Here is a 57,671-nt window from a genome sequence, read left to right on the forward strand (position 1 = left end):
ATATATTCCTGTCTTTTTTGCAAATTTTCCTCAATTTTTTTACTTAACTTAATTTTTCATATAAAGGAATTAAATCATTGATTCCTTCTATTATAAATTTTTCCATATTATCAACATTATCATGATCACGAAAGGCAAACTTTCCTAGTAAAAAGCTACTTTTGATAGCCTCCTGATAAAATTGATTTTTCTTTTCATAATTGCTCAGATATTCTGCTAAAGCTAAATGATTGCTGAATTCCATTTCATTTTTATCCCACAAATACCAGTTTGAAATATCTAAACTAGAACCCCACTTTGAAATATCAGTTAAAAGCGTATTGTATTCACTCACAGCTCCCTGACGCTTGTCACTCTTATAATATTGAAACATCAAATAAACTTGTAATTGCTTCTTATCAAGCATGACGCCAATACAAGGATTGTAGTCTGCTAAGGAAGCTAAGCGATAACTGGCCCAAAAATGATCTCTTAAATTCCATCCATTAGTCCAGCTTTCAACATGAACTTTTGCAAATTTCCCTGTCGGTAGTTGTTCTGCCACATTTAATTGAACTGTTTTCCAAATTTGCCAGACACCTTTAAATTCTTGTTTAATTGTATCTATTTCTTCTGGTGTTTTATTAACTTTTAATTTTTTAAAAGAAAATTCTTCTTGGTCAAATATCTCATACATTTTATTAGTTAAAACTGTCATTCTTTTCTCCTATAATCAATCTTTAAAAGGCACCTCCTCCGCTGCCACCACCAAAGCCACCTGATGAACCGCCTGAAAATCCGCCAGATCCACCAGAAGCAGAAGAATTTAAGTTAGCACCTGAGTCAAAGCTAGAACTAAAGTTACTTGCAAAACCATCTTTCCCATAACTGTAAAAAGTACCCCAGAATAATAGATTTGTATCATCAATTTCATCTGCAAATTCTAGTTTCAATTGTTTTAATACTTTTTTAGATACACCAAGAGCAACGGCATATGGCATTATTTCTTCCCACAAGATCAGTTCTCCAATATCACGCATCTTGAAATTACCAATTTCATCTAGCATTTTCTTAAATCCGCGAACTTGATTAGTTACTTCTGCTCCTCTTGCTGTATAAGCTGATAATTTCTTCTTATTATAAACAACTGCCAAAATTGCCAGTACTAATAAAATTGCAGCACATATAAATAAAGCAATATTTTCCTCATTCGAAAAGAAGGCGCTGAACATTGCAATACCACTCAAGATTAGTAAAGTTACCATCAAAATCGAATTAGCGTGCTGTTTATGTTCAAGCTTTTCATCAAAAAATCCTGCTCTAGTTGCTTTCTGCATTTCTCGTTCTTGCCACTTATTGAACTTCTTTCCCAACTTAGAGGAGTGGTGTTTTTTAAGTTCGTATGTTGTAAAACTCTTGCCATCGCCTACTTTATCAAATAAGTAATTTAACAAAGGTTTATTTTTTATTATATTTTTATCAATTAAAGAAATTTTATAGTACGTTCTTTTTCTTATCTTGATAGGATCAATTTTAATCTTTTTTTGGACAGCCAATTCTATTAGAGATGCAGTTAAAGACCTAGAACTTGGCTCATCTCCTGTATCTAAAATTTCAGCCATTACCGGTGAAACTGATGGAATCTCATAATTCCTAACCAGTTGCTTTTCTTTTTCCGGCTTAACTCCGGACTTTTTTAAAGTAAAACTTCTAATAATTGCTAATAAAGAAAGTAATCCAGATATTACCAAAGCACCTAAGCCTAGGATTCTGTTTCTTTGACGCCGTTCATTAGCTTGCCGTGCAAATCTTGCTTCTTGATCTAAAACATATTCTTTATGATTTTGATCTTTAATATTCTTATTTTGATTAGTTACCTCAACAGGAAACAGACTATGGACCTCAATTCCTTCATTTCCAGCCACATTAGAAGCTGTCATGATAATATTGCCTTTTTGCGGATTAACTGTAATTTGGCCAGACAAGTCTCCATGTGCCCAAGCTTTTAAGTCTTTAACTGGGCCCGGGAAGAAAATACCTACTCGTACATTATCTAGGTCTGTATCCCATCCATCTCCGATAATCTTAAAATTAAGTTCAGCTGTATCTTTCCAGTTCGTGATTGCATTTGTAATTTCATAAGTATAAATTACTGTAAATTTATATCCATCCCTTACGCTATGCCAAACTTTAAAACGATAGCCATGATCACTATGACTTAATTCATAAGTATTATTTTCATGAGTCGTACTTGGTACTACCATTTGTGAATTTTTGTCAGCCAAAATTCTAACCTGCGGATTTTTTAATTCTTGATTATTGGCTAAATTTTGCTGATAGAAAATACCATGAGCGTCATCATCAAATTTATAGGTTATCCTTCTCTCCATAGATAATGAACCATTTGGATTAACTCGGGCTGTCACATCAATATTTGTAATATCATAATTCACATCAGCCAAGGCTGGTTTAGTAAATACAATGACTGAAATTAAAAAAAGAATTATTTCAGTCATTACATAAAAAAATTTCTTCATAAAATCCTCTAACAAAAAAAGTGAGTTTTTGCTTAATTATAACTTAATACACTAAAAAAGCGCTAGATTTTATTCTAGCACTTTAATAGCAATTTAAGCAGTAACTCTTTGTTGTTTATGAATGTATTAATAAGGCAACAACGATCCCAATATTTGAAATTATCGATAGCATCTCAACTATAGCCTTTTCTACTACTCTTTTACAATATGTCTTCTAAAGAATGCTGCTTCTTCGTCATTAGCTTCTCTCGCTAACTCATCCTTTTGATTAATTAGAAAAACATGTGGTTTGGGATGCTTTTCATCACCCCAAGATTTTTGAATAACTTCTACGCCTTTAGCCCTTAAAAATCCATCTAATCGTACTGCACAATCATGAATAAAGTCTTTATTAGCTGTTGAAATGAAGGTAGGTAAAAAGTCTCCAGTAACATATTTTTCAACATCAATTAAGTCCTGATTCTTAGCACTCTTCATTACTTCTGGATCAAAGTAAGCCAAGGTAGCTCCCATCATCATCCCTGGATCTTTCATAAAAGTAGCTGGTGAGTTTAAGGCAACTGCTCTGAACTTCAAATCAGGGAGGGTATAGCCAAATTTTTCTCGATATACCGGATTGGTCAAAATCGCCGTGTATTGTTCAGCCATTTGACCACCAGCAGAATCCCCAACTAAGAAAACATTGTTTTTATCAAGATTATATTCATCTGCATGTTTTGCTACCCAGTGAATATATTCATTAACTTGATTTAGTTCTTCTGGAAATTTTACTTCTGGTCCCAACTTATAGTTAGGATTTATAAAAGCAAAGCCTCGTTTAGCCATTCCTAGTCCATAAAATTGATAGGTTTCTTTAGTACCGTAAACCCAACCACCTCCATGAATATTAATGATAACAGGAATTTTTCCTTCAATATTTTTCGGTAAATATATATCTAATAAATTCCATTTAGGATCGTTACCATATTGAATATCATCTACACGCTTTATCTCTGGAAGATCATGAGGTAACCCACTATCTCTTTTATCATCGTTCTTCTTCCAGTCAATACGCATTTTTTCAACAGCTTCTAAAATATCTTGTTCTTTCATAATCTATTTCTCTTAATGATTTCGCTTTCATAATAATAAAAAATATATCAATCTTAATCATTAATTGGCGTAAATTACCCTATTTTGATCGTTTCTTTTTTATTTTGGATGCACTTTCACCATACAATTTATCAAAGGCTCGATTCATCGTTCTAATACTCGAAAATCCATTATTGATTGCAATTTGGGTCAGATTATTCTTTAAATGTTTTAACTCATGATAAGCGCGCTCAGCCCTGACATTATTAATATAGTTTTCTACTGTTAGTTCCATTTCTTTCTTAAAAAAACGTGCTAAGTATTCTTTAGAAATATTACATTTGATTAGCAATCATCGTTAAATTTAATTCGTCTTGATTAAGTAAATAGACGCCGGAAAAAGCAAATGTACACTCTTAGGATGATCATTCAGCTTTCTTACCCTACTTTTACTTAGTAAAAAGACTTTCTTTCTGTAATTCAATAAGACAGAAGGAAAGTTTTTTATATTTTAAGCTTCTTTATTTAACATATACTTTTGCTAATCAAATCAAAGATAAGTTCAATTTATTATAATCCAATATGTTCCCAAGGTTTTAAGTCAATAGCGGGAGCTTCCCAGAGTTTAACTAGATCCTCAGATAAATACTCCTTATCAACAACTACATCATACACATATTCTTCAAACCACTTTTGGCTCATTTCGTAGAATCCTTTATGACCATACTTATCGCCCCAAGAATTCTCTACTTTCCATTTGCGAATTTCGCCATTATCTTCATCTACACCGACTAAGGTCATATCGTGTGTTGCAGATCCTTCCCCAGTGGCTAAACGATCTGCTTTACTCATTTGAGTATCAACACTAAATAGATTATCCGTTTTGTATAATTCAGTATCAAGGAAACCAGTCTTACGTTCCATTTGTTTTAATACGTCGTTTCCAAAAATAACTGCTTTTCCATCTTTCAATTGGGCTGCAGCTGCTCTTGCTAACACTTCAATTGGTACATTTAGCCCCGTAATCGGAGTTCCACCAGCCACATTATCGTATAAACCTTGGTGATAGCGTTTATTGTAATCATAATTAGGTGAATTTAATAAAACAACGTAATCATCCCAATTAAAGTCTTTTAAATATTTTTCAGCAAATTGACGTGGAGTTAAATCCTTTTCTAAATGATATTTCTTATCGTCGTCTCGGTACTCTAAATCAAATTTTTTAGGTGGCTCACCCAAAGCAACGGCTGCCATGCGGTAAACCTCATTTAAAAATTCTTTCTTAGCCTTTTCAGCTTCCTCGAGCTTACCTTCTTGAACTAATTTCCGAAGTACCAAAGCATCTTTTCTTTCTTTACGAGCTAAAGAGTCAATTAGAGCACTGGTATTATTTGAAGTCGCATTTTCTGGCATCGCGTATGATGGAACAACACCGTATTTTTTAACTAGATTAATGGCCATTTGCCACAATCCTCCATCTTGGCCTGCAAAGTTGAACCAAGTTTCAACTTCCCGATCATCAATTGGTCTACCAGCTAGGCGAATCATACTATCGTAAAAAGCATTTGCTCTCTCAATCTTATCCCAAAAGAAATTATAAGCTTGTGAGAAAGTAAAATCCTTAACATGATACTTTTTGCCAAAATGATGACGCAAAACATTTAAAGTAGCAAATTCCCAACAACGTCCAGAATGTTTTTGATCAGTAACTCCACCGATATCTAATTCAGTTGAAAAAGTATGATTTAATCGCTTTGAAACTTCATCGTTAAATGATGCCTCAAATAATCCACTTCGACGTGCAGCTCTAGAAGCAATTTTATTTTTATCATTTTTGTTAAAGTCTGCAGAAAAAGCTGCTAATTCTTGTTCAGATAAGGCGCCCATTATATTTCTCCTTTTATCTTCATTAATTTAATTAATTTTAATCTTACATTAATATAGAAAATAAGCAAGTTTTATAACAAAAAAGCTAAGTATTTGATCGAATACTTAGCCTATTTATTAAATAATTTAAAATGCAGACAGAAAAATATCTTTTCTATAATTATTCAAAAATTTCATCAATATCAAGTACTACTACAAATGCATTTGGAGTATCGGTACCAGAAACGATCTTCTTTGCGTATTCATCATCTTCATGAACATGTGGCGTAGCCAAAACTTGAACAGCAGTATGTGATGGTACATCAGCTGCTACTAATGCTACTTTTGAACCATTTTTAATATTTTCAAAGGCTGCACCTTTAGTTTTTTCAAGATATTGCATATGAGATGGGTCTAATACTGTCATTGAGCCTTTAGGACCAACCTGTGGATTACCATTTTCATCAACAGTAGCAATGTAAACTAAATTGTTCTTAAAAAGGTCAGCTTGTTTATCAGTTAATTTATTTGTGTTTAATTTCTTCATAGTATACAGTTCCTTTCTACTAATAATCACCTATAAGTATAGGCCTATTTAATAAAAAAATCTTCTTTTTTGCTCAAATTTTTATAATATTTAATTAAATTAAATAACATTTATACCAGATATTAATCTATATAAATAGCTTTTACTTTTTTTATTGTCTTATTAATGAATCAAAATTAATAACGTTTAGCTTATATGAAATCGTTTTATTTTTCATTAACATCAGGAATTTTTTATTCCTTACACATCTTGATAAGTATCATGAAACTATAAATAAAAAATTATATTAAAAATAAGAAAAATATAATTTGATGTTGACTTATTTTCAAAACGTCATAATACTATGGTCACAAACATTATTATCAAACAGCTTTGATAAGGAAAAGTAATTAGGAAATCGTCTTTCAGAGAATTTCTGGTTGGTGTGAAGAAATAGATAGATTCTTAATGAAAATCACCTTTGAGCGTAAACTACGATTTAGAGTGGTTCAAGGGACAGCCCTTTATAACGACGGCGTATCGTTCTCCTGTATTGAACCGTACGTTAATTAAAGACTAGTTTTCTAATAAAAATAAGTAGTATAGCGACAAGACGCCCTATTGGATCAATTCGATCTAATAGGGCGTCTTTTTGTATTCTTAATCATGCTGTTAGTAGATTTTTGACGAAAGGAGATTTTATATGAAGATGTCAAAGTCCAAACTGCTGTATGTAACTCTCGCAAGCTCTCTTACGATATTCGCAACTGCTTGTGGTGCTAAGAAAACTGATTCCAGTAATCAGACAATCAAGTTTTCTCAGAATGTCCCCAAGAAAGTCATTAAAAAAGGTGGCACTCTTACCTATGCACTAGAAAACGAATCACCTTTTACTGGAATTTTTCTCTCAGAAATTGCTGATACCAGTCCCGATGTAGAGGCTTCCGCTCCGGGAGATGAGTCGCTGTTTTCAATCAATGATCAATATCAAATTACTGATAAAGGAGCTGCCACGTTAAAATTAAATCATCACGATAATACAGCTAAAATCAAGGTAAAGGACAAAGTTCGCTGGTCAGATGGTAAACCGGTAGTTGCCAAAGATCTAGAGTACTCTTATGAAATTATTGCCAATCCTAAGGTTCAAACTACTCAATATACTTCTTCATTAGAAAATATTAAAGGTATGGCTGAATATCATCAAGGAAAAGTCAAAGAGATTTCTGGAATTGAAATGCCAGATGGTCCTAACGGGAAGACCTTAATTCTTCATTTCAAAGAATTAAAACTAGCAATGCTAAATTCTGCTAGTGGTTTTTACTGGGAACATGCCGCTCCTTATCATTATTTGAAAAAAGTACCATTCGAAAAATTAGTATCTAGTGATCAAGTTAGAAGGCATCCCCTCTACTTTGGTCCTTACAAGATGGATAAGACAGTTCAGGGTCAGTCAACTAGCTGGTCTAGAAATCCGTATTATTGGCGTGGAAAACATAATTTTGCTCACATCTACATGTCAAATATTACTAATTCAAATGTTTCCCAAGCAATCAAAAGCCACAAATTTGATGTAGCCAGTGTTTTAGATTCTCAATAGCTACAAGTCAAAAATACCAAGGGAGTTAATTTCGTTAGCAAAAAGACTCTCAGCTACAACTACCTAGCCTTTAAAGTTGGTAAATGGGATCAAAAACTAGGAAAAAATGTAGAAAATCCTCATGCTAAAATGAACAACCCTGCCTTAAGAAAAGCAATGGCTTATGCTATGAATGTAAATGTTATTAATAATCGTTTTTATCATGGCTTAAAATTCAGAGTTAACTCACTAATTCCGTCATAATTTACGCCATATTAAGATAAAAACATCCCAACTTATTCTTATAATTTAAATAAAGCTAATGAATTATTAGATAAAGCTGGCTACAAAAAAGCCCCTGGTGCCCTTTACAGACGTCAGCCTAACGGTAAGCCTCTAGTAATTAATATAGCTGTGCGTGGATCAGGCGAAAACAGCGAAGCTATCTGGCGCAACTATATCCAGCAATGGAAAAAAGCCGGCCTAAACGTTAAGTTTCTTGGCGGTCGCCCAATGGAATTTAATCGCTGGGTTGCCGCAGTTAAATCTAGTGATCCAAAAATTGATGTGCTTGAAGGAAGTTGGGACGCCGCCGGTGACCCTTCTCCAAGCGTATTTTATGGTGAAAAAATGCCATATAACTTTGCCCGCTTTGTGTCTCCAACTAATATTAAACTTTTAGATGAAATTGATTCTGCCAAATCTTTTGATAAAAATTATCGTGTACAAAAATTCCATGAATGGCAAAGATGGATGTACAGTAAAGCTTACGTCGTTTCAACTAGTGGAGCTTACTCGGTTACTGCAGTTAACAGTAAGGTTACGGGATGGTCATTAAAACCATCCGCTAATGTTTGGTATGAAGCTGGCTTTAGCAAATAATTCATAAATAATTACTAATCATCATATATAACTTTAATATCGACTTGTCCTAAAAATGAAGTATCTATAAATGGATACTTCATTTTTTATTTATCAATTTTTAGATATCGACCATGCTCATCGACTACACCTTTAAAATGATACTTTTGACCATCTTGCACTAAAAGTTCTCCCAAGTCGATCTCACCGTACGCTTTATCTGCATCCGTAATAGTTACATCATTAAAAGTATGTTCAAAAAAGTTTCTCACAATTTTACTTTTTACTTTAATATCTTTTGAGCGCTCAAAGGCTGCAGATAAAGTAAATCCCTGATCAAGTTGAGTTTTAATAAAAATAATTAAATATAAAGTTGAAAGAGTATATCTTCTAACTCCACTTTGATTATCATCGACCGGCTTAATATATCCCTTTTCTTCCCAATACCGTAACTGTCTTTGGGAAACACCAACAGTTTTACTTACTTCGCCTATTCCGACTTCAATATTTTGAAACACATCATGAAATATCTTTTTTGCTTCCATTTTTTTATCCTTAAATATCATAATCTCAACTCTAGTTTAAAATCTTATGACAGTTTTAGCAACATATATGTCAAAGATAATTACATGTTTGTAAGATTATTTGACAATTACTTTCTTTAAGAATATAGTTTTTATAGTTAAATTTTTAATATTAATAATTTAGAAAGGATCTTCAAAATGGATAAACAACCCACCGATATTCACGGAAAGTCCTATAATCGAAACTTACTGGTACTAGTTTTAATTATTGGTTCTTTCTGTACTGTGTTAAACGGGACATTGCTTGCTACTGCTCTACCTTCAATAATGCGTTCCTTTCATATCAGCACTGCAACTGCTGAATGGCTTTCAACAGCATTTTTGCTAGTTAACGGAGTAATGATCCCAATTTCCGCATGGTTAATCAATCGCTTTGGATCAAGAAAAATGTACTTGAGTGCAATGTCTGTTTTCTTTATTGGAACAGTTATTGCAGCAATTGCACCAAACTTTGGAACCTTACTTGCTGGTAGAATTATTCAAGGATTAGGCGTTGGAGTCACGATGCCTCTTCTTCAAACCATTATGCTTTCTATCTTTCCAGCTAATAAACGTGGAGCTGCCATGGGAACTGTTGGTATTGTTATCGGCTTAGCTCCTGCCATCGGCCCAACTTTATCTGGATGGATCGTTGATAATCTTTCTTGGCGCTACTTATTTAGTATTATTGCCCCAATTGCTGGCGTGGTTATTATATTAGCTTTCTTTTTAATTAAAGATGTACTCCCTACTAAAAAAGAAAAAATTGATATTTTATCTGTAACCACTTCTACTGTTGGATTTGGGAGCTTACTTTACGGTTTTTCCGAGGCCGGCAACAAAGGTTGGACTAATCCAGAAATTCTAATGTTTATTGGTGTAGGGATAGTATTTGTCATCCTCTTCGGTCTTCGTCAATTGAAAATGTCAGATCCTTTCTTAGATATTACTGTGTTCAAACACTTTGAATTTTCTTTAGCCGCAGCCCTTAGTGGTATTACAAATTTGGCCATGGTTGGTATAGAGATGGTGCTACCTTTATATATTCAAAACTTACGGGGAGTATCTGCATTTCATTCAGGTTTAATGCTTTTGCCAGGTGCCCTAATGATTGGAATTATGTCACCAATTACGGGACATTTATTTGATAAATATGGTGCCCGCAAGATGGCCATTACGGGAATGACCCTGTTAACATTAGGTACAATCCCATTTGTATTTTTGACTGAGCAAAGTTCCTATACCATAATTATCGTTTTATATGCAATCAGAATGGTCGGAGTAGCCTTAGTTATGATGAATGTTACCACTTCTGGGATGAACTCATTACCTTTAGACAAGATTTCACACGGAACTGCAGTAAACAATACCTTTAGACAGGTTTTAAGTTCAATTGGTACTGCCATTTTAGTCTCTGTTTTAACTACCACGACTAACAACAATATGCCAAGTAAAGAATTACTAAAAACTTTACCACTTCAATATAAAAATCAAGCTATTAATGCTACTTTAGATGGGTTCCATGCTTCATTTGCCATGAGCATTGTCTTTGCCTTAATTGCTTTAGTTCTTGCTTTCTTCCTCAAGAAAGGTAACCGTGCCCGTGAAAATCAAGAAGAGGTGAATGGATAATGATAATCGTAATTTTAATCTTAGCAGCAATTTTATTTATTTACTTCAACGTCATCCCTGGTAAAGGACATACTATAATCTCCTGGCTTTCTTTAATTGTTACATCACTTTGTATTCTGGGGATTGTTGCACATGACTATAATCACTGGGGAATGAAGACTGAGACACAAATAAGTAAACAAAATCTCGCCTCAAGTGCTAATCCCAATCTTCCCCTTCTACTTTATCAACCTCTAGGTAATGGTACAGAAAAAGTGTACTTATATAAAACTAGCAATGAACAAAAGAAGCCAAAAGCTATTAAACTTGATAAGGTATCGACCGAAATTAAACATAGTGCGCAAGCCAATCTTCAAATAGAAACCACTCGATATGTTTACCGAGATAATTTTAGTCGAATTATGTTTGGAGTCTTTAGTCATAATAATGAACTCAAACAGAGAAAATATATTTTTACCATTCCATCAAACTGGAAAGTCATTTCAACTAAAGATATGAAAAAATTACAAAAGCAAATGGAAGAAAAAATGCAGGCCCAAAAAGCTGCAGCCCTTCATTAATTTTTATCTATATCCTAAAAAAAGAAACGTCTATACAGACGTTTCTTTTTTACTTTCCTTTTCCATTTTCATAGGCGAGAATTTTACTTGCTAAGGAAAATTTTTTATCTAAGTCTTTTAAATAAAGATCATTTTCATTTTTACCAACATTCTTATTAAATAAGCCCTGCGCTTGTGTATCAGGAATTCCTTCACGCATTTTTTCTATTCTTAAACTACATACTACCGTTGGTACATTCGATAATACTTCGACTAATTTTAACCATAAATCATCTACTGTAATGTAGTGCTTAATATAATCTAAATTAAACAATAGCTTTTTATCTAATAGATGAGGTGGGTATAAAACACTGCCAGCCCCCGTAGCTAATAATTTCATCGATGGCTGTTCATACTTTTGACTGCACCAATTCCAATCATCATATGCTTTAATCGATCCATCATCATTAAAAGTTATTTCATGTGCTCTTCCCGTGACAATACATTTCGGAAATTTTAAGTACGTTTTATATAATTCTGATAGCATTTCTTTGTAGTAAATAACATCATCATCTACTGTAACAATAATATCGTCAGGAAACTCTTGCATAGCATAATAATACTTTTTATGTGGTTTTAAATCTAAGGGAACAAAGCGATATTCAATACCCCTATCGCGTAATTCAAGAAGAGATGATGGAAGATGACTTTCTTTAATATCATCAGTCAGATAAACTAAAATTTTATCGGCTTTTTTAGTCTGATTAAGCAAACTTTTAAGGCAAATAGATAGTGTATTCAACCTATCTCCATAGCTTGTCAAAGAAACAATTAGCCGAGGATTCAATGCCTTTTTCATACTGCTCATCCCTTTCAGTTTAATATTATTAATAATTATATCTTGATAGCGTTTTATAATAAATTAATATGCTCATTATTTATTATTTTTAAGACCCAACTTATAAACAAAACAAAAAAAGCTACAATCAGAAATGATTGTAGCTCAACATGATCTTAATGAAGAAAAATAAATTGTTACACTTCTTAAAGGAGAAGTTTTCGGATCAGTCATCTACATCTTAGTCCATTTTTCTTCTATTGTTAAATCCAAATCTTTAATATAACAAATATCGGTTCAACTTATCTAATGAGCAGTTTTCTTTGCTTTAGCATTAACTCTAATTAAACTAGCAATTTGATCAATATCTGCATTATTTTGGGCAATAATCAGGTCTTTGTTTGAACGTGGATAATCAATCACTTGACCATGATTGGCAGCAAAAGCTTGTAAAAATAATTTACTGCTTCTCCCATTTCCCTCTCTAAAGGGATGAAGATAATTTAATCTATCCAGTAAAAAAGCATAGTCAACATTTGCAAGTTCTTTTTTAGAAGACAATTGTTGTATCTTTTCGTCTATTTCTTCAATTCCAAAATTAATACGAGAATACTCTAAAAACTCTGTCTCTCCTTTAACTAATTCATAGTCTCTAATTTGACCAGCCCAATCGTAGAGCCAGCCAAACATAATTTTATGAATTTTTTTCAAATCTTCAACACTAGTGATTTTTTTATTCTTTCTCAAAAAAGCCACGGCCCGAATTCCTGAGCTTAAGTATTCTTTTTGTGCTAATTCTGCCGCATCAGTAATATTGAGTTTATTTTTAAGCGTACCATTTGGGTAAAGAAATTTTTGACGATACCATTCAGAATCCTTTACGGACTCATTCATTTTCTTCACCCCAAATCCGATCAATTTCACTTTTAATCTCCTTAGATGGATTAATCGCCTCATCAAGAAGCATTAAAATATCCTCTTCATCTGGTTGCCAACCCTCTAAGTGTTCACTTTCTACAACAAATCTAATTTGTTCATACATTTCTGGATCTTCAATATAAATGCCTTGAATCATTTGATTAGTGTCATTAATTTTCAAAGAATAAACTGGATCAAGTAATTCCAGTAAATCTCCTGGTCGCATATTTAAAGATGACGATAATGCCGATAAAATTGCGCTTGACCAATTATCTGGATTCTCATTAAGTGCTTCTTCTAAATCTTTTTCCATTAAAGAATTACTTTGTGAAATATCCTTTAAGGTTAAATGATGATTTGTAAGTAAAATTGATATTTTTGATAACATAATTGCCCTCGTTCATTTTTACCTTACTATTATTTATATATTTTAAATCAAAATTGGATTTTCACTAAAAAATTACATAAAAAATAGAGAATTAGCACCTTTAGAATTACTAATTCTCTATTTTCATAATTAATCTAAATTTTATTATTCAACTGTAACACTCTTAGCCAAGTTACGTGGTTTATCTACATCAAGGCCCTTATCTTTTGATGCATAATATGCAAGAAGTTGAGCTGGCACAACAGTTAATAGAGCAGACATATAATAGTTAATTTCTGGTAAAACTACATTGTCCCCTTCTCTAGCAAAGTCTTTACCAGCAATAGTAACAACGTTAGCACCTCTAGAAACAACTTCTTGAATATTTCCACGCGTTAAATCAGCAGTTGCAGGATCATTAATTAAGGCAATTACTGGGGTATCTTTTTCGATAAGAGAAATAGTACCATGCTTTAATTCGGCTGCTGCAAAACCTTCAGTTTGAATATATGAAACTTCTTTAAGTTTTAATGCTCCTTCTAAGGCTACTGCATAATCAATTCCACGTCCAATGTAGAAAGCATTTCGAGACTTAATTAGGTATTTATCAGCAATCTCTTTTAAACTTTCTTTACTGTCAACAAGTTGCTGCATCCCTTCTGCTGCAATAGCTAAATCATGCTTTAAATTCCAATCTTTAGCTTCTGCTTTATTAAGTGATTCGCCCAACGCCTTAGCCAGAACTGCTTGAACAGCAATTTGGGCAGTGTATGCCTTAGTAGATGCAACTGCAATTTCAGGACCAGCTTCTAAGAGCATAGTGTAGTCTGCTTCTCTTGATAAAGTTGAGCCTTCTACATTAGTGATTGTTAAACTTGGGATATTACGCTTATTAACTTCTTTCAAAACAACACGAGAATCAGCGGTTTCTCCTGACTGAGTTAAGAAAATAAAGAATGGATCCTTACTCATCATTGGGAAGTGATAACCAGCTTCTGATGCCAAACCAACTTCAGTTGGGATTCCAGTATAATGCTCTAACATTGTCTTACCAACTAAACCAGCATGGTAACTAGTCCCAGCAGCGTAAATATAAATACGATCTGCTTTTGAAATAGAATCAATAATTTTTGGATCAACCTTAACATCATCATTTTCATCAAAATAAGTTTGAGAAATTTTACGCATTACGCTTGGTTGTTCATCAATTTCTTTGAGCATGTAAAATTCGTAAGTTCCCTTTGAGGCTGCATTAGGATCAATATCTAATACGTGGGGCTTACGTTCAACCTTTTTACCATCAACAGTTTCGATTGTGTAAGAATCTTTAGTAATGTCACCAACATCACCATCTTGTAAATCAACAAACGTTTTGGTTTGATCTAAAACAGAAATTGCATCAGACGCAATAATATTGAAACCATCGCCAAGTCCTAACATCATTGGTGACTTATTTTTAGCAATAAAAACATGCTCTGGCTCAGTGTTATCAACTAAAAGGAAAGCATATGAACCTTTGACTAATTTCAAAGCTTCTTTAAACGCAGAAAAACCATCTAAATTCTTCTCACGAGCAATCTTACTAATTAATTGGACAACCACTTCAGTATCAGTATTAGAGTAGAATTTTACTCCTTGTAAGTATTTTTCTTTTAATTCGGCATAATTTTCAACAACCCCATTATGAACTAGGTAAAAACGCTTAGTTTCATCAAAGTGAGGGTGAGCATTATCTACTGTTGGCTTACCATGTGTAGCCCAACGAGTATGACCAATTCCTACTAATCCTTGTTCATCAGGAGTTAGTTTTTCTTTTAAGTTAGAAATTCTACCAACCGCTTTTGTTAGATATTCGTTTCCATTTAAGTCATTTAAATACATACCTGCAGAATCGTAACCACGATATTCTAAGTTAGTTAAGCCATTTAAAATAATATCTCTTGCAGGTTTTCCAACAACACCAACAATTCCACACATAAGTTTTCTCCTTTGGTATAGTTCATTTAAGTTAAATGGACTATATTTATTTTGCTGTTATACTAGCAATAATAACCCTATTAAAGAAATTGGTCAAGATGTTTTATCTAAAATTGGTCTATATCAAAAGATGAAAAAATTGCACAAAAAAGACGCCCCATATGGAGCGTCATATCAATGATTTGGTGCTCATAAAAAATATATAGAAAAGCTTACATTTTTCTTTGCAATCCATTTCATCTTTATTCATCAAATGAAATACGCTACTCTTTCACTTCATTTAAATTAATCACTTTATTAGCCAATTGTTTTATTTCTTCTCTTAGATGATGAGTTACCATTATAACCGTTTTATTCTTCTTTGATAAAATTGCCTTTTCAAGTTTAACGCTAGCAGACTTATCTAATGCAGAAGTTGCTTCATCTAATAAATAAATAGGTGTATCTCGTAGAATTTCTCTAGCAAATGAAATACGCTGCTTCTGTCCACCTGATAATTGCTCTCCCTGATCATTCAATACAGTATCCACGCCATTGGGAAGTTTAGCGATCATATCTTCAAGGCCACATTCATGAATAACGTTATTTATTTCAGCATCAGGTATATTTTTGCCTAGAGTCAAGTTCCACTTTAAAGAAGCTGAAAAGATATAAGGATCTTGTTGTAAATATGATATTTTTTCATGTAAGTCATTGTCTGAAATTGCTGAATAACTTATATCATTCATTTTTATATCACCACTATTATTTCTTAGTAGTCCCGCAATTAAATTAAGAATGGTGGACTTACCGGCAGCTGAATCACCTACCAATATATATTTATTATTAAGCTGGAAATCTAAATTTAAATTTTGGAATAGAGGCTTATCGTTTTTAGAATATTTGTATGAAATGTTGTTAAATTTTATATTACCTAATTCTAAGTTTTTAACTATTTGATTGTTAGGGTTCAAATCAAACCCTGATTTGAATTTCTTCATAATAGGTTTAACTGATTTGAACTCTTGCCAATTAAAACTAATACCACTTAATTCCGCAAAGATGGTACTTGCGAAAAATTGCGCGCCACTGATAGTTCCTACTGGAGTTAAATTATGCAATATTAGCCAACCCGTTTGTCCCAAAATAATTACCTGACTAATAAATGCCAACCCATTTGTGATAGCCTGTGTAACTCCAGCTGCTTTAGCATATTGTACGGTATGCTTTTTAACATCATCTGAAGACTTATTAATTTTCGTTACGATAGTCTGAGGTAAATTAGCAAGAAAAAGAGTATTAAATCTATTTAGTATATCGTTTATTGTATTGACTAAGCGTTCATTAGCATGGGTATATTCCAAGGATTTTTTAGCCAATATTTTTGAGAACAGATTTGGAACGATACCCATAATAATTGTCAAAACCACCACAGTAATTACTAGACTGAAATTGAAGTAGGCTAATGTTAACATTCCAAAGATTATTTCAAATACTTGCCTGACAATCATTAGAAAATCAGTGATACCAAAATTATTAATTGTAGTTATATCATTGGTTAGCCATGAACTATAGGTAGATACAGTTTGCTTATGAAAAATAGCGTAATTAGATCTTGATAATTCAGTAGCGATATCTTTTCTAATTAACTTATCTACATTTTGTGAGAATCTAGCTTGTTCAATATTAACCAAACAATTTACTATTGCGTAAACAATGTAGGCTAATCCCATTACTGCAACCCACATAAAGAATTCATTTGCTCTAAATTTTGCAACAGCACTCAAGGCATTTGCACTAGAGATACCGGCTAAAGTTAGAAAACCTGCATTAACAACTATTAGAAATACCACAAACAGGAATTCTCATTTTAATTTTCTAAAATATTTTAATAATTCCATATATACTCCTTAGTTTATTAAATTTTAACTTAAATAATAAACATATAATTAAAATAAATCAATATTTTTTAATGAAAGTAAAATAAAAATTGCACCATAAAATCTGCTTAAAATTAATTTATTGATGAGTAATTGAGAATATTAAAAGTTCAATTATTAGAAAAATTATGTCATAAACGAAAGCCCGATAGCACAAATTGCACTAAATGGTCAAAAAGAGTATTAGTTTTTGTAGAAAACTGGTAATACTTTTTAGAATTCCTTGTATCTCTTTGCTGTAATTTAAATGTAGTATATTTAAAGCTTGTTGCAAAATCACTGATATAGTTCTTTTAAAAATAATTCCATTAACTTAAAGAAAGCAACAAATTAATTAGCCTGGGGGGGTCATTTGGGGGGGCAAATAAAAAATTGCACAAAAAAAGACGCTCCATACGGAGCGTCATATCAGTGATTTGGGTGAGATTCGAACTCACGACCCACGGTTTAGAAGACCGTTGCTCTATCCAGCTGAGCTACCAAACCAATTCCTTAACAGAACATATTCTAGTATAGGGAAAAGGGACTTATATGTCAATTACTTTTTTGAATTTTTTTGATTTTAATTTAAATTTTTTATCTACCCCACCTTTAGGGATATAAAAATAAGGAATAGCAGCTGATATTTACCATTCCTATTCCTCTAAATTAACTTATAATACTTGCATGCATTAAAGATGCCGTCTGCGTCAATATCAGTAGTTACATAGTCTGCAATGCGCTTTACTTGCTCTTCGCCATTCCCCATTGCAACTCCAATTTTAACAGCTTTTAACATTTCTAGATCATTTTCGCCATCACCAAAAGCCATTGCATCTGCTAAAGTTTGACCTTGTAGTTCTAGATACTTTTCAATACCAGCTAATTTACCACCGTCTTTTGAGATGATATCTACTGCATATTCATTCCACCAACTTAATTTACAATTAGGCAAATCATTCACTAAATGCTTTAATTTTTCTCGATCTCCATATGCAATAAATTGATAGACTTTTTCTCCGTGATATTCACCAATAGGTGCAACTTTACTTGAAACAGCTTTTTGAGCAGCTACCACCTCATCAGTTACAAAATTAATATATGGGCCCTTTTTACCAATCGTAGTAATTGGAACAGTTTTTTCTTTAATTAATTGGACCATTTTTTCAGTATCCTTCTCATCAATTGGATTACCAAAAATTTCTTTTCCATCTCCATCCAAACAAAGTTGACCATTCATTGTCAAATAACCATCAAATTTCAAATCCTTGACTGGTAATTTTTTTAATTGACTCATATCACGGCCTGTAGCTAGCACTAATTTATAGCCATTTTCATGTAAAAGCTTAAGTGCCTTCCTAGTACTTTCTGGAACGCTATCAGTTTTATGAGAAACTAACGTTCCGTCCACATCAAAAAATATTGTTTTTACCAAATCCTCTCACCTCTATCTTTTCAATTATATCAAAAATGCGCTTTCAAAACCGAAAGCGCATCTTTTAATTATTTATTTTTCAAATTTTAGTCAACAGCTTTAGCAATTGCAGCGTTAACAGCAGACTGTTCTTTCTTAACTAAGTTAACCTTAGTTTCAATTACCTTAGTATCCATCTTGATTTCACGAGTTAAGCCTGGAGTATTGATCTTTGGTTCAAAGAAGTCTTTGAATTGATTCAATCTTTCTTCAGTATGGAAAATATTTGCAGTTACAGTAATAAAGGTTGCAAATTCCATATCTCCACCTACAGTTGCTTCAAGCCATGGCCATTCTAATCTAATCCAGTTCCAAGCTTGTTCTTGGCCAAATGGATTAGCTAAAACATTACGGTACCATGCACGTAAGTCTTGTGGCTTAATAATTTCAGAATTTTCAAAGTCATCAACAATTGCATCAATGATTTCAGGCATTTTAATTGAAGTAATACCAGCACACAAGTCTTGCTTCAAACTTGCATCAGAAGTTTCTTGATACTTCTTAAGAAGTTTATCAAATAAAGTCATGTTACCAAAGTTCTTAACTTCGTTAACCAAAACAGCACTTCTAATATCAGCGGAAATACCCTCTAAGTTATCCGAATTTTCTGAATAAATAGTATGTAGACCGTTAATTGTCTCATCATTACCAGCATATAAGGAAGCTGCAACAACATATGGTCTAGTTAAATTATCATCATTAGATTCACCAGCTTTTGGAAGTAATCCTAGACGCTTAACTTGTTTTTCAGAAAGTAAATTATAAAGCTTCTTTAGATCCTTTTCTTCCTTAGAATCTGGAGTTACAAAATTACGTAAAGTAGTCATAATTCTGTATAAAGCATTGTTTACAATTGGTGAAGTAGAATCTGCAAATTTAGGAAGAAGTGGAACAATATCTGCATAAGACATATGACCGCCTTCTGCTAATAATCTGAAGTCTTGTAGTAACTGTAATTTATCAACCGCATCTAATTCATCAATATGGTTCAAAATATCATCAAGTAAGGTCTTATCATATTTAACAATGAAGTCTGAATTGTTGCCTACATTTAAACGGAATGGAACACCGTTGTCAGCAATTAAATCAGTATAGTCACCAACAACTAATTTTCCATCCTTCATAATCTTTGGAACAGCAGCATAGTTTGAATTTAGTGGGATTTGCCACTTACGTCCCACTTCCTTACCTTCACCGATAAAGAATTGTTTTTGAGTTAAAACTAACTTACCATCTTCAACTTTTGCATTTACTACTGGGTAACCTGGTTGTTCAAGCCAAGAATGCATAATCGTACCAATATCTAAGCCGCTTGCTTCTCCAAGCGCCTTCCATAAATCATCCCCAGTTGCATTACCATATTTATGAGCAGCAAAGTAGTTCTTCAAACCTTTACGAAGAGCTTCATCTCCTAGTAAGGCACGAACCATTACTAACATTCTTGATCCCTTTGCATAAACAATGGCTGAGTCAAATAAGGCATCAATTTCAGCTGGATCATTAACCATAACATGAACAGATTGAACACCGTCTGTTGCATCCCTTTGGAGAGCTGCTGGAACTTCTGAAGTTTGGAACATTTCCCAAATCTTCCAATTTGGTTCTAAGGCATCAATAGCCACATATTCCATCATATTAGCAAAACTTTCGTTAAGCCATAGATTATCCCACCACTTCATAGTTACTAAGTCTCCAAACCATTGGTGAGCTAATTCATGAGCAATAACTGTAGCAACTAATTGCTTCATTTCTAATGAAGTATTGTCAGGATCAAGTAATAAGTATGCTTCACGATAAGTTACACAACCCCAGTTTTCCATCGCACCAGCTGAAAAGTCAGGAAGTGCTACTTGATATGAATGTTCTAATGGATATGGAGTTTCATAGAAATCTTCAAAGAATTCAATTGAACGCTTAGCAATGTCTAAGGCAAAATCTAATTCTTTTGCTTGGTGAGCTCTTGTAGCAAAAACACCAATTTCAACGCCAGATTTTGTCTTAGTCAATTTTCTTTGCATATCACCGAAGACAAAAGCAACCAAATAACTAGACATACGTAGAGTTGGTTTAAAGTAGTGAACACCATCTTTAAACTTCTCTTCTGGTTGGTTAGAAATAATACTTTCACCAGGTTTTTCATCAAACTTAATTGCAAGTGCAAAAGTAGCTTTTGCTTCTGGTTCATCAACACATGGGAAGGCTTGACGAGCAAAGGTGGTTTCAAATTGTGTACCAATTAATTGCTTCTTTTCACCATCAACTTCGTAGTAAGAAGGATAAATTCCCATCATTGTATCAGTCAACTTACCTTCGAAGTCAACTTCAATTTTCATCTTACCTACTTTTCCAGCTTCAATATTAATTACTTCATCTTTATCGTTGTAATTAAAGTCAGCCTTCTTTTGATCTACTCTAACAGAGGTAATCTTTAAGTACTTTTGATTTAGTTTTACTAATTCTTCCTGTGCTTCACCGATTACAACAGTCTTGCCATGAAATCTCTTCTTTTCACGACTAATATCTAAATAGATATCGTAATGTTCTGGATGAAAAGTTTCATAAAAGCGTTTTACTTCTGTCATATTTTGACCTCCAATATTTAACTTCTCAACTATTTATTATAAGAAATTAAAATCTTACTTACCAGTTTTTGGATTAAATTAAAAATAATTTAGGCTATCCTACATAATTTAAAATATTGTTTCATTCTTCTTTTATTCAATTAAAACTAGTAAAATAAAAATTAAGAGAAAAGACAAAAAAGGAGTGTTTTTTATAATGAAATATAATCAATATGGTTATTTAAAAACAGACTTTGACCAAATTGTTAAAGAACTACAATCTATTAACTTCTTACCTAATGATTGGAAAGAAAATAGTTTTTCTGGCCTTTTAGCAACGTTAGTTGAAAACTCCGTTGCTGAAGCCAAAACTTACGATGCAAAAGAAGCTAAATTAGCAGAATTTGCAGTTAGTGATCATAAAAATTTAAAAGATTTTCTAGCTGAAAATCCTAATTCAATTTCACGTAACCAATTTTATAATATTGCTCTGCAATTACTCGGCTATCATGTTGGCTACGATTATGACTTAAATGATCCACTAGCTCGGATGAAGGCTAATTCTCTTCCTTACACTGATCACGAAGAAATTAATCGTAATGAATTAGTTAAAGTCTTCTACCGCCTACTTAACACTCGAGCTAAAAATGGCCAAACTTTCATTGATAATATGGCTGGTAAAGGTTACTTCACCCAGTTTTATGGTAATAATAAATTTATGTACTTTAATGGTAAGTCACTACCAGTTTTTGATATGAGTAAGGTTATTCGTGAAGTAGTTTATGTTGAAAGTGATCTTGATACTGATGAAGATGGCAAACCTGATTTACTTCAAGTCACAGTCTTTCGTCCTTATCAATCAAACAACTTCAAGTTCCCTGCTCTCTATACAGCAGATCCATACTTTGGCGGAATTATTGCTAATGAAAAACGAAACCACAATGTAGATGTCAATCTAGAAGATGCTACTAAAAGTACTTACCCTAAGTATGAAGCAATGCCTACTGCTAAAGCTCAAAAGCCTGCTAGTGAAGATCAAGCCGCTACAGAAGAAGCAGTACATAAAGCAGCCTATTCGCTAAATGAATATTTATTAGCACGTGGATTTGCAAATGTTTATGCTGGTGCCATTGGAACACGCGGTTCCGACGGTTTAAGAATTACTGGTGCACCAGAAGAAACTGAAAGTGCTAAAGAAATTATTGAATGGCTCCATGGTGACCGTATTGCCTATACTGACAGAACTAGAAAGCATGAAACAAAAGCTTCCTGGTGTAATGGGAATATTGGAATGACTGGTCGTTCATACCTTGGTACTCTTCAAATTGCAGTTGCTACTACAGGGGTGAAGGGACTTAAAACTGTAGTTTCTGAAGCTGCAATTTCTTCTTGGTATGATTACTACCGCGAGCATGGCTTAGTCATTGCTCCCGAGGCTTGCCAAGGAGAAGACTTAGATATGCTGGCTGAAACTTGTCAGTCTAATCTTTGGGATGCAGGTGACTATCTAAAAATCAAACCTAGATATGATGCAATGCAAAAGCGTCTTTTAGAAAAATCAGATCGTGAAACTGGCCAATATTCTGATTTCTGGGAGGCTAGAAATTATCGTCACCACACTGATAATATTAAATGTTCTTGGATTTCAGTTCATGGTCTTAATGACTGGAATGTTAAGCCTAAGAATGTTTATAAAATTTGGCAAAAAATTTCTAAATTACCAATTGCACATAAACTATTCTTACACCAAGGTCCGCACTACAACATGAATAATCTTCTTTCCATTGACTTTTCTGATTTAATGAACCTCTGGTTCTGTCATGAATTGTTAGACATTAAAAATAATGCTTACAAGCAATGGGAAGATGTAATGATTCAAGATAATCTACAACCAGATATCTGGCATGAAGAACCAACTTGGAATAATGAATTAGGTAAAAAAGAAATTTACTTCCCAGATAAGAGTGGCAGCCTCTTAAAAGATGGCGGAGAAGATAATGATAAAGTTTCATTTACAGACCAAGGTGGAAAAATCTTTAAAGAAGCTAAAATTTCTGAAGGAAAATGGCAGTACGACTTCATTTCTGGAGAAGAAAAATGGCTTGATCAACAATTGCGCTTTGTAACTGATGAATTCATTCATACTGTTACAGTAGTTGGTCGTCCCAAGATTAAAATGAGTGTTTCTACCTCTCTTCCTAAAGGCCAAATTTCCGTAGCTTTAGTTGATCTAGGTACTAGAAAACGCCTCACTCCAATTCCTAAGTCATTTAATGATCAAATTCAAGAATTAGGCTACCGCTTCGGCACCGAGGTAATGAAGGAATTCGTTCCTGATAAAGAAACTAAGGCTAAATTAATTACTAAAGGTCACATGAATGTTCAAAACTATGCAGATATGAAACATGCCGAAAAAGTTGAACCTGGTAAATTCTATGACTTAGAATTCGAACTACAACCTACCTTCTATCGTTTACCAGCCGGTGCACGATTAGGCTTAATCATTTACTCAACTGATCAAGGAATGACGAAGCGTCCATTAGAAGAAGAAACTTATACTATTGATTTAGATAAGACACAATTGATTTTTCATGAGATGTAATAACTATTGATACTAATACTGAGCCTCCACTTAAAGAAAGGGGAGAGACAATATGGAAACTTCAAGTTCAACAATGTATTGGATATTATTTTAAATAATAATATTTTAAAATTTACAGTACGCAAAAAGCAGCTAGTCTTCAAAAAACGAAAACTAACTGCTTTTTCTTATTTTGCTAATTTCAAAATTACTGTAAAGATAATCATATCATCTTTATGACTAACATGAATTTTCCCATGAAATGTGTGAACAATCTCTTGCGCCATTGCTAATCCAATTCCAAATCCTGATTGCTTTGAATTGTGTGATTCATCTTCTCTATAGAAGCGTTCAAAGAAATGTGAATAATCTTTTCCTTTTCCTTCTTTATAAGTATTAGCAACCTTTAAGATGGCATTTGTTCCTAGCCTTCCTTTAGTTAAGGTTACCTGCACTTTCCCATCTTTATCGCAATATTTACGTGCATTGTCTAGTAAGATATTAATCAGTTCACTTAACACATTTTTCTCTGCCTTAACATATAAATCTGGCATAATCATTCCACTATATTTAAGATTATTTTTTTGCATTACAGACTTAAAGCTATTAACATTCTTTTTAACAATTTCAGAAAAATTCACTTTATTTAGGACCACTTCACCAGTTTCACCAGTTCGAGCTAGTGCAATTAATCGGTTAATTAACCTTGTTAATCGATCAACTTGTTCCTTGGTGCTTTTATTCCATTCAGAATTATTGCCTAACATCTCTTCCATTTCGGTATTAGCAGCAATAATGGCCAAAGGAGTTTTTAATTCATGACCAGCATTGGTAATAAACTCACGTTGTTTACGATACGTTGTAATAATTGGACCGATTGCCTTTTTAGAAACCAAAATCAATACCAAGGCAAAAACAATCAAAGCCCCAATTGCTAAAACAATCGATACCCTAACTAGGAGAGAAAAACGATGATAAATCAGCGATTCATTTAAATAAACAATAAACTTACGACCAGTCTGATTTTTCCCAACACGGTAAGCATACTGATTATTACCAATTGTCACTACGCCGTCTGCTGTCTTATCATTAAAAATTCTCTTACTTGTACTAAGAATTTCAGTTCGTCCAACATCATAAACATTGTCATCATTTACTATCCGCGGATTACTCTGCGGAGTCTCAGCAACAGTGAAATAACGATATTGAAAAACTGCCTCCGGATTATATTCGCCTGCCAAGAAATTTTTATTAATTGGATCTTTTTGATTACCAAAGACTGGTTTAGCATTCCGCGGGGTTAATTGTCCTTGATTGTTCACCAAGGCCGTTAAAACTCGATCCACCTCATTATGACTTTGAGTATAGCTAACTCCCAATAAAGCACCTAAGGTGATTACGAGAACTATAAACAAAGCTGTAATCGACATTCCAATAAATTTCCGCCGAAACTTTTGGATCATTTTAGCTCACCTACCTAATTAAGGAAAAACTACCACCTTTTTCACCGACAATCTGAACTGAGCTCTGAATCGACTGCAACTTTTGTCTTAGATAAGAAATATAAATCCAAACGACATCTTCACTAGTTTCATCATCATCTTTCCAAACATGCGCTAATAAATCTGAAGTTGAAAATTCTTTTCCTTCATTAAGCATCAAATAATTCAAAAGTTGAGTCTCTTTACTTCCTAAACGAATTGAATTATGACTGACTAGTTCTTGTTCAGCAACATTTAAAGCCAGGTCTCCTACCTCAACCTCATTAGGTGTATATTGATCGTCTCGTCGTTCTTTTGAACGTAAACGTGCTAGCAACTCTTTCAGTGAAAATGGCTTAGTTAAATAATCATCAGCTCCGCTATCTAAACCAGTTACTCGATCATCAACTTCTGCTTTTGCGGTTAACATTAAAACATAAGTCTTATCGCCACTCTTGCGAATCTCCTTTAGGGCAGTAATTCCATCCATGACTGGCATCATAATATCTAAGATGATAACGTCATATGAATTTTTCCGCGCAAGTTCAACTGCATCCCGTCCATTAAAAACAGGATCCACCTCATAATTGACACTCTGCATTGCGGCTACCAAAACACGAGATAACTGTTCTTCATCTTCTGCAAGCAAAATTTTCATTAAGTTAATCTTCCTCTCTAATTAAATGGCGCAAAGTCTGCATACTTACATCACAAGAAGCTAATTCATCAGCCACTCGCTTCAACTCTTTACCAATCATTTCGGGATTCTTTATCTTGTGCTTATACTTCATTTCATGCTCTAAGCTAGCCCAAGTATCCATCGCTATCGTTCTAAGTTGTACTTCAACATAGTAGTGACCCGGGGTGTTTCCTACAATATCTTCTTCGGGTCTTTCAACATCTAAAATCATATGATAAGAACGATACCCATTTGGTTTAGCATTCGTAATGTAATCTTTTTGCTTGACGATTTCTACGTCGTTCCATTCCTTAATTAAATCGATACAGGTATAAATGTCATCAATAAAATTGCAAACCACACGAATTCCTACACTATCTCGATTTTCTTTTAGAGCTGATTTTGGGGTTACCGGCAATTCTTTTCGTTGACATTTTTCAATCATGCTTTCTGGCCGCTTAACTCGGCCAATCAAGTGTTCATATAGGCTATCGCCGGTTTTCTCCTGATGAAGTTGATTTTCTTTCCTAAAGTACTCCAACATTTGGTTAAGTAAACTATCTAGCACTGGAGTATAGCCACCATAAATATCCATATTAAACCCTCTTTATTAATTTACTAATATTATAGCAGTCGAGATTTTTTTAATAACTATAATAATTTCAATTTAAAGAATTTTTGCTTTTCATTAGAAAAACTAAGAAAAAGGCAAGATTCCATATTAATAAGCAGATCATAACTCCCAAAATAGAATTTTTAACTAACCATAAAATTAAAGCTCCAATAACAAATATAGTTAAGAGGATTATTGCTTCAATTTTTTCAAATCGACATACCTTCTTATTATAAACTTGGTTCACAATCAAAGAGAAATAATAAAGTACAATCGTAACTACAATTAACCCATACAAAAACTTACGGTCCACATTTTTATTATTTAAATATAGGGCATCTACAGTCATTAACAATACAGAAATCGCAATTGCAATATGACTATACATTAAGACAAATCCTCTACTAATTTGATGATGGTTAATGATCTTATCCGATAAAAGTACATAACTAGCAAACATTAAAACTAGTGATAAAAAAATGCAGCATACATAAGAGGAGTCTTACTATTGAAATAATTTGCTAAATTAACAATTACTTCTCCAAACGCAATAATAACTATCAAACTTACTCTCTCCACCAAATGAAGGAAATTAACTCTTTCAGCCTTAAATTTTTCCCATAAAAAGATTGGTAAAATCAAACCAATAATATAAGCAGCAATACAGAAATAAATCCCTACAGAATAACCAAGTATCAACCCTAAAATTACTAAAAAGAACTCTATTCCTAAAATAAATAAGAATTCTCTTTTATCATTAACTTCATTAACCGAAGTGAATAAATATTGGCAAAATATTGTTGCAATCATTACAGCCATCGCAATATTAAAATAGTGAAAGGTTATGCGCCATTCCGTATTAATATTGTTGGCTAAGCAAACTGCTGTAAACATATTTAAAACAATTCCGGCAATGTCTAAAAAGTTATTCTTGCTGTATCGATTAAAATAAACAACCTGATAGAGCCAAATTTCCATTACTACAACGACGACTAATAAAAACTCTAAAAAAGTAGCTAAAGGAATACCTCCATTAACAGGATGATGTATCATCGCAGTAATTCTAGAAATCGCATATACAAAAACTAAATCAAAGAATAATTCAAACATGCTAACTGGTTTAGCAACTATTTTTTTACTTAAACTCCTCCTCAAACTTAATTAGTTTCTATCTTGCCTTATATTCATAAAAAAATCAAAAATGCCCTTAGTCTTATCCGACTAAGAGCAAATAGATAGCTTAATTTTCTAATTCTACATATGTTTTTACACTCTGCGATACTGTTTGATAAACAGTTGAAACATGCAGAGTATGATCTAAAAAGTCTTGTTTTTCTTCTTGAGACATAGAGCTGTCAAAAGAAACCGTAATTAACATTTCACTAACAACTGACTTTCCATGGCCGAGTTTAGTAGTAATTGCCTGATTTGTTACTTTAAAGTTCTTTACATCTAAATGATGTACATTTGCAATCATCCCTGCAGAAATTGAAATACAAGAGTTAACAGCACCAGCTAAATATTCTACTGGATTCGGGGCAACATTTTTATCACTTGCTGATTCATCAGCCATGAATTTATTTTTCTTTGTTCGATTTTCAATTTGCCAAGGAGTATCAGTTAATTCACTTTTTACTGTATATTTTGTCATTTTTTCTCTTTTCTAAATTAATCCATGTTTTACCAAATAATCATGAGCTACTTTAGCAGGTTTCTCATGCTTAACATTAACTTGATAATTCATCTGCTGCATTTCTTCAGTAGTAATTTTACCAGCTAATTTATTTAAAGCCTTTACAATTTGAGGATTTCTCTCTGCAAATTTTGTCCTCATTAGGGGAGCTCCCTGATATGGTGGGAAGAATTTCTTATCATCATCCAGCATCACTAAATTATACTTCTTAATTTCTGCATCTGTTGTATAGCCATCAACAACATTAGCTTGATTATTAGCAATAGCATGATAGCGAATGCTCGATTCAGTACTCTTAATTGAAGCAAAATCTAACTTATAGATTTTCTTTAAGCCGGGATAGCCATCTTTTAATGAGGTAAAGTCCGGATCAAAGGCTGCATGTACTTTTTTATTTACACGGTTTAAGTCACTCATCTTGGTCAAGTGATTGTCTTTAGCAAATTTTTGTGTTGTAGCTAAAGCATAACCATTCTGGTAAGCCATTGGCTTCAGATATTCCATATCAAATTGTTTCTTTAAGTCGCTTCTAGCTTCTACATAAACTTGATTTGGATCATTCCCGGTCTTTTTACCAGTTTTGACTAACGTTTGTAAAACTGTACCTGTAAATTCAGGATAAATATCAATCTTATCTGTTTGAAGAGCTTTGAATAAAAATGTGGTTCCACCAAAGTTAGGTTTTAAAACCACCTTAGTATTGGGGTCATTCTTTTCGATTAGGTCCTTATACATATTAATCAAAATAGCTGGTTCTGATCCCATTTTTCCAGCAATAGTAATCGTTTGCTTTGTTTCAGCAACATTTTTAGAGGTATTAGCATAATGGTTATACAGGCTACTTCCACCCCAAATTACTAAAGCCAAGGCAATTAGTGCACTTCCTACTTTTAAACGTTTATTATTTTTTGAAATGAATTTCAAAACGCCACTAAATATTAGAGCAAGCAATGCAGATAAAATTGCTCCCATTAAGACTTCAGTATTATTGTTTGAATTAATTCCAACGTATATATAAGTACCTAAGCCTCCGCCACCAATTAAAGCAGCTAAAGTGGCAGTACCAATAATCATAACTAGAGCGATCCGAATTCCTGCTACTATCATCGGCATAGCCAGTGGAATTTCTAGTCGCTGTAACTTTTTCCATTTAGTGAGTCCCAAGGCAGTAGCTGCTTCTTCTAGATTTTCGGGTATTTCCGTTAATCCCGAATAAGTATTTTGAAATATTGGCATAATTGCATATAGAACTAACGCAATGACTGCTGGCACGGTTCCGATTCCAACAAATGGTAGCAGTAAACCTAGAACCGCCAAACTAGGAATTGTTTGAATAATTCCCGCTATTTGAAGTGTAAATTCAGCAGCCTTTTTGTGACCTTTTAAAATAAAAGCCAGTGGAATTGCAATTACCATTGCAATCAGCAAGGCAATCAGAGAAATCTTAATATGAACAAGCGTGGTAGCCCAAATTTGTCCATGTTCAGTTAGTAACATCTGCCATAGTGATTTAATCATGTCCAGCCACCCACTTCAAAAATAAATTCCAAACTCTTTTTGGCTCAATTAAAAATTCACCAAACCTGGTCTCTGCAATAAACAAAGTATCTGGATGGTTAGAACAATCTTTAATTAAATCCTCTACGCTATCAACGTGATAACGAACAAGGGTATCCACTTTAGGATAGAATCGTGGATCTACACCCAATTCGCTCTTCAATAAAGTTTCAAGATCAAGTTTCTGATTAATCCGATTTCCTGCAAAAAATTCCTGTACAAATTTGGTAGCCGGATATCTTAAAATTTCTCTAGGTTTGCCAACTTGCTCTAAAACACCTTTATGCAGAACTCCAATTGTGTTTCCTAAACGAATAGCTTCTTGCATGTCATGTGTTACAAACATTACTGTTTTATTGAATTGCTCATGTAAATTAATAAGTAAGTCTTGTAGTTGCTTTCTTACAACTGGATCAAGAGCAGAAAAAGGTTCATCCATTAAAACAACTTCAGGATCCGCTGCTAAAGCTCGAACAATGCCAACTCGTTGTTGTTCACCACCTGATAGTTCACTCGGCATGCGATCACAATATAATTTTGGATCCAAATCAACCGATTTTAATAGCTCTTCCTGTTTTTTTCGCCGTTCTTTGCGATCAACACCTTCTTGCTCCAACACAATTGTAATATTTTCACCAACAGTTAAATTTGGAAATAAACTAGCTGTTTGCAATACATACCCAGTCTTTTCCCTTAGTTTACGCAAATTATATTCTTTTATTGGTTTATCATTTAGAAGAATTTGTCCCTTCGTTGGTTCAATAAGCCGGTTAAACATCTTTAGCAACGTTGTCTTTCCGCTCCCACTTGGTCCAACTAAAACAAAAATATCTCCTTTTTTCACTGCGAAAGAAACATCTTTTAAGATTTCTTGTCCATCGTATTTTTTTGAAATATTTTTATATTCAATCATCATTTTACCCTTATAAAAATAGTTATTTATATTTTCTCACTATTTATAAGAACTTGGCAAAAAGATTACATCTTTTTAAACAAAAAAATAAGACTGACGAAATAGTCAGTCTTATAGTTCCAAAGAAGCCTTATTATTTCTTCTTTGAGTTTTTATCTTCTTTTTGTAATTTTTGAGCCATGTTAATAATGTACTCACGTAAATCATCTTTAATTTGAGGGTGAGATAAACCATATTCAATTGATGTTTCAAGGTAACCTTCCTTGTTACCAACATCATGACGTTCACCATTAAATACATGAGCGAATACTCGTTGAGTCTTGTTCATAGTATCAATTGCGTCAGTTAATTGAATTTCGCCACCACGACCAGGTTTTTGATGTGCTAAAATATCAAAAATTTCTGGAGTTAACAAGTAACGACCAATAATTGCGTAGTCACTAGGTGCCTTATCCACGTCTGGCTTTTCAACAAAGGCCTTAACGTTAATTAAACCAGGTTCAATTTCGCTATCTGGATCAATAACACCATACTTAGAAACTTCTTCATGTGGTACAGGCATAACAGCAATAGTTGATGCATGAGTCTTGTCATAACGATCGATCAATTGCTTAGTTAGTGGAACCTTGTCATCCATCAAGTCGTCACCAAGCATAACAGCAAATGGTTCATCCCCAACGAAGCTACGAGCTCTTAAAATCGCATCCCCTAAACCAGCTGGGTGTGGTTGACGAGTGTAGTAAAGGTTAACACCTAAGTTAGTAATTGATTGGGTTAAGTGTAAAAGATCAGTCTTACCCTTTTCTTCCAAATCTTGTTCTAGTTCTGGGTTAGCATCAAAGTGATCTTCGATAGAACGCTTGTTTTTACCAGTAACGATCAAGATATCTTCAATTCCAGATTTTTTAGCTTCTTCTACAATAAATTGAATTGTTGGTTTATCAACAATCGGTACCATTTCCTTAGGCATAGCCTTAGTGGCAGGTAAAAATCTAGTACCTAATCCAGCTGCTGGAATAACTGCTTTTCTTACTTTCATTTTATTCTCCTCACAAAATAAGCTTTCCTTAGTGTATTTTACCAAACTTCTAGAAACTTATTTAGACAATTTACTATTTTTTTCTAAAAATTCTCAAAATCGGGCTACGACTGTATTCAATTTTTCTACCTTTTAATTCATCCCCTGTGGCATTAAGACAAATGCCAAGCAAAAGTAAAAATGAACCTACATTTAGCCATAACATAAAGATTATAAAAGAACCTACAATTCCATAGTTCTGCCAGCGCGTTCCGAATTGCCTCAAATATAAACCAAAGAAATAGGATAAGGCGCTCCAGCTCACTACGGTAAACCATACTCCAGGCCATACGATGCGCTTTCGTACAGTGATGTTGGGAATGACATAGTTAATATACAAGTTTATAATAACCATAACCAAAATTATAATCGGCCAACGATAATTTTCCAACTTATATACCCACCACAAGGATAGATTAAAAATTGGAGCCAAGAATTCCATAATCTGTCTACCAAAGGTAACAACAAAAATTATTATTGAAAAGCCAACTACCAAAATCACAGAGAGAACAAAAGTAAACGTTCTAGCAAGTAAATAGTTCCACCATGACTTACCTTTTTCTTTTTTATCAACGCCATAAATTTTATTTGCTGCTAAGCGAATTGAATTAACTAAACAACTTAAAGACCAAATAGCAATCACAATACCAAGAGAAATAAAACCACTGGAGTGTTTTTTCAATAAAGCATTGATAATTGGCATAATTAGACTTGAAATCTGAGATGGAAAAATCAATTCAAGATAGCGAGCAATTGGCTCAGTGTCGATATTAAGCAAAGGTAAAACATTTCCAATAATAATTATGATTGGAAAAATACTTAATAGCACATAATAAGCAATAATAATTGAAGTCTGATTTATCTCGCCTTGGCTAATATATTTAGATAATAACTGAAAAAACTCTGTTATACGGTTTTTAGTCTGATTGATAAAAGAATTCATGGTCTTACTATCTATTAATCTTCATCCAAAAAGTGAGGAAGATATTTTTCATAGCCATCATATGGCTTTTGCAAAGTTAAAATCTTTGGTCCATCTGGAGTAATTGCAAAAGTATGTTCAAATTGAGCTGCCTTCGAACCATCTGGAGTTGCATAGTAAACCCAATCATCATTAGGATCTGATACAGTTTTTTGTTCGATTCTCCAGTCTCCACCAGCTTCAACCATTGGTTCAACTGTAATAGTCATTCCTTCACGTAAACGCAAACCATGACCTGCCTTACCCCAGTGAGGAACTTCTGGATCTTCATGGATAGATGGTTGAATACCATGGCCTACAAGTTCACGTACATCACCATAGCCATTTTCATCTTCAACATAATTTTGAATAACGCTACCAATATCACCAATACGATTTCCAACAACCGCTTGATCAATTCCCATGTACATTGCTTTCTTAGTAACGTCCATTAATTTTTGGTCTTCAGCAGAAATTTCACCAACACCATAAGTAGTACATGAATCAGTTTCGTAGCCATCAACGTTGCAAGTAACGTCAACGCTGACTAAGTCACCCTCTTTTAGGATCTTACCTTTTCTAGGAATCGCATGAGCAATTTCATCGTTTACACTAATACAAGTTCCATACTTATATCCTTCAAAACCTTGTTCTGAAAGACGACCACCATGTTTTTTCATAAAATCTTGAGCAAATTCTTCAATTTCCCAAGTTGAAATTCCAGGTTTAATAACATCACGTAAACCTTCAAACATAGCTGCTAAAACGCGACCAGATTTTTGCATCCCTTGCAACTCGCGCTTTGATTTAATTGTTATCATTAAAAAGTCTCCTTTTTTAATTTATATACTCTTAGCATACCTTAAATAGGTATGATTTTGTAGTTATTAAGAAAGTCTCAACCATTCATTATAAAGCTTTTCTTAAATAATTTCTCTTAAGATTTACAAACTTCTATACTTCTTTAGTATAATAAGAGAAAACGTTATAGAAAGAAGTTTTTTGCATGAAAGCACAAATTGTCTTTGCCAGCATGACTGGTAATGATGAAGATATGGCAGAAATTTTAGAAGAAAACTTACAAGATGCAGGTTTTGACGTAGAAAATATTGACGTCAGTTTCGCAGATGCTAGCTCTTATCTTGATGCTGACCTTTGCGTAATGATTACTTATACATATGGCGAAGGCGTGATGACTGATGAATTAAAAGACTTTTATGACCAACTAATCACACTTGACCTATCCGGTAAAAAATTTGCTGTAATGGGTTCAGGAGACAAGACCTATAAAGATCACTATTGTGAAAACGTAGATGATTTTGAAAAAGCATTTATTAAATGTGGCGCTATCGAAGCAGCAAAACCAGTTAAAATAGAAAATGCAGTCGATGATGAAGACATTGCCTTAATTGATCAAGCTACTGAAGAAATAGTTGAGGCATTTAATGGCTAAAAATCACCCTAAAAGGAAGGGACAAAAGATTACTCAAGAGCAGTTAAGAGAACTCGGCAGTAAATTAGTTGCGAGACACCGAAATTTTTATGTTTATGTTATCTTCGGTTTTCTAGCAGCCGTTATCAATATTGCCTGCTTTCTTTTATTGCATAATATTTGGAAAATGCCTGTGATTTATGCCAACACAATCGCATTTATTATTTCTAATTTAGCCTCTTTTTCTTTTAATAAACATGGTGTATTCATTCAAAATGTCGATAAAAAGCATGGAGTAGTTTACCAAATTTGTTTATTCTTTATTTACCGAGTCATTAGTTTAGTCCCGGATAACTTAATTATGCTAGTTGGTATTTCTTGGCTTAATTGGAATGCATTTTTTGTAAAAATAATCGATCAAATTTTAGTAGGTATTTTCAACTATTTAACTACCAAATCAATTTTTCTTAATACTAGTGGTAAATTTGCTAAAAAATTTAAAGACTACTTTAATAAAAAGTGAACTAAAAAAGCTCCATAAAAATGGAGCTTTTTTAGTTAAAATCAACTGGTTTTTGATTATGTTCCTTGTCAAAATAATAAGCAATTGCATCCATAATCCGATCAGCTGCTTTTCCATCCCCATATGGATTTTTTGCATTCGCCATTTCAGTATATGCTTTTTCATCTTCAAGTAAACGTATCATTTCAGCACGAACCTTATCTACTTCGGTTCCTACAAGCTTTAAAGTTCCAGCTGCAACTCCTTCAGGACGCTCAGTTGTATCACGTAAAACTAATACTGGCTTACCTAGAGAAGGAGCTTCTTCTTGAACTCCACCCGAATCAGTCATAATAAAGTAGCTTTTTTTAGCTAAATTATGAAAATCAACTACATCTAGTGGTTTAATCAAGTGAATTCGCGGATCGTCACTTAATACCTCTTTAGCTACCTTTTGTACACGTGGAGACAGATGAACCGGATAGATAATTTCAACGTCTTTATGACTATCAACTACCTGTTTCATAACTTTAAAGACGCGTCGCATCGGTTCTCCTTGATTCTCTCTGCGGTGCATGGTAACTAAAACAATCTTACTATCTGGGTTAATTTCATCCAGAACATCGTGATGATATTCTTCTTTAACTGTCTGTTCCAAAGCATCAATGGCAGTATTCCCAGTCACATAAATATTATCAGCGGGATGATTTTCTTTAATTAAGTTTTGTTTGCTTAATTTAGTTGGTGCAAAATATAAATCAGTTAAATCATCAGTCATTTGTCGATTCATCTCTTCTGGAAACGGAGAATACTTATTCCAGGTTCTAAGACCAGCCTCCACATGGCCTAACTTTGTTTGTTCATAAAAAGTTGCTAAGCCAGCCGCAAAGCTAGTTGTTGTATCTCCATGAACCAAAACAATGTCTGGTTGCTCTTTTTTTATTACTTTAGCCATATCAAGAATTACTTTTGAAGTAATATCTTCTAATGTTTGATTTTTATGCATGATATTAAAATCATAGTCAGGTTTAATCTTAAAAATATCTAAAACCTGATCCAACATTTCACGATGTTGAGCACTTACGACTGTTATCTCTTCAAAACGATCATCTTTTTTTAGCTTCAACACTAACGGTGCCACTTTAATAGCTTCTGGTCTAGTACCAAAAACTGTCATTACTTTTACTTTATTCATAATTTATCCTTACCTTATATTTTGTATCTTCTACTATACCCCAATTAAATTTTCTTTGGTACTATTTGTCAAACTACTTTATACTTATATACTATAAGGAAAGTGAGCAATTTATGTTTAGTTTTTTATCTTTAGCTGCAATTTTAATTACCATTATAGTCTTTTGCTTAGTTTTCCTCTTTGGGAACTCTTACCCACAAAAAACTAAGCATGTTTTAATTGGAATTATTGCAATATTACTAATTATTTTTCTCTGGATTGTTTTAGAGATTTTTATTAACCCATTAAAATATGTTTAAGATGAATAAAAAAGCATTTCTTCTCATTAATTGAAGAAATGCTTTTTTCATGTATGACCCCGGTGAGATTCGAACTCACCTCTACGGTTTAGGAGACCATTGTTCTATCCAGATGAACTACGGGGTCAGGACTAGTTTCTACTTTAACATAAAAACTAGTTTTTCACTATCATAAATTTAGTATTGAGGTAAATAGAAATTCCGTTGATTATTATCTTGCTTAGCAATCTTATCTGCCGCAAAAACAAACGGCATCCAAATAAGAAGCGCAATTACCATATTAATGAGAGCCAGTACAATAGCACGCCAATCATAATTGCAAGCTAAGAACGGTCCAATAAGTGGCGGCATTACAGTTGGAACAAAAATTTGAACTGGATTAACTAAACCAGCCTGTGTAGCCCAATAAGCTAATGATACATTTACTAAAGGAGCTACAACAAACGGAATTAAATAGACAGGATTAAAAACAACTGGCAGACCGAAAATAATAGGTTCATTAATATTAAAAATTCCTGGTGCTACAGCCATCTTTGCTATTGTTCGATAATCTTTACGCTTAGAAAACATTAAAATGGCAATAATCAATACCAGAGTTCCGCCTGCTCCACCAAACCATGCAAAAACATTAAAAGAGTCGCGAACCCAAATATAAGGAACATGCTCACTATTTCTAACAGCTGTAACATTAATATTTTCTGGTGTCAGCCACAAAGAATCCATTACTGGAGTTAGCACACTTATACCGTTAATTCCAAAGAACCAGAAGATTTGAACCAAAAATGTAACTAATAAAACGACTCCAAAGCCCTGTCCTAAATTAACCAAGGGTCTTTGAATAGTAGTAAGCAGCCAATTACCAAAATAGGTTCCTGTAAGCCTTTGAAAAGCATAATTAACAAAACCTACAATAAAAATAGAAAGCAGAATCGGGATCAAAGTACTAAATGCAACCCATTCTGCATGCGGCATACTACTATCTACTTTTAGTCTAATTCTAGCCTTATAAAAGGTAATAAATAATGCCGTTCCAATACAGCCAAAGATAATAGCTGTAAATAGGCCCATTGTAGAAAATTGTTTGATATCAAAAGCATTTTTAATATCAACTACATCCCCATCAATGCGCAATTTAACAGAATCACTAATGCTCATTGCAAAAGCAACTAAAGAAGCGACAGAACCTGCAAATCGGTTCACTTCATAGGTCTTAGCTAGGTGATAACCCCAAGAAATTGCAAAATAAACCGCAAAAAGGGCAAATGTGCCTTCCCAAATGATGTTATCAATCGCTACTACAGGCTGCATTAAAGAATAAAAAGTATCCCAATGCATTTGTACTTTAGCTGCTCTAATTATGCTATTAAATAGCATTGCAATTGAACCAGCCATTGTAATTGGCAGTAAAGAAATAAAAGTATCTCGCATTGCAACTAGCCAGCGTACTTGAGCTAAACGCGATGCAGGTGGTAAAACATAAGTTTCTAGCCATTTAACTAAAGATGACATTATTTTTCTCTTCTATCCTTTCGAGGATGATATCCTTTATTTTTCTTATTGCGCCAACGCTTCTTTTTATGCTTAGGCTTAATTTTCTTTACTTTCTTCTCTTGAGTTTCTGGCTCTTCTTTTTTTCGTTTTGGCTTTTCAGTCGTTAAACTATACCCTGCAAAATATGCTCTTTGAACTTGGTAAGTATCAGATAGTAATTTTTTCAAGTCTCTAAAGTCATGATCGTCCCCAAGAGTGACAACAGTTCCTGATTTATTCATTCGGCCCGTCCTACCGCTCCGATGCAAGTAGGTATTTACTTCACTCGGAATTTCAAAGTTAATAACATAGCTAACATCAGGTAAGTCTAACCCACGAGCTGCTAAATCAGTCGCAAATAAAAACTTAATTCGTCCTGCTCTAAAATCACTAAGAATTTTTTCTCTATTTTGCTTACTAGTTTCATTACTTAAAACAGCAAATTTTGTCTTACTATGACTAAAAATTCGCACAAATCTCATTTCACTTTCTGTACTATCAAAAAAGAGAATACCCTTGAACTTATCTAACTTTGCCAACCGCTGCAAAAACTGCATTTTATATTCATTTGAGACTTGTAAAAAGCAATGTTTAACTTCAGATTTTTGCTCTGGTCGCACATCAATCAGTAAGAAAGTATGATTAAACAAATCTTCGGCATCTTTTGTTATTTCTGACTCTGATGCTCCAAAAAGTAAAATTTGAGCAGTTGAAGATAAATTTTGTCCTAATGAACTCAGTAAATCTAATTTTGTAAATTCTAAAATATCATCCGCTTCATCAATCACCAAGGCATTAATGTCTTGATACTTGATTCGGTTCTCTGATAAAAAGTCAAAAAATCTTCCTGATGTAGCAATTATTATTTCCGGTTTTTCCTTTTTTAAGCGTTCTAATTGTCTTTTTCTATTTCCTGCTCCAACTAATGCAATGGTTTTTAAACCTAATGATTTTGCATAAGGTAAAAGATTATTTCTGGTTTGGATCGCAAGTTCAGTGGTTGGTTCTAAAATAATGCCTCGACCACCAATTTCGGCAATTCGCTCCATTACTGGCAAACCATAAGCTAAAGTTTTACCGGTACCAGTCTTAGCTAAGCCTACGATGCTAGCACCATTACGAATAGCATCATATGTTCTTTCTTGAATTAAGGTTGGTTCATTTTTATGTTCTTTTTCTAAAACTTGTGTAATTGCGTTTGAATACATTTTATTTCCTCTATTGTGTTCCTTGCTGACCATATAATTGCTCGTACTGTGTATTAGTACCAATATAAGCAAACATAGTTACATCCCGTTCGAGATTATCTATATTTTTAACTCTTCCATTTTGAGTGTAACACCAAAAAGCATAGTGTCGTCTATCTTTTAAACTTGCTCCCGTATATAAAAACCTTGTTCCTTCTGGAAAATAATTATGATAACGGTAGTCACCAGCTATCATTACTCTTTTTCCAAGATTATTTATCATTTGAGCAAAAATTCCCATGCACTTCCAATATGACTTAGTCAAGTGACTAGCAGCTGGCACAATCATAACAGGCAAACTTCCGGTGTTAATTCCAACTTTATTCAAAAAGTATTGGTATTGTTCTTGATTACTCGTTTCATCACTATAAGCAATAATTGTACCAAAGTTTAAGTTAGTTCCTTGAATTTGATCCCGATAAAGTAAGTAATTATCGTCAAAATAAGATTTTCCTTGTGTTGACCTCAAATATACAAAAGAAATACCATTTTTTTCTAACTTATGTAAATCAATGTAATCTTTTGTTTGGTCTAGTTCAATGCCTAATACACTCATATTTGAGCCACGAGGAACAGTTGTATTTTGTCTCATATTAAAGTATCCCCATACTAGTCCTGAAAAAGCTAGAATGAGTAAAATAATAATACTTGGGAAAGTATATTTATGTCGATAACGATGCATTTCAGTCCCTCCATTAGCTATTTTAACGAACTTCTTCTTTCTACACCACTTTCATTAAGATTTAGTATAAAATGATATCATTACTAAAAGTTATAGATATATCGAAAGGAAAGTACAATCTTGAAAAGACAAATTAGCTTTGGTCAAGCCCTAGCTACAGTCGTTGGAACTGTAATCGGTGGGGGCGTTTTTTTCAAAATAGGAAGCATTAGTTATGAAACCGGCACTCCCTCATTAACTCTTTTCGTCTGGATTTTAGCCGGTATTGTTTCCATCGCTTCTGGCCTCACCGTATCTGAAATTGCAGCTGCTCTTCCAGTTACTGGGGGCTCTATCAAGTACATTGAGTATACTTATGGAAAAGTTTGGGGCTTTTTATTTGGCTGGGCTCAAATGCTAGTCTATTTCCCTGCCAATATTGCAGCTTTAAGTGTAATATTTGGGCAACAATTTGTTGTTTTATTTAATTTACCTGCTAAATACGCGACTTTAATTGGTCTACTGCTCGCCATCTTTTTAATGGGCTTAAACTTTATTTCTACAAAATTTTCGACCCGAATGCAATCAGTCATGACTATTCTTAAGGCTATCCCAATTGCTTTAATTGTGCTTTTTGGTCTTTTTAATTCAAGCAAAGTCGATATTAACTTATTCCCTTTAAGCGCTGGGCATAATACATCTTTTTGGACAGGCTTAAGCGGTGGTTTACTTGCGGCTTTATTTGCTTATGATGGCTGGATTAACGTAACTAATTTAGCTGGTGAAATTGAAAAGCCTGAGAAGAATCTATCAAGAGCTATTATCATCGGTCTATCTGCTATTACTTTAATTTATGTATTAGTCAACTACGCTTTTTTGACTGCTATTCCTTTTAAAGAAATTATCGGCAATCAAAATACTGCTTATTTAGCTTCGTTAAAACTATTTGGCAGTTTAGGCGGTAAATTAGTTACTATTGGAATTTTAATTTCAGTTTATGGCGCAATTAATGGTTTTATGCTTACAGGAATGAGAATACCTTATACTTTAGCACAAAATAAAATGTTACCATTTTCCGATAAAATTAGTCGCACTAATGTTAATACAGGTGTGCCTACACTAAGTGCACTAATTATTCTTTTCGTATCTTTAATAATGATTATACTAGGGACTTTTGATCTCTTAACCAACATGCTTGTCTTCGTCATGTGGACCTTTACCACCTTAATTTCAATTGCAGTGGTAATTTTGCGCTACCGCGAACCTAAACTAGAACGTCCTTATGTTGTTCCTTGGTATCCTATTGTCCCGATCATCTCAATTGGTGGTGGTTTATTCATTGTGATCAGTACTGTAATTAATGAATTCTGGCTCTCAATAACTGGCATCGGTCTAACGCTATTGGGCCTTCCTATTTATTACTATATGAAAAAACAGAATAATCGCCAACAATAAAGCTCATAGATAAAGGGTTGAAACTTCCACTAGCTAAGGAGAAAGTCTCAACCCTTTTTAATTTTATGATAAATATATTTTGAATGATTAACGGTTTAAGTTTGCTTGAATAACTTCTGGTTTTAAAACACCAACATAAGGTAAATTACGATATGCATTTAAGTAGTCTAATCCATAGCCAACTACAAATTCATTTTCAACTTTTGAGCCATAGTAATCTACAACTACATCATCTTCACGGCGTTCTGTTTTATTAAGAAGCGCGCAACACTTTACACTCTTTGCGCCACGTTCAATTAATAGATCCTTCATAAATTTTAGAGTATGACCAGTATCAACAATATCTTCAACCAGTAATACATCTCTACCCTTAACATCTGCTTGAACGTCAATATCTAATCTAACTTTACCAGTTGATTCAAAGCCATCACCGTAGCTTGAAACATCCATAAAGTCATTTTGCATTTTTACATTCATATGGCGTGTTAAATCAGTCATAAAGTATACAGCACCCTTTAGTACCCCAATGACTAATGGAAACTTACCAGCATAATCCTCAGTTAATTGCTTACCTAGTCTTTGACAAATCTCTTCGATGTCATCTTGACTAAATAAAACACGATCAATAATGTTGTCAATATTATCACTATTTTGCATTTTAACCCTCTATATCCTTTTATAAATGCGTTGTTAATAGTAGAATTATAACATTTAATTAGACAAAAAAGCACCTATCTTGAGGTGCTTTTTCCGATTATTTATCTTTTTCTTTATCATTTTGATCGCTATTTTCTGAATCATCATTTTCACTGGCTTGATCGATCTTAGAAACGATGAACCAACGCATGAATCCTTGTTCAATGTTTACTAGCTTAAACTTAAAGCCTTCTAAATCAACAGACTCACCACGTTTTAAATTAGGATAGTGTTCCATCATATAACCACCTATGGTAATAATATCACTATCTTCGAATGCTTTCAGCTTAGTATGGAAGTAGCGTTCAAAATCATATAAAGTAGTCTTTCCTGAAACATGGATATTTCCATGATCATCGCGGACAATATATTCGTCTGAAACATCATCGATTTCATCCTTAATTGATCCGAAGAGTTCTTCATAAATATCTTTATCAGTTACAATCCCACTTGTTCCACCATACTCATCAACTACTAAAACAATTGGTGTGTGCTTTTTAATCATTAATTTCAAAATATCTTGAATTAACATTGATTCAGGCACAGTAATAATCGCTCTAATAATTCTAGTAATCGGAACATTAGGATTTTCCTGATCTTGACTTACGATATCATAAGCATAAACGTATCCTACAACATCATCTTTATCATTATCACGCACAACTGGGAAACGGCTAAAGCCATCTTTAATATATTTTTCTAAAGCTGTTTTTACATCATCAGCCGCATTTAAAACTTGAAGTTGAGTACGGTCTGTCATGATATCTTTAGCAACTTTATCATTTAATTCAAAAGCACGTTCCATGTACAAAAGATCGTCTTTATCAAGTGAGCCGACAGTTACAGCGTTACGAGATAAACGTAAGATTTCAGATTGTGAATAAACCTCACTTTCTTCATCAGCTGACTGCATCCCTAATAAATGAAGCAATCCATTAGCACTGTGATTAAGTAACCATACAAATGGATATACAATCGTATGGAAAGCAGCTAAAGGAGTAACGACTGCCATTAAACACTTAACGGGCATGTCAATAGCAATATTCTTAGGAACAATTTCAGTTACAACAACCTCTAAATAAGTTAGCAATACAACACCTAAAGTTGCTCCTAATACTCCGCTAGTCTTTGCTCCAAACCAAGGTGTCATTTTAAACGCATCAGTCAATAGTTCTTCAATAGTTCCTTGACCAATCCAACCTAAAATAACACCAACTAAAGTAGTACCTACTTGAGTGGTAGACAATGACTCATTCAAATTATGAACCATATGTAGAGCACGCTTTAGTTTCTTAGGGTTGCCTTGACCGTTTGCCAGCATATCTTCTAGCTGACTCGATCTAGTCTGCACTAAAGCAAATTCAGCAACAACAAAGAAAATTGCAATTAAAAACGTTATGAAAATAACAATTAAATTAGTAGTTATAGTACTTGTAGACAAGTGATCTTCACCTTTTTATATATTAAATAATTATATCTCTATTTTAGCATTATTTTGCTGAATCAGGGATCCAGTTTGCAACTAATCCGGGATGATTATAATTTTCTTCAATATTACTTGAAACTTGCTTGTTATAGAACTCGGCTGGTAGTTCTACTTTATCGCGTAAATTATGTTTTAAATCAATAAATCCTAACTTCAAAAACTTCTTATTTCTAATCTTAAAATGATAGCCTGTAAAGTAAGCTTTACTTCCTGGAATTTTTTTACAATCTGCCAGACTGAACTTCATTACTACATCATTTAATTTAATAAAGGCATAATAATCATTTTTACCAAGGTAGGTAACTTCTTGCCTCACTGATATCTTTTTATAAACGGAAGGCAAATGAGACGGAGTCTGAATATCAGCTACATATTTAAACATCTCGATTTCTTCTGGATCATAATATTTATTAGAAAAAATCTGAGCATCATACTCTCTAACCATTGCCGTTAAATAATGATTTTCTTTGACATATTCTTTTGATTCCTTATTTTTAAAATAAGCTATCCCCAGAAAAGTTACTAAAAATACGGTTGTCACCCCAAATAAAGTATAAGTAATTTTATTATGTACGCATAAAAATGGAATCAATCCAACAAAAAAAAATTATCCCTAAAATTAAAATATAGCCTGGCAATGTGTAATTAAACCATTTATCCCAATTAGCCCATTGCTCAGGAGAAACTAATAACATCATTCTTCTTCTCCTTTATTTTTTATAATTATGTCATATTTTAATCTAATTTTAAATAAGAAAATAAAAAACTCTTAAAGAATTCATCTAACAAATTAGCTAGACTTTAACTTCTTCAAGAGTTTCTTAACTAGATATCTTTTTTAATCTTTAAAACTTCATCTAACGGTACACGTTTAGACTTATAATTATTGATTGTTGCCTTCTTATTCGGATATCCTAAACCAATACCAATTCCAATTGATTCATCTTCTGGTATATCCAAATATTTTCTTATTACATCTGGGTACTTAACAAAAGCATGAGCTGGCATTGCACTTAAACCACGATTATTAGCAGCTAACATCAATGTCTGCGAAAACGCACCTAAGTCAAAAATTGACCAAGCTGGAGATTTTTTAGGAATAGTCAAAAATACTACCACAGGAGCGTTAAACAATTTTATTTGAGCTTGATCGAAAGCATCAGATTCACCACGTAAAAAGTAATCTAAAGTTTCACTCATCGTTGCCATATTCTTACTTGGAAACGTATCCCACTCAACTTTTAGCAATGAAACAAAATCTTCATGTGGTTCTTCATGAGCCAAGACCTTCTCCTCATGATCTTTTCTTATTGCTTTTGCAACCTCACCTTCAGCCACATAAATTCGCCATGGTTGTGAATTTAGTAATGATGGTGTTCTTTGCGCCTCTTCGATTATCTTAATCACAGTTTTTTCGCTTACTCTTTGATCAGTAAACTTTCTTGTTGCATGTTCACTTGCTAAAACATCTTTAAAATCCATCTCATCATCCCTTCCTACAATATCTTTTATTTATTAAAATTACACTTACTTTCCTCAATATATTATAACAATAAATGTCACACTAACAATACAATGATTTTTTAATAACTACAATTAAAAAAGATCGGAAATTAATCCGATCTTTAAAAAATAATATCTTTATTCTAAGCCATTCCATTGCCATTCAGTAACTTCAGGCATATCTTTACCGTTATCACGGATATATTGGTGATGTTTAGCAAGCAAACTATCCATTTCATCAATGAAATCCACATTCTTTTCATTTAGCTCAGGAATACTTTCTACTACATCTTTTGCTAAGTCATAGCGATCCATGTGGTTTAAAACACGCATATCAAAAGGAGTGGTAATGTCACCATTCTCTTCATACCCATGAATATGCACATCATCTTTACCACGACCGCGATCAAACCAAATTGATTCCATCATTGGCTTAAATCCATGCCATGCAAAGATAACTGGCGTATCTTTAGGGAAAAGACGATTGAATTCTTCATTACTGATCGCATTTGGATTCTTTTCTGGGGACATTAACTTCATAACATCAATCACATTAATATAGCGAATCTTTAAGTCTGGGAATTTCTTATGAAGTAAATCAATGGCAGCTAAAGATTCAATTGTTGGTTCAGTACCAGTTGAAGCAAAAACAACATCTGGCTTAGCGCCCTTATCAGTTGATGCCCAGTCAACATAGCCAAGACCTTTATCAACTAATTTCTTAGCTTCTTCAATTGAGAACCATTGAGGACGAGGTTGTTTAGAAGTTACTAACACATTGATGCATTCGCGATCTCTAAATGCCTTATCAGATACAGCAAGAAGTGAATTAGTATCTGCTGGCAAGTATTCGTGAATTAAATCTGGACGATTCTTTTCATACAAATGAGTTAACATACCGGGATCTTGGTGAGTATAACCATTGTGGTCTTGCTGGAAAACAGTTGAAGTATCAACTAAGTTTATGGCTGGATAATCATGTCTCCAAGATTGTTCTTTGGCTTTTCTCAACCATTTCATATGTTGAGTAAGCATTGAATCAACTACACGGCCAAATGCTTCATAAGTAGCAAAGAATCCATGACGACCAGTTAATACATATCCTTCAAGCCAGCCTTCATCTTGGTGTTCTGACAATTGTGAGTCAATTACACGACCCTCGTGAGCCAAGTTTTCATCGTTTGGAGTATGAATACTTTCCATCCATTGACGTTTTTGATTATCTAAAAGTTGGAATAAACGATTAGATTTAGTTTCATCCGGACCAAAACCACGGAAATTAGTTGGGTTCAATTCAGACATCTTGTCTAAATATTTTGCCCATTCAGCCATATCTTGTTTTTCGACAGATCCCGGTTTATCAAATTTAACTGCAAAGTCGCGGTAATCAGGCATATTTAAGACTTTTGGATCAATACCACCATTGGTTACTGGATTCATAGCCATTCTTTGGTCGCCTGATAAGGTATTTTCTTTAACGATATCTTTTGGTGAGCCATCTTCATTGAATAATTCTTCTGGCTTATAACTTTCCATCCAATCAGTAAGCATTTCTTTATGAGCCATGTCATCTTGAGCAACAGGAATTGGAATTTGGTGAGCACGGAAACTATTTTCAATTGGATTGCCATCTAGATCAAATTTTGGACCAGTCCAGCCCTTAGGTACTCTAAAGACAATCATTGGCCACTTCACTAAGGAATCATCTTTGTTTTCACGAGCATGCTTTTGAATAGCCTTAATCTCCTCAACAACTTCATCCATTGTCTTGGCCATTTCTTGGTGAACTTCCATGTGGTCTTTATAACCATTAAATTCACCGTCTTTATATGCAGAAACAAAGTATGGCTTCCAACCCATTCCTTCAAAGTACTTAGTTAAGTCTTCATCACTCATTCTAGAAACGATAGTTGGATTAGAAATCTTAAAGCCATTAATTTGCAAGATAGGAATAACTGCACCATCTTTAATTGGATTAATGAATTTACTTGAAAACCAAGAAGCAGCAAGTGGACCAGTTTCTGATTCACCATCACCAATTTCAACTGCTGCAATTACGTCTGGATTATCTAAAATTGCACCAACACCATGAGACAGTGAATATCCTAATTCTCCACCTTCATGGATTGATCCAGGGGTTTCTGGAGCAGCATGAGAAGCAACTCCACCAGGAAAACTGAATTGCTTAAATAACTTAGCCATTCCCTTTTCATCTTGGGTAATTTCTGGGTAGCGTTCAGTATATGAACCATCTAAGTATGAATTAGATACCATTACTTGACCACCGTGACCAGAACCTTCAATATAGAACATATTTAAATCATATTTCTTAATTGCACGATTTAAATGTGCATAAATAAAGTTTTGTGGCACAATTGTACCCCAGTGACCGATTGGCTTAGGTTTTACATCTTCTGCCTTTAAGTCTCTCTTAAGTAAAGGATTATTCATTAAAAATAATTGTCCCACTGATAAGTAGTTAGCTGCACGCCAGTATGCGTCAACACTCTTTAAGTATTCTTGAGAATCGTAATTTACTGCCATAGCTATATCTCCTTGAAATAGTTTTCATTTGTTTATTACAGTACTTATCATATAGCATCAAGTGCAAAAATTCAACTTTTAAAATTATTGGGGCGGTCCAATTATAATTACTTACTTTTTCCCTTTTCCTCTTCGAGTACTTCACGAATCTTAATATTCTTTTTAAAATATTTTCGATACTGTGGATCAAGCTTATTATCCGTAATCAAAATATCAGCTTGCTTACAATCCATGACCTTATACGGAGAAGATCTATCTTCTTTAAATTTATATTCTTCTGCCAGCAAAATAACTGTTTTTGTTCGATTAACTACTTCTCTTTCAATTTGTGCATCAGAGTGGTTAACTACAAAAACTCCATTTTTATTAACCGATGATGTCCCAATTACGGCAATATCAAATTCATATTGATCTATTTCTTTTAAACTATTTAAAGAAGATGTATAGTGATTCTCTTTATTTAAATAGCCGCCTAATAAGATGACATTAGGCAAGTTATCCATCATTAAGGCACCCGCATTATCAATCGAATTTGTCATCACTGTTGCATTTAATCCGTTAAGGTAACGACATAACTGCGAAATAGTCGTTGAAGCATTCAAATATATCAACTTATCAGCTGTTAAATATTTTGCCGTCATCTTAGCTATTTTATTCTTTATAGGCGACAAAACATGGACGCGAGAATTATAATCTGGCACTGTCCCCTGTTTAATTTTCATCAATCCACCATGGATTCGAATCGCTTGACCGGTGCTGGTTAATTTAATTACATCCCTCCTAGCTGTATCAAAAGAGACATGACACAATTTCATAATTTCACGTGTACTAATTGTTTTTTTCTCATCTAATTTTTGTCTAATCAAATCTAATCTTTCAACTTGTGATTGCATTTATCTCACCTCATATGTCTAATCTTATCAGAAAGCTCTTTCATTTTACGCATTTATCTGTATTTAGAGCTTTATTTTAAGGATTAATCAGTATTTAAGAAATGATTCACTGATTTAAATCAGTATAATGTTATTTAAATCAAGATAAACACTTAGCAAAAACCGCTACTTTCATACAAAATAGGCTTTTCAAGCATGAAAGATGCTAGTATTTTTGTGGGCCCAAAAATCAGTTAAATTATTTAAGATAGTGAGGTCTTTATCATGTTAGAAAAATTTATTACAAAGCACGATGAAATTATCACAGTATTAAAAAATTTATATACTAGTTTCACTAAAGTTCAAATTAAAGCATATCTTCCGCTTGAGCAGACAATTTTAAAAGTCATAGCCAAAGCTGAAAACAACGATGACGCAGCTGCTTGGAGCAATAAGTTAGTTATGTATTTGCAATCTCAAATAGTACTTAAGCAAATTCCGATTACTAAGGAACAAGATACTTTAATTAATTCCCTCAGTGAGCAATGTAAAAACACTAACTTAAACTATGTATATCTGTCCCCTGTTGACGATAGTTTGCAATTTGATTAAGCTACTCGTCCCATACAAAAAGCCATTGTTTCTCTCATCCCCGAGAAAAACAATGGCTTATTTTTATTCTTGACTTAAGTTAACAAAAGTATTGTACTTCATGTATTTATAATGAATTCTCATATTTGAAACTTCAAATGGAGTTCCATCATCTAAAAAGAAAATACCTTCCATTACACCTACAGGTTCATTAGGTGCCAGCATCAGTTTAGATTGATCTTCTAAAGTTGATGGCTCAACTGTAATTGTTAAGAATGAACGTGTTACAGTTTTATTTTGTGTATCTTCTAAGTAGTTAAAGAGGGATCCTTTAAGAATATCCGGATTTAATTCTGGAGTAATCTTAATAGGAATAAAACCTGTTTCAATTAAAAATGGTTGATCATCTAGTAAACGAAGTCGTTTTATTTGATAAACAAAATCTGAATCTTTCAAAAACAAATCCTGCCTCAAATCTTCGTCGGCCTTAATTACTTGATAGTCTAACAGCTCAATACTTTGCTTCTTACCGGGAACACTAAAGGAATCAGTAATACCTAAATTTGATCCCTCATACTTAAAAAGTGCCTGATTTTTCAAATAGAGCGGATTAATAAATGTTCCGCTACCTCTTTTTTTAAAAACTATCCCTTGCTGAGCAAGCAAACCTAAAGCGCGTTTCATCGATGAACGGCTTACATGATAATAGTCACTTAGGCTTCGCTCATCAGGTAAACGCATATCTTCATATTCATTATTAAGTATTTTTTGTTTAATATCGCGCATTACTGAGCGATAGACTAAATCAGTCATTATTTTCTCCCATTATTAGCAGTCTCGATACTATCAATGAACCAAGCTGCAAACTTCTCTGTATCAACGTCGGTTGCAATTTGTGCATTATGTTTTTCACTTAAGAAATCCATCACACTAGCACCATATGTATAGCGTCCAGCTAATTCAATTTCAACATTAGCTGGCTTTAAAGTAAAGAATTCAGGATGAAGCATAATTCCAACCGCTGTCGGATCATAAATCTTAATTCGAGTATCTCCATCAGGTTCATGAATATTAGAAAACATCGAATAAAGCATTTTACCAACTTCGCCGCATTCTTTAATCTTGTCCATCTGATCTTGAGTTAAATGGGCCTTATCTCCAATTTCAAGTGGAGCTACATAAACTGGCAAGCCGGAATGGAAAACTATCTGTGCCGCTTCTGGATCACCTGCAATATTATATTCCGCAAATGGACTATGGTTTCCATGCCCAATGTTTCCACCCATAATATAAACTTCAGCAATATTTTTTACCACATCAGGGTACTGCTTAAATAAAAGGGCAAAGTCAGTTAAAGGACCAACTCCTAATAAAGTAACTTTTTCAGGACTGTTTTTAATTATTTCATACATCTTAGTAGCAGCAAGTCCTGGCTCTAATAAATCATCATTAGCTTTTTCAAATTCAAAGCCAGCAATTCCCGTTTCACCATGGACAGAAGCTGCACTAATTGCTGGTCGTACTAACGGCTGATTAGCACCCTTGACTACAGGAACTTTTGTGTGTAAAAAGTTCTCTAAATCAAGAGTGTTTTGTAAAGTGTGAGCTAAAGAAACATTTCCCCAGGTTGGAACAATCATTTTAACATCAAGTTCATCTGCAAAAAGACTGATTGTCATTGCAGCAATATCGTCAATACCTGGATCTGTACTAATAATTAAGGGCTTTTTTGACATAAAGGTCCTTCTTTCTAAATTTACGTATCATATTTATTATGAACTAAGATTTGTTACAAAAAAAGACTTGAACTGGTCAAGTCTTTTAAAAATTATATTAGTTTTTGAAAAAATAATTATTTTCTCTTCTTATCTTCAATTGTACCATCGCTATGTGCAATGATGACTTCATCACACATGTCTAAAAACAAACCATGCTCAACTACACCAACTGTGTGGTCTAGATAATCAGCTAAACCGTGTGGTACTGGAGTTGGATCAGTAGCTAAATCAATGATGTAATTACCGTAATGCGTTACATAACGCTTACCCTCATCATCTAAACGCCATTGAGGCTTCAAACCCTCTGCTTCAAAACGCTTAAAGTTTTGCTCAGCAGACACTGGTAATACTTCAACTGGAAGCGGAAAGCCGCTTAAGTGATGAACAAGTTTCGATTCATCAACAATCCAAATAATCTTCTTTGAGTTGATAGCGACATTTTTTTCTAGAGTTAAGGCACCCCCGCCGCCTTTAATCCCATCTAAATTATCGTCTACTCGATCAGCGCCATCTACTGTTAAATCAGCTTGATCAATATCTGCTAACTCATCAACCTTAAAGCCCAGTCCTTCAAGTTGCTTCTTACTACGGTTAGAAGTAGTAACAATATGCTTTAAACTAAAACCTTCCTTTTCTTTGCGTTCACCTAGTGCATCGATGAAAAATGCAACTGTTGAACCTGTTCCAACTCCTAAAACAGAATTAGGCTCTACCATCTTAGCTGCTTTAGTAGCCGCTTCTTTTTTTAATTGATCTTGCTCTGTCTTATTCATTATTTTTTCTCCTTCAAAGCTTCTTCAACTACTTCTCTAGTTGGAATAGATGGAAATGCACCTAATTTTTGAACTGTAAATGAGGATGATTTGGATGCATAAATCACACTATCTCTTAAGTTACTTAAATCAGGCTTCAATTCGCTAGATAAAGCACCTAAGAATGTATCACCAGCTGCTGTTGTATCAACTGCCTTTACTTTGAAAGCTGGAACAATCTCCTCAATGTCTTCATAAGAAACATAAGATCCACGTTCACCAATTGTAATAATTACACCCTTAATTCCCATTTGATGAAAAATTTCGCTACTCTTCTTCATTGACTCTTCACTGTCAACTTTAATTCCTGTAATACTCTCAGCTTCAGTTTCATTAGGAGTAATCAAATCGGTTAACTCTAATAATTCTTCTGGGATATCAGTACGAGCAGGCGCAGGATTTAAAATAGTAATTTTACCAGCTTCTCTAGCAATCTTAAAAGCTTCAATAGTCGCTTCAATTGGTGTTTCAAATTGGGCAATCACAAAATCGCTATCTTCAATTTGACTTTTCGCATTTCTAACATCTTCTGCTGTTACGTCAAAATTTGCACCATGTTGAATAATAATTGAATTTTGCCCTGTCTCTTGAAGCAAAATATAAGCTTGTCCAGTTTGTTGGTTTGGGGTTATAGCTACATGGTCGACATTAATTCCATTTTCCTTAAATTGCTCAAGCATAAAACGACCATTGTCATCATCTCCAACACGTCCAACAAAAATTGTTTCATTTTTTGCTCGACTACTTGCTACAGCTTGATTTGCTCCCTTACCACCAGCAGCTTTTGAAAATTCAGACATTGCTATTGTTTCTCCTGGTTGAGGAAGTTTCTTAATATGCATAATATTATCAACGTTAATTGACCCAACAATTGTAACTTTATTCATGGTATTTCCTTCCCTGTATGGCAATATTTACTTTAATTATAGCAAAAAAGCATTCCATACACGGAATGCTTTGCATAAATATATTTTTCCTATTCACCTTCACCTGGACGTTGACCAAGTTCAGCTGACATCATCCAAATTCTTTTTTCGATCGCGGTATGATAAGAAATCAATAAGTCATTAGTTGAGTCGTCTCCTTCTCCTTCACTAATCTTGATCCCTCTTTCATAATCATCTCGCAATTGTTTGTATGCATTTATAATTAATTGGAATCTCTCTTCAATTGACAAATCCCAGCTACCGATTTGATCTGGAACGTTAGTTTCTTCCAATACTTCTTCGTAGGTGGAAATCGGATTACCATTAATGGCAATCAATCTTTCAGCAACTCCATCTTGCTGCTCAGCTAATTCTTCCATTACACCATCTAAATATGGGTGCAATTTCAAAAATCCTCTTCCAAGCATGTACCAATGGTGTTGATGGACAACCATGTGAGTTTGAGTTAAATCAGCAACAATTTCATTCATAATTTTTTTAGTTTTTGGATAAGCCATACAAAAGCCTCCTTAAAATATTAAACAATGTCTTTAGCTTCATTATAACTATAAAAAATACTAAAAGCTAATTATTTGCTTAGTTAGTAAACAACTAAACCAATTGCCAAAAAGGCTAAGCAAATTCCAAATTCAATAACTAACAGTTTCCAGCAAAACTTAAACCATTTATTGAATCCAATATTTACCATCATTAAGCTCATTAAAATTAATCCAGTTGGTGCAATTAAACTAATAAATCCTTGACCCCAATTATAGGCATCAATAATGCTTGCGCGATCAATTCCAACCACGTTAGCTAGCGGTGCCATAATAGGCATTGAAAGAACAGCTAAGCCAGAAGATGACTGAATAAAGAAACCAAGAACAATGTAGACTAAGAACATAAACCAAATAAACAATAATGGTGGCATTCCAGAAACTTGCTGACTAAAGAAATTCATAATTGTATCACTTGTATGACTTTCTTCCATCACAATTGAAACAGCACGTGCTAGGCCAATTGTTAAAGCTACACCCAATAAATCTGCCGCACCATTTACAAAGCTCTCAACAAATTTATGCTCACTTAAGCCTGAAATAAAGGCGAAAATATAGCCCGTTGCTAGGAAGACAACGGCAATTTCAGTAAAGTACCATCCCTTTTGTTGAACACCCCAAATCATTACGATAAAGGCAATCACAAAGACAAGTAAAGTTAATTTTTGACGCCAAGTAAATTTACTTTCTTGCATACTTTGATTCTGATTCATATATTCTTGATCTTCTTTAGCGAAGTCATTATAAACATATGAAGCTTTAGGATTCTTTTGCACTTTTTTAGCATAAAGAATGACGTAAATCATCCCGACAATAACGCAGGTTGCCCACATACAAATTCTAAGCGGTAATGCATCTGTAAAATTGACCCCCGCCGTATTCGAGGCAATTACAGTCGAGAATGGGTTAATAGTTGATGCCATCGTTCCAATGCTTGTACCTAAAAAGATCGTCGCAACAACTGTCATCCTATCAAAGCCTGCTAATAAGAAGACTGGAATTAAGATAGGATAAAAAGCCATTGTTTCTTCAGCTAAACCAAAGGTTGTTCCACCAATGGCGATTAATCCCATTACTAAAACAATCAATAAAACTTGCTTACCCTTAATCTTTTTAGAAAGTGCCTGCATTCCGGCATCAATTGCACCATTTGCATGAACGACTCCAATACAACCACCTAGAATCAAAACAAAGGCAATAATATCAATACTTTGAGCAATCCCGTTTACCTGAGAAGAAAGAAATTGATAAATCGCTCCACCGAGTCCTGGCTTTTTCTGATTAATTTTTTCATAGGAATCAGGAATAGCTACAGGTTTATAGATCGTTCCCCTAGTAAACTTTTTAACATCGATCTTAACCTTATATTTGTCTAAAGTTTTTTGGGTTGCTGCTTCTTTATGCTTGCTACCATTTGGTTTTGTAATTACAAACTCTTTACTTGGTTGATCATATTCAAGCGTTGCATAATTACCCGATGGTATAAAAAACGTTAAAATTTGCACCAATAATAAAACGATAATAATAACTGTATATGCTGTTGGAAATTGATGTTTCTTCTTTTTTTGCACTGTATCGCTCATAACTTCTCCCTACTTAATACTACAGTTTAATTTATAGTTTCATTATAGATTTCTTTTCTATCATTTGCACGCGCTTACAACTAAGAGTATAAAGTTAAATAAAAATAGGAACCCTCAAATCAAAGGTTCCTATTTTTCTGTATTCAGATTTTCTTTTTTAAGTAGACCATATCAATCAATTGTTGGCCTGCTTCATAAATTGGATGATTATAATTATCTACGAAAAAATTTTTTATTCGGCCTGAAGGCTTAAAGCCGCATTTCAGATAAAATGGAATCGTTAAAGGACTGTCACCAGTTCCAACTTGCAAGAATTTATAATCCCCTTTATATTTTTCCGAAATATAATTGATTAACTTTTTAGCATAGCCCTTCCCTTGATCAACAGGATAAGTAGCAAGATTTTTTATCTCAATAGTACGATTATCTTCATATGTTATGACACACTCTGATCGCACTTTTCCGTCATCAATCAAGATATACATTCTTCCTCGATCAAGATAGCGGTCAACCATATCTTCCTGCTCATCAGCTAATAACAATAAATCAATATATTGTTTTTTATGATCTTTAACTTCTCTAATATCCATCGTATCAGATATTTAATCCTATAATTCAGTCATTTCATCAGTATCTTTAGTATTTAAATCTACTAATTCTCCCGACATTTTATAGATAACCCATTGTGCTAGATTAACTACGTGGTCGCCAATACGTTCAAGTAAACGAATTACCATAAAGTAGCTTGAAGAAGCGACCGCTGCTTCTGGATCTTGCTTAATTCCAGAAATAATTAGCTTACGAGCCTTTACATATTCCTCATCTACTTCATCATCTTTTTTAGCAACTTCACGAGCCAATTTTTCATCACCTTGTACATAAGCCTTTAAAACTTGGTCTAACATAAAGTTAACTTTTTTAGACATTGACTTAATAATTGCTTCAACTTCTGGAATACGAGGATTTCCCTTTACTCGAATTGTTTCCCAAGCAATTGAATTAGCATTTTCACCAATTCGTTCTAAATCATTAGTAGCTTTTAAGATACTAATAACATTTCTAAAGTCACTAGCCACTGGTTGTTGAAGAGCCATCAATTTCAAGGTTCTTTTTTCAACTTTTGTAGCAGCACGTGACACCTTTTGATCATCTTTAACTAGGCTTTGAGCTAGTTTTTTATCATGTTCAACAAAAGCTTGTGTTGCTTCTTCAATTGCTTCACTAACATCAATACCCATTCCCATGAAACGAGTATTCAACTTACGTAATTCATCTAAAAAAACTTCATGCATCTTAAAAACTCCTTTATTAACCAAAACGTCCATTCAGATAATCACTAGTAATTTGCTTTTTCGGATTCATAAACATATCTGAGGTCTTACCATATTCAATTAAGTCCCCACTCATTAAGAAAGCAGTATAGTCGCTAATTCGAGAGGCTTGTTGTAAGTTGTGCGTTACCATGATAAAAGTAAAATCATGCTTTAATTCAAGAAGAGTCTCTTCAATCTCACTACTTGAAATTGGATCCAGAGCACTAGTAGGCTCATCAAGCAAAACTACTTTTGGACGAACCGCTAAAGCACGAGCAATACAAATTCTCTGTTGTTGTCCTCCAGAAAATGCTTGAGCGTTTCGATCTAAATTATCTTTAGTCTCTTTCCAAATTGCAGCTTGCTTTAAACTTTCTTCAACTCGCTGGTCGATCAATTCTTTATCTTTAATCCCAACAATTCTAAGACCGTAAGCAATATTGTCATAAACAGAAAATGGAAAAGGACTTGGCTGCTGGAACACCATTCCAACATCTTTACGCAACTCTACCAAATCCATTTTAGGACCATAAATATTCTTATTTTCAAATTTAATCTCACCACTAATATGAATATTAGGTATGTCGTCATTCATTCTGTTCAAACAACGAAGAAAGGTTGATTTTCCGCATCCTGAAGGACCGATTAAGGCAGTAAGTTCTTTTTCTTCAAAGTCTAAGCTAATGCCGTGTAAAGCTTCAACATTTCCATAGCTTAGGTGAACATCTTTACTTGTAATAATATTTTCCACAGTAAACCCCTTATCCAAAACTTCCGCGAATGTAGTCTTCCGTAATTTCACCCTTAGGATTAGTAAAAATATTTTCAGTAGTGTCATACTCTAAAACATGACCTAAATGAAAGAAAGCTGTGTAATCACTAATACGACTAGCTTGTTGCATATTGTGCGTTACCATGATCATTGTATAGTCAGTTCTCAACTGCTTAAGAGTATCCTCAAGTTTAGAAGTAGAAACAGGATCAAGAGCACTAGCAGGCTCATCAAGTAGCAAAATTTCAGGCTTCAATGCAAGAGCTCGCGCAATACATAATCGCTGCTGTTGACCACCAGACATTGCCAATGCACTCTTATCTAACTTATCCTTCACTTCATCCCATAGAGCAGCCGCTCTTAAACTTTCTTCTACAATTTGATCTAATTTTTGCTTATCATTTTCACCATTTGCTTTTAGAGCATAAGTAATATTTTCTCTAATTGATTTTGGAAATGGATTAGGCTTTTGGAAAACCATTCCAATATTTTTTCTTAACTGGTAAACGTTAATATTGTTTTTATTGATATCTAAGCCATGGTACCAAATTTTACCATCTACTCGAGCCACTTTATCATTCATTCTATTAAGACAACGTAAAAAAGTAGACTTTCCTGAACCAGATCCTCCAATTAAGGCTGTGATAGTTTTTTTCTTAAATTGAAGACTAGCATTAAAAAGCTTTTGAACACTACCTCTGTAAAAAACACTAAGGTCTTGCGTCGAGATAATCTGTTCATCTTTATCAAATTGATGAATATATGTCGGGGCTTCATTTACATTTTGCATAAATTTCTCCTTATGACTTAGCAGCTGTTAATTTGCGGTATAAATGATTACCCAAGGCACGTGCACCAAGATTGAATAAAATTACCACAATAATTAATAAAGCAGAAGTTGCAGCTGAAACAATTGTTGCATCGGGGATGATGCCTTCAGTATTAACCTTCCAAATATGAACAGCTAAAGTTTCTGCTGGACGCATCACATTTAAAAAACTAGTTGGACTAAATGGATTCCAATTACTGTAGTCAATTGTAGATCCACTTTGACCTGCAGTATAAATTAAGGCAGCGGCTTCACCAAAAATTCTACCAGCACTCAAAATAATCCCAGTTAAAATTCCTGGTAAGGCTGCCGGCAAAACGATCCCGCGAATTGTTTTCCAGTTAGATAA

Annotated in this window: 51 protein-coding genes, 2 tRNA genes, 3 pseudogenes and 1 other annotated feature (2 of these 57 only partly in view); of the genes and pseudogenes, 8 read left to right on the plus strand and 48 right to left on the minus strand. The window is 33.7% G+C overall.

Going from position 1 to position 57,671, the window contains the following annotated elements; all coding sequences use genetic code 11:
* From HMPREF0528_RS04215 to HMPREF0528_RS04245, 7 genes are all read right to left on the minus strand, one after another.
* On the minus strand, window positions 1-23 hold the 5' portion of the coding sequence (locus HMPREF0528_RS04215; protein WP_004895377.1) for a DUF7679 family protein. 439 nt of this gene lie to the left of the window's left edge; only the first 23 of its 462 coding nucleotides appear in the window; it begins with the start codon at window positions 21-23; its stop codon lies off the left edge, out of view.
* Between the two features lie 20 nt (window positions 24-43).
* Window positions 44-697 (minus strand): glucose-6-phosphate 1-dehydrogenase family protein, encoded by a 654-nt coding sequence (locus HMPREF0528_RS04220; protein WP_004895378.1) that lies wholly within the window; start codon window positions 695-697, stop codon window positions 44-46.
* 22 nt (window positions 698-719) lie between these two features.
* On the minus strand, window positions 720-2,516 hold the full coding sequence (locus tag HMPREF0528_RS04225; protein ID WP_004895379.1) for a DUF2207 domain-containing protein: 1,797 nt from the start codon (window positions 2,514-2,516) through the stop codon (window positions 720-722).
* A gap of 192 nt (window positions 2,517-2,708) precedes the next feature.
* Entirely contained in the window at window positions 2,709-3,608 is a 900-nt protein-coding gene (locus HMPREF0528_RS04230) for an alpha/beta hydrolase (protein WP_004895380.1), read from the minus strand.
* 79 nt (window positions 3,609-3,687) lie between these two features.
* A complete protein-coding gene (locus HMPREF0528_RS04235; protein ID WP_004895381.1) occupies window positions 3,688-3,882 on the minus strand; it encodes a helix-turn-helix domain-containing protein in 195 nt (64 codons plus the stop codon).
* A gap of 275 nt (window positions 3,883-4,157) precedes the next feature.
* A complete protein-coding gene (locus HMPREF0528_RS04240) occupies window positions 4,158-5,474 on the minus strand; it encodes a C1 family peptidase (protein ID WP_004895382.1) in 1,317 nt (438 codons plus the stop codon).
* 160 nt (window positions 5,475-5,634) lie between these two features.
* The gene (locus HMPREF0528_RS04245; RefSeq protein WP_004895383.1) at window positions 5,635-6,000 is read right to left on the minus strand and encodes a pyridoxamine 5'-phosphate oxidase family protein; all 366 of its coding nucleotides are present in this window, start codon (window positions 5,998-6,000) and stop codon (window positions 5,635-5,637) included.
* A 363-nt stretch (window positions 6,001-6,363) separates the two neighbouring features.
* Window positions 6,364-6,603: a binding site (T-box leader), on the plus strand.
* A 79-nt stretch (window positions 6,604-6,682) separates the two neighbouring features.
* On the opposite strand from HMPREF0528_RS04245, the pseudogene HMPREF0528_RS09195 reads away from it, so the two are divergent.
* Window positions 6,683-8,437: pseudogene (locus HMPREF0528_RS09195) on the plus strand (oligopeptide ABC transporter substrate-binding protein).
* Window positions 8,438-8,523: 86 nt separating this feature from the next.
* Here the strand turns inward: HMPREF0528_RS09195 and HMPREF0528_RS04255 are convergent.
* Window positions 8,524-8,961 carry a MerR family transcriptional regulator gene (locus HMPREF0528_RS04255; protein ID WP_004897047.1) on the minus strand — a complete coding sequence of 146 codons (438 nt, stop codon included), beginning with the start codon at window positions 8,959-8,961 and terminating at the stop codon, window positions 8,524-8,526.
* Window positions 8,962-9,138: 177 nt separating this feature from the next.
* Here HMPREF0528_RS04255 and HMPREF0528_RS04260 point away from each other — a divergent pair, with 177 nt between their 5' ends.
* Complete coding sequence (locus HMPREF0528_RS04260) at window positions 9,139-10,611, plus strand: MDR family MFS transporter (protein ID WP_004895388.1); 1,473 nt, start codon at window positions 9,139-9,141, stop codon at window positions 10,609-10,611.
* Window positions 10,611-11,171: a DUF4811 domain-containing protein gene (locus tag HMPREF0528_RS04265; protein ID WP_004895389.1), complete on the plus strand. Its 561-nt coding sequence runs from the start codon at window positions 10,611-10,613 to the stop codon at window positions 11,169-11,171. Before HMPREF0528_RS04260 ends, HMPREF0528_RS04265 begins: the two co-directional genes overlap by 1 nt.
* A gap of 49 nt (window positions 11,172-11,220) precedes the next feature.
* On the opposite strand, the gene HMPREF0528_RS04270 is transcribed toward HMPREF0528_RS04265, so the two are convergent.
* The 8 genes from HMPREF0528_RS04270 to HMPREF0528_RS04305 all read right to left on the minus strand — a co-directional run bounded on the left by HMPREF0528_RS04270 (window position 11,221) and on the right by HMPREF0528_RS04305 (window position 21,204).
* Window positions 11,221-12,009, minus strand: coding sequence for a glycosyltransferase (locus tag HMPREF0528_RS04270; RefSeq protein ID WP_004895390.1), 789 nt, complete (start codon window positions 12,007-12,009; stop codon window positions 11,221-11,223).
* Window positions 12,010-12,294: 285 nt separating this feature from the next.
* Entirely contained in the window at window positions 12,295-12,882 is a 588-nt protein-coding gene (locus HMPREF0528_RS04275; protein WP_004895391.1) for a Fic/DOC family protein, read from the minus strand.
* The gene (locus HMPREF0528_RS04280; protein WP_004895392.1) at window positions 12,875-13,294 is read right to left on the minus strand and encodes a helix-turn-helix domain-containing protein; all 420 of its coding nucleotides are present in this window, start codon (window positions 13,292-13,294) and stop codon (window positions 12,875-12,877) included. The genes HMPREF0528_RS04275 and HMPREF0528_RS04280 overlap by 8 nt, the downstream gene beginning before the upstream one ends.
* A 144-nt stretch (window positions 13,295-13,438) precedes the next feature.
* Window positions 13,439-15,250 carry a glutamine--fructose-6-phosphate transaminase (isomerizing) gene (glmS, locus tag HMPREF0528_RS04285; protein WP_004895393.1) on the minus strand — a complete coding sequence of 604 codons (1,812 nt, stop codon included), beginning with the start codon at window positions 15,248-15,250 and terminating at the stop codon, window positions 13,439-13,441.
* A gap of 263 nt (window positions 15,251-15,513) precedes the next feature.
* Window positions 15,514-17,082, minus strand: coding sequence for an ABC transporter ATP-binding protein (locus HMPREF0528_RS04290; protein WP_004895394.1), 1,569 nt, complete (start codon window positions 17,080-17,082; stop codon window positions 15,514-15,516).
* Window positions 17,083-17,581: 499 nt separating this feature from the next.
* Window positions 17,582-17,655: transfer RNA gene (locus HMPREF0528_RS04295), tRNA-Arg, on the minus strand.
* A gap of 157 nt (window positions 17,656-17,812) precedes the next feature.
* On the minus strand, window positions 17,813-18,583 hold the full coding sequence (locus HMPREF0528_RS04300; protein ID WP_004895395.1) for a Cof-type HAD-IIB family hydrolase: 771 nt from the start codon (window positions 18,581-18,583) through the stop codon (window positions 17,813-17,815).
* 86 nt (window positions 18,584-18,669) lie between these two features.
* Window positions 18,670-21,204 carry a M1 family metallopeptidase gene (locus HMPREF0528_RS04305; RefSeq protein WP_004895396.1) on the minus strand — a complete coding sequence of 845 codons (2,535 nt, stop codon included), beginning with the start codon at window positions 21,202-21,204 and terminating at the stop codon, window positions 18,670-18,672.
* A gap of 196 nt (window positions 21,205-21,400) precedes the next feature.
* On the opposite strand from HMPREF0528_RS04305, the gene HMPREF0528_RS04310 reads away from it, so the two are divergent.
* On the plus strand, window positions 21,401-23,785 hold the full coding sequence (locus HMPREF0528_RS04310) for a Xaa-Pro dipeptidyl-peptidase (RefSeq protein WP_004895397.1): 2,385 nt from the start codon (window positions 21,401-21,403) through the stop codon (window positions 23,783-23,785).
* A 167-nt stretch (window positions 23,786-23,952) separates the two neighbouring features.
* Here the strand turns inward: HMPREF0528_RS04310 and HMPREF0528_RS04315 are convergent, their stop codons facing one another.
* The 10 genes and pseudogenes from HMPREF0528_RS04315 to map form a co-directional block, all read right to left on the minus strand.
* Window positions 23,953-25,227, minus strand: coding sequence for a sensor histidine kinase (locus tag HMPREF0528_RS04315; protein WP_004895398.1), 1,275 nt, complete (start codon window positions 25,225-25,227; stop codon window positions 23,953-23,955).
* A 10-nt stretch (window positions 25,228-25,237) separates the two neighbouring features.
* Window positions 25,238-25,903, minus strand: coding sequence for a response regulator transcription factor (locus tag HMPREF0528_RS04320; protein WP_004895399.1), 666 nt, complete (start codon window positions 25,901-25,903; stop codon window positions 25,238-25,240).
* A 4-nt stretch (window positions 25,904-25,907) separates the two neighbouring features.
* Entirely contained in the window at window positions 25,908-26,519 is a 612-nt protein-coding gene (locus HMPREF0528_RS04325) for a GTP pyrophosphokinase (RefSeq protein ID WP_004895400.1), read from the minus strand.
* 67 nt (window positions 26,520-26,586) lie between these two features.
* Window positions 26,587-27,647 (minus strand): annotated as a pseudogene (locus HMPREF0528_RS09725) (low temperature requirement protein A).
* Between the two features lie 130 nt (window positions 27,648-27,777).
* Window positions 27,778-28,188, minus strand: coding sequence for an OsmC family protein (locus HMPREF0528_RS04340; protein ID WP_004895403.1), 411 nt, complete (start codon window positions 28,186-28,188; stop codon window positions 27,778-27,780).
* A 12-nt stretch (window positions 28,189-28,200) separates the two neighbouring features.
* Entirely contained in the window at window positions 28,201-29,748 is a 1,548-nt protein-coding gene (locus HMPREF0528_RS04345; protein ID WP_004895404.1) for an ABC transporter permease/substrate-binding protein, read from the minus strand.
* The gene (locus HMPREF0528_RS04350; RefSeq protein WP_004895405.1) at window positions 29,741-30,703 is read right to left on the minus strand and encodes an ABC transporter ATP-binding protein; all 963 of its coding nucleotides are present in this window, start codon (window positions 30,701-30,703) and stop codon (window positions 29,741-29,743) included. Before HMPREF0528_RS04350 ends, HMPREF0528_RS04345 begins: the two co-directional genes overlap by 8 nt.
* 130 nt (window positions 30,704-30,833) lie before the next feature.
* Window positions 30,834-31,739 carry a UTP--glucose-1-phosphate uridylyltransferase GalU gene (gene galU, locus HMPREF0528_RS04355; protein ID WP_004895406.1) on the minus strand — a complete coding sequence of 302 codons (906 nt, stop codon included), beginning with the start codon at window positions 31,737-31,739 and terminating at the stop codon, window positions 30,834-30,836.
* A gap of 73 nt (window positions 31,740-31,812) precedes the next feature.
* Window positions 31,813-32,721 (minus strand): YihY/virulence factor BrkB family protein, encoded by a 909-nt coding sequence (locus tag HMPREF0528_RS04360; RefSeq protein ID WP_004895407.1) that lies wholly within the window; start codon window positions 32,719-32,721, stop codon window positions 31,813-31,815.
* Window positions 32,722-32,735: 14 nt separating this feature from the next.
* Complete coding sequence (map, locus tag HMPREF0528_RS04365) at window positions 32,736-33,560, minus strand: type I methionyl aminopeptidase (protein ID WP_004895408.1); 825 nt, start codon at window positions 33,558-33,560, stop codon at window positions 32,736-32,738.
* Window positions 33,561-33,745: 185 nt separating this feature from the next.
* Between map and HMPREF0528_RS04370 the strand changes: the two genes are divergently transcribed.
* Both HMPREF0528_RS04370 and HMPREF0528_RS04375 read left to right on the plus strand, forming a co-directional pair.
* The gene (locus tag HMPREF0528_RS04370; RefSeq protein WP_004895409.1) at window positions 33,746-34,192 is read left to right on the plus strand and encodes a flavodoxin; all 447 of its coding nucleotides are present in this window, start codon (window positions 33,746-33,748) and stop codon (window positions 34,190-34,192) included.
* Complete coding sequence (locus tag HMPREF0528_RS04375) at window positions 34,185-34,694, plus strand: GtrA family protein (RefSeq protein ID WP_004895410.1); 510 nt, start codon at window positions 34,185-34,187, stop codon at window positions 34,692-34,694. The genes HMPREF0528_RS04370 and HMPREF0528_RS04375 overlap by 8 nt, the downstream gene beginning before the upstream one ends.
* A gap of 31 nt (window positions 34,695-34,725) precedes the next feature.
* On the opposite strand, the gene wecB is transcribed toward HMPREF0528_RS04375, so the two are convergent.
* From wecB to HMPREF0528_RS04405, 5 genes are all read right to left on the minus strand, one after another.
* Window positions 34,726-35,868 (minus strand): non-hydrolyzing UDP-N-acetylglucosamine 2-epimerase, encoded by a 1,143-nt coding sequence (gene wecB / locus HMPREF0528_RS04380; protein ID WP_004895411.1) that lies wholly within the window; start codon window positions 35,866-35,868, stop codon window positions 34,726-34,728.
* 353 nt (window positions 35,869-36,221) lie between these two features.
* A tRNA-Arg gene (locus tag HMPREF0528_RS04390) sits at window positions 36,222-36,294 on the minus strand.
* Window positions 36,295-36,344: 50 nt separating this feature from the next.
* Window positions 36,345-37,676 carry a PTS sugar transporter subunit IIC gene (locus HMPREF0528_RS04395; RefSeq protein ID WP_004895413.1) on the minus strand — a complete coding sequence of 444 codons (1,332 nt, stop codon included), beginning with the start codon at window positions 37,674-37,676 and terminating at the stop codon, window positions 36,345-36,347.
* Window positions 37,676-38,905, minus strand: coding sequence for a DEAD/DEAH box helicase (locus HMPREF0528_RS04400; protein ID WP_034525146.1), 1,230 nt, complete (start codon window positions 38,903-38,905; stop codon window positions 37,676-37,678). The genes HMPREF0528_RS04395 and HMPREF0528_RS04400 overlap by 1 nt, the downstream gene beginning before the upstream one ends.
* A gap of 10 nt (window positions 38,906-38,915) precedes the next feature.
* On the minus strand, window positions 38,916-39,626 hold the full coding sequence (locus HMPREF0528_RS04405; RefSeq protein WP_004895415.1) for a GH25 family lysozyme: 711 nt from the start codon (window positions 39,624-39,626) through the stop codon (window positions 38,916-38,918).
* Window positions 39,627-39,746: 120 nt separating this feature from the next.
* Between HMPREF0528_RS04405 and HMPREF0528_RS04410 the strand changes: the two genes are divergently transcribed.
* The gene (locus tag HMPREF0528_RS04410) at window positions 39,747-41,060 is read left to right on the plus strand and encodes an APC family permease (RefSeq protein ID WP_004895416.1); all 1,314 of its coding nucleotides are present in this window, start codon (window positions 39,747-39,749) and stop codon (window positions 41,058-41,060) included.
* 87 nt (window positions 41,061-41,147) lie between these two features.
* Here the strand turns inward: HMPREF0528_RS04410 and hpt are convergent, their stop codons facing one another.
* From hpt to HMPREF0528_RS04440, 6 genes and pseudogenes are all read right to left on the minus strand, one after another.
* A complete protein-coding gene (gene hpt / locus HMPREF0528_RS04415) occupies window positions 41,148-41,717 on the minus strand; it encodes a hypoxanthine phosphoribosyltransferase (protein ID WP_004895417.1) in 570 nt (189 codons plus the stop codon).
* Between the two features lie 97 nt (window positions 41,718-41,814).
* Window positions 41,815-43,197 (minus strand): hemolysin family protein, encoded by a 1,383-nt coding sequence (locus HMPREF0528_RS04420; RefSeq protein WP_004895418.1) that lies wholly within the window; start codon window positions 43,195-43,197, stop codon window positions 41,815-41,817.
* A gap of 49 nt (window positions 43,198-43,246) precedes the next feature.
* Window positions 43,247-43,937 (minus strand): annotated as a pseudogene (locus tag HMPREF0528_RS04425) (hypothetical protein).
* A gap of 130 nt (window positions 43,938-44,067) precedes the next feature.
* A complete protein-coding gene (locus HMPREF0528_RS04430) occupies window positions 44,068-44,724 on the minus strand; it encodes a nitroreductase (RefSeq protein WP_004895421.1) in 657 nt (218 codons plus the stop codon).
* Window positions 44,725-44,883: 159 nt separating this feature from the next.
* Window positions 44,884-47,289, minus strand: coding sequence for a phosphoketolase family protein (locus tag HMPREF0528_RS04435; protein ID WP_004895422.1), 2,406 nt, complete (start codon window positions 47,287-47,289; stop codon window positions 44,884-44,886).
* A gap of 107 nt (window positions 47,290-47,396) precedes the next feature.
* Window positions 47,397-48,182, minus strand: a complete 786-nt coding sequence (locus HMPREF0528_RS04440; protein WP_004895423.1) for a DeoR/GlpR family DNA-binding transcription regulator — start codon at window positions 48,180-48,182, stop codon at window positions 47,397-47,399.
* Between the two features lie 264 nt (window positions 48,183-48,446).
* On the opposite strand from HMPREF0528_RS04440, the gene HMPREF0528_RS04445 reads away from it, so the two are divergent.
* Window positions 48,447-48,773 carry a bacteriocin immunity protein gene (locus HMPREF0528_RS04445; protein WP_004895424.1) on the plus strand — a complete coding sequence of 109 codons (327 nt, stop codon included), beginning with the start codon at window positions 48,447-48,449 and terminating at the stop codon, window positions 48,771-48,773.
* A gap of 63 nt (window positions 48,774-48,836) precedes the next feature.
* Here HMPREF0528_RS04445 and HMPREF0528_RS04450 read toward each other — a convergent pair whose 3' ends face one another.
* The 11 genes from HMPREF0528_RS04450 to pstA form a co-directional block, all read right to left on the minus strand.
* A complete protein-coding gene (locus HMPREF0528_RS04450) occupies window positions 48,837-49,565 on the minus strand; it encodes a GntR family transcriptional regulator (RefSeq protein ID WP_004895425.1) in 729 nt (242 codons plus the stop codon).
* Window positions 49,565-50,488, minus strand: a complete 924-nt coding sequence (locus HMPREF0528_RS04455) for a nucleoside hydrolase (protein ID WP_004895426.1) — start codon at window positions 50,486-50,488, stop codon at window positions 49,565-49,567. The genes HMPREF0528_RS04450 and HMPREF0528_RS04455 overlap by 1 nt, the downstream gene beginning before the upstream one ends.
* 116 nt (window positions 50,489-50,604) lie before the next feature.
* Window positions 50,605-51,303, minus strand: coding sequence for a ribose-5-phosphate isomerase RpiA (gene rpiA / locus HMPREF0528_RS04460; protein WP_004895427.1), 699 nt, complete (start codon window positions 51,301-51,303; stop codon window positions 50,605-50,607).
* The gene (gene rbsK / locus HMPREF0528_RS04465) at window positions 51,303-52,229 is read right to left on the minus strand and encodes a ribokinase (protein ID WP_004895428.1); all 927 of its coding nucleotides are present in this window, start codon (window positions 52,227-52,229) and stop codon (window positions 51,303-51,305) included. The genes rpiA and rbsK overlap by 1 nt, the downstream gene beginning before the upstream one ends.
* 89 nt (window positions 52,230-52,318) lie before the next feature.
* Window positions 52,319-52,786: a Dps family protein gene (locus HMPREF0528_RS04470; RefSeq protein WP_004895429.1), complete on the minus strand. Its 468-nt coding sequence runs from the start codon at window positions 52,784-52,786 to the stop codon at window positions 52,319-52,321.
* An 83-nt stretch (window positions 52,787-52,869) separates the two neighbouring features.
* Complete coding sequence (locus tag HMPREF0528_RS04475; RefSeq protein WP_004895430.1) at window positions 52,870-54,408, minus strand: YfcC family protein; 1,539 nt, start codon at window positions 54,406-54,408, stop codon at window positions 52,870-52,872.
* A gap of 143 nt (window positions 54,409-54,551) precedes the next feature.
* Window positions 54,552-54,998 carry a GNAT family N-acetyltransferase gene (locus HMPREF0528_RS04480; protein ID WP_004895431.1) on the minus strand — a complete coding sequence of 149 codons (447 nt, stop codon included), beginning with the start codon at window positions 54,996-54,998 and terminating at the stop codon, window positions 54,552-54,554.
* Window positions 54,999-55,016: 18 nt separating this feature from the next.
* Entirely contained in the window at window positions 55,017-55,700 is a 684-nt protein-coding gene (gene phoU, locus HMPREF0528_RS04485) for a phosphate signaling complex protein PhoU (RefSeq protein ID WP_034525236.1), read from the minus strand.
* A gap of 16 nt (window positions 55,701-55,716) precedes the next feature.
* Window positions 55,717-56,472, minus strand: coding sequence for a phosphate ABC transporter ATP-binding protein PstB (gene pstB, locus HMPREF0528_RS04490; RefSeq protein ID WP_034525147.1), 756 nt, complete (start codon window positions 56,470-56,472; stop codon window positions 55,717-55,719).
* Window positions 56,473-56,482: 10 nt separating this feature from the next.
* Entirely contained in the window at window positions 56,483-57,283 is an 801-nt protein-coding gene (gene pstB / locus HMPREF0528_RS04495; protein WP_004895434.1) for a phosphate ABC transporter ATP-binding protein PstB, read from the minus strand.
* 10 nt (window positions 57,284-57,293) lie between these two features.
* A protein-coding gene (gene pstA, locus HMPREF0528_RS04500; RefSeq protein ID WP_004895435.1) for a phosphate ABC transporter permease PstA crosses the window boundary here: on the minus strand, window positions 57,294-57,671 show its 3' end. The gene runs 513 nt beyond the window's last position; the window shows 378 of its 891 coding nt (coding positions 514-891); its start codon lies beyond the right edge, outside the window — the gene reads right to left on this strand; it ends in the stop codon at window positions 57,294-57,296.

It is taken from the genome of Lactobacillus johnsonii ATCC 33200 (assembly GCF_000159355.1).
Taxonomy (GTDB): Bacteria; Bacillota; Bacilli; order Lactobacillales; family Lactobacillaceae; genus Lactobacillus; species Lactobacillus johnsonii.

Bases quoted from the DNA above. Each gene is read 5' to 3' on its own strand.
- HMPREF0528_RS04220 (WP_004895378.1), bottom strand. From the start codon at position 697: ATGACAGTTTTAACTAATAAAATGTATGAGATATTTGACCAAGAAGAA.
- HMPREF0528_RS04225 (WP_004895379.1), bottom strand. From the start codon at position 2,516: ATGAAGAAATTTTTTTATGTAATGACTGAAATAATTCTTTTTTTAATT.
- HMPREF0528_RS04230 (WP_004895380.1), bottom strand. From the start codon at position 3,608: ATGAAAGAACAAGATATTTTAGAAGCTGTTGAAAAAATGCGTATTGAC.
- HMPREF0528_RS04235 (WP_004895381.1), bottom strand. From the start codon at position 3,882: ATGGAACTAACAGTAGAAAACTATATTAATAATGTCAGGGCTGAGCGC.
- HMPREF0528_RS04240 (WP_004895382.1), bottom strand. From the start codon at position 5,474: ATGGGCGCCTTATCTGAACAAGAATTAGCAGCTTTTTCTGCAGACTTT.
- HMPREF0528_RS04245 (WP_004895383.1), bottom strand. From the start codon at position 6,000: ATGAAGAAATTAAACACAAATAAATTAACTGATAAACAAGCTGACCTT.
- HMPREF0528_RS04255 (WP_004897047.1), bottom strand. From the start codon at position 8,961: ATGGAAGCAAAAAAGATATTTCATGATGTGTTTCAAAATATTGAAGTC.
- HMPREF0528_RS04260 (WP_004895388.1), top strand. From the start codon at position 9,139: ATGGATAAACAACCCACCGATATTCACGGAAAGTCCTATAATCGAAAC.
- HMPREF0528_RS04265 (WP_004895389.1), top strand. From the start codon at position 10,611: ATGATAATCGTAATTTTAATCTTAGCAGCAATTTTATTTATTTACTTC.
- HMPREF0528_RS04270 (WP_004895390.1), bottom strand. From the start codon at position 12,009: ATGAAAAAGGCATTGAATCCTCGGCTAATTGTTTCTTTGACAAGCTAT.
- HMPREF0528_RS04275 (WP_004895391.1), bottom strand. From the start codon at position 12,882: ATGAATGAGTCCGTAAAGGATTCTGAATGGTATCGTCAAAAATTTCTT.
- HMPREF0528_RS04280 (WP_004895392.1), bottom strand. From the start codon at position 13,294: ATGTTATCAAAAATATCAATTTTACTTACAAATCATCATTTAACCTTA.
- glmS (WP_004895393.1), bottom strand. From the start codon at position 15,250: ATGTGTGGAATTGTTGGTGTTGTTGGAAAACCTGCAAGAGATATTATT.
- HMPREF0528_RS04305 (WP_004895396.1), bottom strand. From the start codon at position 21,204: ATGACAGAAGTAAAACGCTTTTATGAAACTTTTCATCCAGAACATTAC.
- HMPREF0528_RS04310 (WP_004895397.1), top strand. From the start codon at position 21,401: ATGAAATATAATCAATATGGTTATTTAAAAACAGACTTTGACCAAATT.
- HMPREF0528_RS04315 (WP_004895398.1), bottom strand. From the start codon at position 25,227: ATGATCCAAAAGTTTCGGCGGAAATTTATTGGAATGTCGATTACAGCT.
- HMPREF0528_RS04320 (WP_004895399.1), bottom strand. From the start codon at position 25,903: ATGAAAATTTTGCTTGCAGAAGATGAAGAACAGTTATCTCGTGTTTTG.
- HMPREF0528_RS04325 (WP_004895400.1), bottom strand. From the start codon at position 26,519: ATGGATATTTATGGTGGCTATACTCCAGTGCTAGATAGTTTACTTAAC.
- HMPREF0528_RS04340 (WP_004895403.1), bottom strand. From the start codon at position 28,188: ATGACAAAATATACAGTAAAAAGTGAATTAACTGATACTCCTTGGCAA.
- HMPREF0528_RS04345 (WP_004895404.1), bottom strand. From the start codon at position 29,748: ATGATTAAATCACTATGGCAGATGTTACTAACTGAACATGGACAAATT.
- HMPREF0528_RS04350 (WP_004895405.1), bottom strand. From the start codon at position 30,703: ATGATGATTGAATATAAAAATATTTCAAAAAAATACGATGGACAAGAA.
- galU (WP_004895406.1), bottom strand. From the start codon at position 31,739: ATGAAAGTAAGAAAAGCAGTTATTCCAGCAGCTGGATTAGGTACTAGA.
- HMPREF0528_RS04360 (WP_004895407.1), bottom strand. From the start codon at position 32,721: ATGAATTCTTTTATCAATCAGACTAAAAACCGTATAACAGAGTTTTTT.
- map (WP_004895408.1), bottom strand. From the start codon at position 33,560: ATGATAACAATTAAATCAAAGCGCGAGTTGCAAGGGATGCAAAAATCT.
- HMPREF0528_RS04370 (WP_004895409.1), top strand. From the start codon at position 33,746: ATGAAAGCACAAATTGTCTTTGCCAGCATGACTGGTAATGATGAAGAT.
- HMPREF0528_RS04375 (WP_004895410.1), top strand. From the start codon at position 34,185: ATGGCTAAAAATCACCCTAAAAGGAAGGGACAAAAGATTACTCAAGAG.
- wecB (WP_004895411.1), bottom strand. From the start codon at position 35,868: ATGAATAAAGTAAAAGTAATGACAGTTTTTGGTACTAGACCAGAAGCT.
- HMPREF0528_RS04395 (WP_004895413.1), bottom strand. From the start codon at position 37,676: ATGTCATCTTTAGTTAAATGGCTAGAAACTTATGTTTTACCACCTGCA.
- HMPREF0528_RS04400 (WP_034525146.1), bottom strand. From the start codon at position 38,905: ATGTATTCAAACGCAATTACACAAGTTTTAGAAAAAGAACATAAAAAT.
- HMPREF0528_RS04405 (WP_004895415.1), bottom strand. From the start codon at position 39,626: ATGCATCGTTATCGACATAAATATACTTTCCCAAGTATTATTATTTTA.
- hpt (WP_004895417.1), bottom strand. From the start codon at position 41,717: ATGCAAAATAGTGATAATATTGACAACATTATTGATCGTGTTTTATTT.
- HMPREF0528_RS04430 (WP_004895421.1), bottom strand. From the start codon at position 44,724: ATGGATTTTAAAGATGTTTTAGCAAGTGAACATGCAACAAGAAAGTTT.
- HMPREF0528_RS04435 (WP_004895422.1), bottom strand. From the start codon at position 47,289: ATGGCAGTAAATTACGATTCTCAAGAATACTTAAAGAGTGTTGACGCA.
- HMPREF0528_RS04440 (WP_004895423.1), bottom strand. From the start codon at position 48,182: ATGCAATCACAAGTTGAAAGATTAGATTTGATTAGACAAAAATTAGAT.
- HMPREF0528_RS04445 (WP_004895424.1), top strand. From the start codon at position 48,447: ATGTTAGAAAAATTTATTACAAAGCACGATGAAATTATCACAGTATTA.
- HMPREF0528_RS04450 (WP_004895425.1), bottom strand. From the start codon at position 49,565: ATGACTGATTTAGTCTATCGCTCAGTAATGCGCGATATTAAACAAAAA.
- HMPREF0528_RS04455 (WP_004895426.1), bottom strand. From the start codon at position 50,488: ATGTCAAAAAAGCCCTTAATTATTAGTACAGATCCAGGTATTGACGAT.
- rpiA (WP_004895427.1), bottom strand. From the start codon at position 51,303: ATGAATAAGACAGAGCAAGATCAATTAAAAAAAGAAGCGGCTACTAAA.
- rbsK (WP_004895428.1), bottom strand. From the start codon at position 52,229: ATGAATAAAGTTACAATTGTTGGGTCAATTAACGTTGATAATATTATG.
- HMPREF0528_RS04470 (WP_004895429.1), bottom strand. From the start codon at position 52,786: ATGGCTTATCCAAAAACTAAAAAAATTATGAATGAAATTGTTGCTGAT.
- HMPREF0528_RS04475 (WP_004895430.1), bottom strand. From the start codon at position 54,408: ATGAGCGATACAGTGCAAAAAAAGAAGAAACATCAATTTCCAACAGCA.
- HMPREF0528_RS04480 (WP_004895431.1), bottom strand. From the start codon at position 54,998: ATGGATATTAGAGAAGTTAAAGATCATAAAAAACAATATATTGATTTA.
- phoU (WP_034525236.1), bottom strand. From the start codon at position 55,700: ATGCATGAAGTTTTTTTAGATGAATTACGTAAGTTGAATACTCGTTTC.
- pstB (WP_004895434.1), bottom strand. From the start codon at position 57,283: ATGCAAAATGTAAATGAAGCCCCGACATATATTCATCAATTTGATAAA.